The organism is Pseudomonas sp. TUM22785 (assembly GCF_028198105.1).
Classification (GTDB): Bacteria; Pseudomonadota; Gammaproteobacteria; order Pseudomonadales; family Pseudomonadaceae; genus Metapseudomonas; species Metapseudomonas solani.
Genome location: NZ_CP116239.1, coordinates 5,805,208 through 5,860,202 on the forward strand (window position 1 = coordinate 5,805,208; position 54,995 = coordinate 5,860,202).

The window sequence follows — 54,995 nt, forward strand, 5'->3', positions numbered from 1 at the left end:
TGCAGGCGCAGGGCGGGAAGGGTCGCGGCCAGCTGGCGCACCAGCTCGGAGGTGGTGCCGGCCAGCGGGGCCAGGAAGGTGGGCCGCGGGTCGATGCATTCCAGCACCCGCGCCACCTTGCGCCGGGCCGCTAGCGCGGCGCCGGGGCCGCTGAGGGTGATGTCGCCGATCGCCTGCCGCATCTAGCCGCCCTCGCCTGCGTGCGCCCGCAGCACGATGCAGCTCGCATCGTCGGTGCTGCGGCCACTGTGGGTGATGACCTGGTGGACCAGGACGGCGGGATCGGCGCCCAGGTCGAGCAGGCCGTCACGCAGGTTCAGCGATTCGCTGATGCCGTCGGAATACAGCATCAGCACGTCGCCGGGGACGATGGCCCGGCGTTGCAGCAGGGGCGTGGGGAAGCGCTCGCCGAGCACCCCGTCGCGGGAGACGCCGCGCCAGGGCTCGCGGCCGCGCAGGCAGACCCGGGTGTTGCCGATGCCGGCGTAGCTCAGCTCGCCCCGTTCGCCATTGACCAGCGCCACCCCCGCTGCCGCGCCACGGGTGCCGATGCAGTGCTGGTGCAGCACCTGCAGCAGGCGTGCCGGCTCCTGCTCCGGCGTCTGCTGCAACACCGCGTCCAGGGTCTGGGCCAGTTGGTGGGCCGAGGCGCCATGGCCGCTGACGTCGATCAGCACCAGGCTGACCCCGTCCGGCCCCGCGCGCATGAAGGCCAGGTCGCCGGAGACCCGCTCCGGGTGGCAGGGGCGGTTCTCGCTGGCCCAGGCCAGCCGCAGCCCCTGGCCGCCAGCCTCGGCCTTCGGCAGGGACAGCCGCGCCGGCGTCGGCGCCGGCCCCAGCCATTTGCGCGCCAGTACCCGGGTGCCGCCCTCCGGCGGCAGGCTGATGGACAGCTCGGACATCATCCGCCGCACGCCGGGCAGCCCCAGCCCGAGGGTGCCCGAGGTGCTGTAGTGGTCCTGCACGGCCTGCGCCACATCGGCGATGCCGGGCCCCTGGTCGCAGGCGACGATGTCGATGCAGGGGCGCCCCTCGGCCTGGTTCAGCGCCAGCGTGACTTCGCCCTTCACGGCGTACTTGAGGATGTTGCTGCCCAGTTCGGAGACCACGGTGCAGAGCATCGCCCGATCCACCTCAGGCAGGTCGGCAAGGAACGGCAGCCGGCGCACCGACATCACCGCCAGGTGCAGGTCGACCTCGTGGCGCAGCGGGTAACAGGCCTCGCGGGCGTCCTGTTCCACGGGCATGGCCTAGGCCTCCCCCTTGCGGCTGCGTGCATGGGCCAGGGCGTCATCCATGTCGAGGAAGCAGCGCAGCGGGCCGGGCTCGGCGTCGGCCAGCGCGAGGAACGCGGCGATGCCGGGGTTCAGCCCCACCAGCAGGCAGAGGGCGCCGAGCAGGCGGCACACGTCCGCCAGCTTGCGCACCTCGCGGAACTCGTGGTGGTCCAGCAGGGTGACCGCCGAGAAGTCCAGCAGCACAGCGTGCTGGCGCCCTGCAAGCAGCCGCTGGGACAGGGCCTGGGTGAGCCGCTGCATGCCCTCGTCGCCCAGGTCCGGGCGCATGCTGACGACGATGCAATCGGCGACGTCGGCGATGCCCAGGTCGTTGCTTTCCAGCTCCATGACCGCCTCCTAGAGCGCGGACCCGACTCGCTTCAGGGCGATCTCGAAGGCGTCGCGCAGGGTGGCAGTGGTGCGGATGTCGCCCACCGAGACGCCCAGCTCCACCATGGTCCGGGCGATGGCCGGGGACACCCCGGAGATGATCGCCTCGCAGCCCATGAACTGGGTGGCCTTGGTGATCTTGATCAGCTGGTTGGCGACGCCGGTGTCCACCGTGGCGACCCCGGCGATGTCCAGCACGAAGACCCGGGCGCGGGTCTCGGCGATCTTGGTCAGCGACTTGTTCATCACGTCGGCGGTGCGCATGGAGTCGATGATGCCCACCAGCGGCAGCAAGAGGATGCCGTCCCAGATGGGGGTGACCGGAGTGGACATCTCCTGCAGCGACTGGTGCAGCTCCTCGCGCACCCGGGCGGCTTCCTCGGCCTCCTCCATCGCCTGCTTGAGGCGGCGGTTCTGCTCGACCTGGGCGGTGATGTCGGTGGCGAATTTGACGATCTTGCAGGGCTTGCGGTCCAGGTCCAGCACCGGGTTGTAGGAGCCCTGGATCCAGACCTCGTGCCCATCCTTGGCCACCCGGCAGAACTCGCCGGCCAGGTATTCGCCGCGCCGCAGGGTGTCCCAGAAGGCGCGATAGTCCGCCGACTGGGCGTAGTCCGGGTCCACCAGGAGGCGGTGGTGCTGGCCCTTCAGCTCCTCCAACTGGTAGCCGACGGTCTCCAGAAAGCGCGGGTTGGCGTCGAGAATGGTGCCGTCCAGGGCGAACTCGACCTTGCCCATCACACGGCTCAGGGCATCGATCTGACCTTCGAAGTTGGCGGTGGCCTGCTTCTTCTCGGTCAGGTCGATGGCGTACTCGAGGATGCGCTGGGTGCGACCCTCGGCGTCGCGCAACGGGCAACAGCCGCCACGCAGCCAGACGTCGCGCCCCTGGCTGTCGCGGTAGTGAAGCTCCCCTTCCCAGGCCTGGCCGTTGCGCAGGTTTTCCCAGAGCGCCTCGTAGGCCGGGGAGTGGCTCTCGTCAGGAGGAAGCAGGATGCGATGGGACTGACCGCGGAGGTCGGCCAGGTCGTACCCCGTGATACGGAGGAAGTGTGGATTGGCGTCCAGTATCCGACCGTCCGGGGAGACCTCCAACCGGGTCATCACCTGATCGACGGCGCCCAACTGGGCCTGAGCAAAGGCAAAAGCAGAAGCAGAGTCGAACTGATCAGAGGAAGCTTGAACGTCCATGGTCTCTCCGACAGGAAGAGGTGTTGACTCAGGGCTACAGGAGTTATAGCCCAGCGGCGCGGATTGCGAGGGGGCAGTGCCCAACGATCAACAAGCGCTTCGCCGGGGGCGACGGAACGGGCCCCGAACCGGGGGCATGCGGTGCTCGGGCGCCCCATCCCTGGGGTGCGATGGGTCAGGGTTGCTCCAGTGCCACCACCAGGGCCTTGAGGAAGCGCGCGGCCTCGCCGCCGGTGACGGCGCGGTGGTCGAAGGTGAGCGACAGCGGCAGGATCGGGTGCACCGCGGGCTTGCCCTCCCAGGCCACCACTTCGTCGCGGATGCCGCCGGCGCCGATTATCGCCACCTGGGGCGGCACCACCACCGGGTTGGCGTAGCGGCCGAACAGGGTGCCGAAGTTGGACAGGGTGAGGGTCGCGCCCATCATTTCCTGCGGCGGAATGGAGCGCGCCTGCACGTCGGCGCGCAGCCGCGCCATGCCTTGCTTGAGGTCTTCAGCGCTGCGCCCGCCCACATCCCGCAGCACCGGGACGAAGAGCCCGTCCGGCGTGTCGACGGCGATGCCGAGATCGAGCGTGTCGTGCCGGCGGATGGAGAGCACGCGGCCATCGAACCAGCTGTTGAGGATGGGCTCCACCTCGCAGGCGGCGGCGATGGCCTTGCCGAGGCGGATCAGCGGGTCACGCGCCCGCTCCCAGCGGTGCAGGTCGGCGTCGCCGTAGATCGTTACCGGCACCACTTCGGCGTGGGAGCGGGCCATGTTGATCGCCATGCTGCGGCGCACCCCGCGCAGGCGTTCACCGCCGAAGCGGTCGCGGGCACTCTGCGCCGCCGCCTCGACATCGGCACGGGTCACCAGGCCTTCGGCACCGCTGCCCTGCAGGCCGGCCAGCTCGACACCGAGCCGCTGGGCCAGTTGGCGCACCGCCGGGGTGGCGCGAGGGGCGAGGTGCTCGCGGCTGGAGGGGGCGGCGCCGACGAAAAAGGCATCGGCGCGGGCATCACCGCCGCCTTCCAGGCGCCCGACCACGGTGCCGGCGTCGCTGTCCTCGCCGTCGTAGGCCAGCAGCGGTTCGCCGACATGGAGGATGTCGCCTTCACGGCCGAACAGCTTGGCCACCAGGCCGTCGTAGGGGGCGGGGATGTCCACCAGGGCCTTGGCGGTTTCCACCGAGACCACGATCTGGTCGGCGTGCACGGTGTCGCCGGCCTTGATGTGCCACTCGACGATTTCGGCCTCCTGCAGGCCTTCGCCAAGGTCGGGTAGTTTGAAGTGTTTCATGGTCGTCTCCTCGGCTCGTCAGGCGTAGTCCAGCACCAGTTCGCAGGCCGCGAGGATGTCCTCGGGGCTGGGGATGTAGAGCTGCTCCAGGCGGTACAGGGGTGGCGGGATGTCGGGCGCGGTGACGCGCTGGATGGGCGCCTGCAGGTCGAGCAGCGCGCGCTCGTAGAGGCTGGCGGCGATCTCAGCCCCCACCCCGCAGGAGCGCGGCGCCTCGTGGACGATGACGCAGCGCCCGGTCTTGCGCACCGAGGCTTCGAGGGTGTCGAGGTCCAGGGGCTTGATGCAGGCGACGTCGATCACCTCGGCGCTGATGCCCTGCTCTTCCAGGCGCTGGGCGGCCTGCAGGGTTTCGTGGACGCTGGCGCCCCAGCTGACCAGGGTGATGTCGGCGCCCTCGCGCAGGGTGAAGCAGCTGTCCAGGGGCAGGCGCTGGCCGTCGTCCACCAGCGGCTGCGGGTTCATCCGGTAGAGCCGGGTGGGCTCGAGGAAGACCACCGGGTCCGGGTCGTCGATGGCCGCCAGCAGCAGGCCGTAGGCACGGGCCGGCGACGAGGGGATGACCACGCGCACGCCGGGTATCTGGGCGAAGATCGCCTCGGTGCTTTCGCTGTGGTGCTCCGGCGCGCGGATGCCGGCGCCCATGGGGCTGCGCAGCACCATGGAGCAGCCGAGGCGCCCACGGGTGCGGTTGCGCATGCGGCTGGCGTGGGACACCAGATGCTCCATGGCGGCGTAGATGAAGCCGAGGAACTGGATTTCCATCACCGGCTTGAGGCCCTGGGCGGCCATGCCGACGCAGAGCCCGGCGATCATGGTTTCCGCCAGCGGCGTGTCGATCACCCGCTTGAAGCCGAAGGCCTCGCGCAGGCCGAGGGTGGCGCGGAACACGCCGCCGTTGACGCCGACGTCCTCGCCCAGCACCACGACGTTGTGGTCTTCCTCCATCGCGCGGTGCAGGGCCAGGTTGACCGCCTCGAGCAGGGCGCGTTTCTCGATCACTTCGGGCTTATTCATGGCGGTTCACCTCACGACGGGCGGCGCGCTCGAGGAGCATTTCGCGTTGCTCGGCCAGGGCCGCCGGCCAGCGGGCGTAGACCTGGTCGATGATGGATTCCACCGGCTGGGTGCCGGCCGACTCGAAGCGCTCCACTGCGGCCTGGACCTCCTTCTGGCACTCGGCGATGAGCGCCTGCTCGCGGCCCTCGTCCCACACCGCGTTGGCGGCGAGGTAGGCCTGCAGGCGCTTGATGGGTTCTTCCTGCCAGGCCTTCTTCACCTCGTCGGCGCTGCGGTAGCGGGTGGCGTCGTCGGCGGTGGTGTGGTCGCCCAGGCGGTAGCTGATGCACTCCAGCAGCACCGGGCCCTTGCCGTGGCGGGCACGGTCCAGGGCCGCCCGCATGCGGTCGTAGACGGCGAGCATGTCGTTGCCGTCCACCTGCTCGCCGGGGAAGCCGGCGCCGATGGCCTTCTGCGCCAGGGTGGCGGCGCCGCACTGGATGCTGCGCGGCACCGAGATGGCCCATTGGTTGTTGTTGACCACGAAGACCATGGGCAGCTGCCAGGCGCCGGCGACGTTGAGCGCTTCGAGGAAGTCGCCCTTGCTGGTGGCGCCGTCGCCGCAGGTGGTGACGGCGACCCGGTGCTCGCCACGGATCTTGAACGCGGTGGCCACCCCGCAGGCGTGCAGAGCCTGGGTGGCGATGGGCACGCAGAGGGGAAAGTCCTGCGCCACGGCCGGATCGGCGTAGGCGCTGCCGCGCTCGTCGCCGCCCCAGTAAAGGAGGATTTCCTCCATGCGCACGCCACGCATGAGCTGCACGGCGGTGTCGCGGTAATAGGGCACCAGCACGTCTTCGGCGCCCATGAGGCTGCCGATGGCGACGCCGATCGCCTCCTGCCCGAGGGTGGGCGCGTAGGTGCCGATGCGGCCGGTGCGTTGCAGGGCCACGGCCTTCTGGTCGAACAGGCGGGTCAGGACCATCTGCCGGTAGAGTCGGGTCAGCAGGTTGAAGTCGTCGGCCCAGGCGGGCAGCTCGCCGAGCAGGCGCCCTTCGGGGTCCAGGTGGCGCGTGTAGGGGATGTCGATCCTGGGGTTGTGCATGTCACTCCTCCTCACCTCGTGGGTGCTTCAAGGGTGGCGGCGTTCGTGGCGCCGCATGGTGGGACGGTGGGCCGGATCACGGCCCTGGTCCCGGCTCCCGCGACGGGCGCGGGAGGCCCTGCTCAACGGTAGAGCAGGCGCTCCGCCAGGGCATCGGCAACGCGCGCGGGTGAGCGCTTGTCGGCCTGGGCGTGGGCGTAGATTTCGGTCAGGCGCTGACCGATGCGCGACAGGTGCGCGGTGATGGCGGGCAGCTCGTCGCCCTTGTGCTTGAGGGCGACATAGATGAGCCCGCCGGAGTTGATCACGTAGTCGGGGGCATAGAGGATGCCGCGGGCCTCCAACCCGTCGGCGCTGTCGGCGCTGGCCAGCTGGTTGTTCGCGGCACCGGCCACCGCCGCGCAACGCAGCTGGGGGATGGTCTGCGGGTTGAGCACGCCGCCGAGGCCGCAGGGCGCGAGGATGTCGCAAGGCGTGGTGAGCAGTGCTTCGCTGGCCACCGGCTGGGCGCCGAGCTGCTCCACGGCGAGCTGCACGCGGCCGGGGTCGAGGTCGCTGACCAGCAGTTCGGCTCCGGCCGCCACCAGTTGCTCAGCCAGGGCGTAGCCGACGTTGCCGAGGCCCTGAATGGCCACACGCAGGCCTTCGAGGTCATCGCTGCCGAGACGCGCCTGGGCGCTGGCGCGGATGCCGGCGAACACGCCCATGGCGGTGTGCGGCGAGGGGTCGCCGGCGGAGCTGGTGCTGGTGACGTGGCGGGTGTGCTGGGCGATGCAGTCCATGTCGGCGCTGGAGGTGCCGCTGTCCACCGCGGTGACGTAACGCCCGCCGAGGGACTCGATCATGCGGCCGAAGGCTTCGAACAGCGCGGCGCGGTTATCCACATGGGCGGGGCGCATGATCACCGCCTTGCCGCCGCCCTGTTCGAGGCCGGCGAGCGCGGCCTTGTAGCTCATGCCCTGGGCCAGGCGCACGGCATCGCGGATGGCGCTTTCTTCATTGGGGTAGGCGAGGTAGCGGCAGCCGCCGAGGGCCGGGCCGAACCGGGTGTCGTGGATCGCGATCACGGCCTTGAGCCCGGTGACCGGGTCCTGGGCGAGATGCAGCGCTTCGAGCCGCGCGGTCTCCATCATGTTGAACATGGCGAGCCCCTTGGTGAGGTTAGGAGCCAGTATAGGCGGCGGGCGCGGCACCGGGTCGCCGCCCGCCCACTGGACGAAAATCCGGCCGCCAGCTACAACCGTGGGGCGAACCGGAGATGCGCCATGAACCCTCGCCAACGTTGCCTCGCCTGCCTCGAAACCGACCCGCCCGCCCCCCTGGAAGCGGCGCTATGGGTTGCCGCCGAGCATGAGCCGACGGTAAACCCAGCAACGGTGCTGCGGGATGTGGCGAGCCTCGCCCAGCAGGTGGCGGCGGGCTTGCCGCAGTTGCCGGCCATCGAGCTGGCGCAACCGCTGTTGCGCCGCCTGAGCGAGCTGGACTTCAACGAGGACGACGACCAACCGCTGCGCCCCCGTGCCGCGCTGCTGGACCAGGTGCTGCTGCGCCGCCGCGGGCAGCCGTTGTCCCTCGCGTTGCTGGCCTTGGAGCTGGCCGCACGCCTGGATATTCCGCTGGTGGGGGTGAACTTCCCCGGGCACTTCCTGCTGCGCGTACCCGGTGCCGATCACCTGCTGGACCCTTGCGGCGGCCGCCGCCTCTATACCCGCGACTGCCGCGACCTGCTGCTGCGCACCCTCGGCCCCAAGGCCGAGCTGCAGGCTTCGCACCTGCGCCAGTGCGACGCCCGCGAGCAGCTGCAGCGGCTGTCACGCAACCTGCGCCAGCTGCACCTGCAGGCGGAAAAGCCGCTGGAAGCCTTGAAGGACGCCGAACGGGTGCTGGAACTGGGCGCTGCCAACCTGGTGGATCACCTGGCCCGCGCCGATATCTACAAGCAGCTGGAATGCCCCCAGGCCGAACGCTTCGACCTGCAGCGCGCCCTGCTGCTCTGTGAAGACACGGCCCAGCGCCTGCTGCTGACCCAGCGCCTGGAACAGCTCGGCCACGAGGCGACGCCGGCGTTGCATTGAGTGGGCCTGTCGCTCCGTGGTGATGGGTTTCGCTTCGCTCTACACCATCCTACGAACTGCAGGAACGACCCCGAACCGCCGAGTGAACGCGACCACTGCGTAGGATGGGTAGAGCCCCACGAAACCCATCGTTACACGGCAAGGCATTTCACTCCCCCCCCAACGACCACGCGTTCCCGGCCTACATCAGGCCCAGCGCCTTGGCGTGGGCGACGGCCTGGGTGCGACGCTTGACGCCGAGCTTGCCGTTGATGCGCCGGGCGTGGGTCTTGACCGTGTGCAGGGAGATGAACAGGCGCTCGGCGATTTCCTGGTTGGAGCTGCCCTGGGCAATGAGGCCGAGCACTTCCAGTTCGCGCTGGCTCAGCGGGCCACCGACGAGGCCGTCTTCGGGCTCCTCGCCCGGGTCCATGTCCAGCGCCTTGAGCATGGCCGGCTGGCGCAGCTGCAGTTCGCGCAGGGGCTGGTGCAGGTTGAACTGCTCGGCCAGGGTGAGGCCGTCGCGCAGGGTGATGGCGGCCTGGTCCAGGTCGCCGCCGAGGTACTCCGCTTCGGCCAGGGCCAGGTGGATTTCCACTTCCAGGGCGTGCATGCCGTTTTCCCGGGCCTTGTGCAGCTGGCCCAGCAGGCGCTGGCGGGCGTTGAAGGCTTCGCCCTCGTAGAGCTCGGCCAGGGCCAGTTGCCATTCGATGCGCGGGATCAGGTCGAGGGTCGCCGGGGGCGCCTGCACCGCGTGCTCGCCCCGGAAGTGCCGCAGCACCCGCAACAGGGCATGGCGCGCCTGGCCGGCGCGGCCCTGCATGAGCAGCAGGCTGCTGCTGACCTGCAGGAGCACGGCGCGGTAGACCCGCTCGGGGATATGGCGCATCTGCATCAGCCGTTCGGCTTCACGCAGGCGATCGAAGGCGCGGTCGAATTCGCGGCGGTTGGCGTCCAGCGTTGCCAGGCCGAGGTAGCCGAACAGGGCGCGGTAGTCGCCACAGTTGCGCGCTTCCTGCAGCCCGTACTGGTAGTGCTTGCGGGCTTCCTCGTCCCGCCCCTGGCGCAGGGCCAGGCGGCCACGGCGCAGGGCCAGCCGGCCGAGCAGCGGGCTGGCGTTGCGGCCCTGCCCCATGAGGAACTCTTGGGCGCGCTCCAGCACCGCATCGGCCCGCAACAGGGCGCCGCGATGTTCCAGCAGTTGCGCGTGGTCGAGTTCGAGGAAGGCTTCCAGCAGCAGACTGCCGTGGCTGCGCGCCAGTTGCAGGGCCTCGCGGCTCAGCTCCTGGGCGGCGTCGAGATCACCGGCCAGCAGCGCCTGCTGGGTGAGGCCGGAGTAGCAGATCAGCTTCTGTTCCCAGGCGTCGTCGGCCAGGGTCGCCAGGGCCTCGCCCAGGTGCAGGCGGGCACCGGGACCGTCGCCCTGGAGGTGGGCCAGCAAGCCGTATTGGGCCTGCCAGTACGACACCAGGTCACGCTGGCGCTCGGCATCGGGCTGGGGCAGGAAGCGGCCCTGCTCGGCGATGCAGCGCGCGGCCTCATCGAGCTTGCCGGAGAACAGCAGCGCGCCGGCGAGCAGGCGCAGGGAATGTGGGGACACCAGCAGCAGGCTTTCTTCCACTTCCTGGTGCAGGCGCAACAGCAGGGCGACGTTGCGCCCCTGGAACAGGTGCTGCACGCCGAAGTGCTGCAACAGGCTCACGGCCGCTTCGGGCTGCTCGGCTTCCAGGGCATGTTCGGCGGCGGCCTGCCAGTCGCCTTCGGCGGCGAACCATTGGCAGGCACGCAGGTGCCAGCCACGCCCGGAGTGGGCATCGCGGTGGCGCATCTGCACCGCCAGCGGCGCGAAGACGCGGAACCAGCCGGGGGCATCCCCCAGGGGTTCGATGAAGCTGCCCAGGGCATCCAGCTCGCGCAGCAGCCGGGCGCCTTCGCCGGGGCCGAACAGGTATTCGCAGAGCGCCGCGTTGAAGCGCGGCAGGTGGGCCAGGGCGAGCCAGGCTTCGGCCTGCTCGGGGCCGAGGCCGGCGAAGAGTTCGTGATCGAGGTAGGCCGCCAGGGTGGCGGAGTGACCGCCGCGCTGCAGCGGGTCGGCGAAGCCCCAGTCCACCGGTTCCAGCAACGCCATGCGCACGCCGGCGCACCAGCCACCGGTGCTTTCCAGCAGGCGCGAGGGGGCATCGTGGGGCCAGCCGTGGCGCGACAGCTCGAGCAGGCGGGCGAGCTCGTCGGTTTCCAGGGTGAGCTGGGCGGCGTCCATCTCCAGCAGTTCGCCGTCGATCAGCAGCCGGGGAAGGTTGCAGGCCGGGCGCCGCCGGCCGCTGATCCACCAGCGCAGCGCCGGGCTGCTGGTGGTCAGCAGACGGTCGAGGCAGGCATCCAGCTCGGGGTTGGGCTGCCGGCAGTAGTCGTCGAGGATGATCCAACCGGGCGTCGTCCACTGGGCCAGAGCGCGCTGCACGCTGGTCTCGTCGGCCTCTTCCAGCCCCATGACCGCGGCCAGGCCCGCACAGAAGCCGGCGGGCGAGAGGGTGACGCCCCCCAGGGGCAGCCAGTGCACCGAGTAGTCGGCCGGGCAACGCTGCACGCACTCCATCAGCAGCACACTCTTGCCGCTGCCAGCGGGCGCGCAGAGCAAGCGCAGGCGTGCCGTGGAGCTGACCAGGAGGCCGCTCAGGCGGGGGCGCTCCACATGCAGCGCGGGCAGGCGCGGCAGGTAGGCGTGGGAATCGAAACGGGTCATGGCGGACATGCGGCACGCCTCATTGTTCTTGTTCGGCTGCTCAGGGCGCCAGCCTAGGTCTCTGGCACGGGCCTCTTGAAGGATCATTCAGGGCAATGATCCAAGCCCATAAAAAAGGCGGCCAATGGCCGCCTCGAATGTGGGAGCGTCGCAATCACAAGATGGGGGCGCGCACGTCCCTGTGCGCGTGGGACATCAACGGACGCCGGCGTTACGCAGCGCGGCGGGGGTGTAGTCCGCAGCCTTGCCGACGAAGCCGAACTCGAAGCTGTGCTTCTCTTCGTTCTTCATGCCCAGGGCCAGGTAGCGGCCGGCGATGATGTCGTACAGGGCTTCCAGGGTGTAGGCCGGAACCTGCTGGTTGTAATAGAACTGGGCGTGGCCCTCGGCGACGCGCCACAGTTGCCCGCGACCGTCGTAATGGTCCACCAGGGCTACCTGCCAGCTGTCCTCGTCGATGTACATGTGGCGCTTGGCGTAGATGTGGCGTTCGCCGCTCTTCACGGTGGCGACCACTTCCCAGACGCGGTGCAGCTCGTAACGGGTCAGGTCCTGGTTGATATGGCCGGCCTTGATCACGTCGTCGTACTTGAGTGAGGGCGAGTCCAGCTTGTAGCTGTTGTAGGGGATGTACATCTCCTTCTTGCCCACCAGCTTCCAGTCGTAACGATCCGGGGCGCCGGAGAACATGTCGAAGTTGTCGGAGGTACGCAGGCCGTCAGAGGCGGTACCCGGGCCGTCGTAGGCAACCTGGGGCGCACGGCGCACGCGGCGCTGGCCGGCGTTGTAGATCCACGCCAGGCGCGGTTCCTTCACCTGGTCCAGGGTTTCGTGCACCAGCAGGACGTTACCCGCCAGGCGCGAGGGCGCGGTCACCTGCTGCTTGAAGAACAGCAGCACGTTCTCGCCCTTGCCTGCCGGCAGGTCCGGCATCTCCTGGGGCACGGCCACTTCTTCCTCGAAGCGGATCGGCGTGTAGGAGCCGTTCACCTGGGGGGTGGCCTGGGTGATGATCCGGCGCAGGTTGCCGCCACGGTAGCGGGTGACGTGGTTCCAGATCACTTCCACGCCGTTCTTCGGAATCGGGAAGGCGTAGTAGCGGCTGTCGGCGAAGTTGGCCAGGCCGTTGCCGTCGTTGATCGGCTGTACGGTGACGGCGCTTTTCTTCGCTGCCTCGTTGACCGCGGCAGGCACGGCGACGGTGCGGTGGGTCGGGTACACCGGGATCTTGTAGGTCTCGGGGTAGCGCTTGAACATCGCCACCTGGCCGTCGGACAGCTTGTCCTTGTACTGGTCGACGTTGGCCGCAGTGATGGTGAACAGCGGTTTCTCGCTGGCAAAGGGGTCGGCGAGGAAGCCCTTGGCGTCCACCGCGCCGGCGTCCTTGCCGATGCCACCGGTCCACTCGGGAATGCTGCCGTCGGCGTTGCCGGCCTTCTCCGCACCCAGCGGGGTGAGGCTGGTGCCGAGCTTGGCGGCTTCATCAGCGGACACGGCAGCCATCACGTTGGCGGCGAGCAGGCTGAGAACCAGGGCGGTGCTGTGCAGGATCGTCTTACGCATAGTCATGTTCTCTGTTCACTCAGAAGTTCATGCCGAAGCTGACGGCAAGGAAATCGCGGTCGACCAGGGTGTTGTACTTGCCACCGAAGAAGTCCGTGTAGCTGAGGCTGGCGGTGTAGGTGTTCTGGTAGTCGGCATCGACACCGATGCTGAGCGCCTTGGCACCCTCGTTGAACAGACCGTTGGGGCCGTAGCCGTCGACGTCATGGGACCAGGCCACGTTCGGCTTCAGGTTGATGCCGGCGATGACGTTGCTGTACTCGAGGATGGCGCGGGTGCGGTAGCCCCAGGAGGTGCTGGTGACGAAGCCATGGGTGTCGCCGCCGAAGCCGTAGGCGCCATACACCGAGTCACGGCCGTAGCGCAGCTCGCGGGCGTTCTCCAGGCCACCGACGTGCACCACGCCGACTTCGCCCACCAGGGTCAGGCGCTCGGCGCCCAGTACCTGGTCGATGAAGTGGGTCAGGGTGGTCTGTACCTGGGTGATTTCCTTGCGCTTGTAGCCGGTGTTGTCGGCGCCCGGCGCAGTGGCGATCGGCGAGGCGGTGCCGCCGGCGATCGGGTTGACCAGGGCCAGGGTCACGTCATTGGTGTTGAGCTGGACCGGGGCGTTCGGGCGGTAGCTAATCTCGCCGCTCCAGGCCGTGCCGGTGGGCAGGGTGGTGGAGAAGCTCAGGCCGTAGAGCTGGATGTCCTCGGGGTATTCCAGGTAGTACTGGCCATTGCCGAGCATGGTGCTCTGCGCCAGGCCTGCTCCGGAGCCAGGGACGATGCCGTTGGCGGTGGAAATGATGCTGGGCAGTGCGGCGAGGGTCGCGGCGCTGGCCGTTTTGGTGCCCACGAACGGGGTGCGGCTGTGGTAGTTCATGAAGTAGGCGGCGTATTCGGTTTCGTCGCCCAGCCAGCGCAGGGCTGTGCCGAATTGGCCGCTGTCACGGGCGTCACGGTCGCCGCCACGGGGCAGGATCACACCCTCGGAGGTGACCTCGAAGCCCTGGCCGAAGGCAGCCGCCACAGGCTGCAGCGGCGCGATGGCCGGGGAGCCCACGGTGTAGCCGGTTTCGCAGCCATCGGAGGCCACGTCACCACCGAAGAAGGTGCCGCAGTTGTCCAGGACCGTCTGGTCCCATTCCAGCTGGTAGAAGGCCTCGACGCTGAGCTGGTCGGTCAGGGTCTGGGAGACGTAGAACATGTTGACCGGGATGAGGCCTTCCTTGATCTCCGCGCCGGGGCGGCGGAAGGCGGAGACGTCGACCGGGTTGATCGAGTTGATGCTGTTGCCGATGAAGGTGCTCTCGCCCCAGCTCACCACCTGCTTGCCCACGCGAACGTTACCCGGCAGGTCGGCGATGCTGTAGTTGTGGTAGACGAAGGCGTCCAGCAGTTGCGCGCCGGAGGACTTGGAGCCTTCCTTGCGGTTGTGGTCGCTGATGTCCTTGAACCGGCGGTTCTCGTCCTTCAGCTCGAAGTCGTACCAGTACTTGCCACGGACGAACACACCGGTGTCGCCGTACTTGAGCTCGAGATCGTGGATGCCCTTGAAGATCTTCGAGAAGGTTTCGCCCTTCTTGAAGTTGAGGCGGCCATCGTCACCGGTGGACGACTGGCCCTTGCCCCCGTTTACGGTGCTGACCAGATCCGGGTCGGCGCCGCGCATGGACCAGCTGGCACCCACCGACAGCGAGGAGTCGAACTGCCCTTCGATCTCGCCAATGTTGAAGTTGACGGCGTGGGCCTGGGTGGCAAATCCCAAGGCTACGGCGGCGGCCAGCGCGTGCGGCCGGAAAACTGCGCGCATTGTTGTTTTTGTCATGCGGCTTTCCTGGTTGGTGAAGGAGGAGCACACCCTAACCAGTCACCCGCACAGGCGATAAGCGCACCAAGGAGGGATTCATCCTGTAGCTCGAAAGAGTGAATCCATGCTCTGGAACACTCCTTGCCGGGCCATTATCCGGAAGCGCTATGGCGCACCATCGAGAGCATGGATGGAACCTTCGCCTCCCCCTACCCTCAGGGCCATGGCTTTGGCATCCTGAGCCACTTGCCGACTATCGAACGACCATGACCGAGCCCGACCACGACACCGCCGCCACCCGCGAAGTGGTGATGCGTTACCACCTGAGCTGGAAGGCCCGCGACATCGACGCGGTGCTGGCGCTCTACCACCCGGACGTGGAATACAACGACTACTTCCAGAACCGCTGCCTGCACCGTGCGGAGCTCGGCGACTACGTGCGCGCCACCATGCCCAGCGGGCCGGACGAGTACCTGGAGCACAGCGACCGCATCCGCGTGGACGGCGATACCGCGTTCATCCAGTACAGCCTGCGCCTGGGCCACAGCGGTACCTTTCGTACCAGCGAGGCCATTACCGTCCGTGACGGCCTGATCTGGCGCATCAACGAATACGCCCTGTTGATCCAGGGCAAGCGCGAGGCCGGCGACCGCCTGCAACGCCCCGCCGCCAGCCGCCTGGGGCTTTCGGCCCGGCAACTGAGCCTGCTGGCGCGGGACCTGGAAGACTACTTCCAGCACAGCCAGCCGTACCTCGACCCGGCGCTGGACCTGCACCAGGTTGCCGCCGCCACCGGTTACACCCGTAACCAGATTTCCTACCTGCTCAACCAGATGCTCGGCCAGAGCTTCTACCAGTACGTCAACCAGGCCCGCCTGGGCCACCTGCTGGCGCAGCTGGAGCGAGGGCCGGCCTCGCCGCGCATCGACGAACTCGCCTTCGCCGCCGGCTTCAATTCCCTCTCGGCCTTCTATCGCTGCTTCCGCCAGCACTCGGGGTTGTCGCCGAAGGCTTACTTGAAGCAGCTAAAAGCCTCTCTCTGAGCGGCACGCCGAGTCCCGGCGTGCACGCACACACGACAGCGCCCGCGCCAGCTTCTAGTCTTGCCGCCATCCGAACCTTTCCAACTGGGAGCCCCGCTATGCCGGCCTGGCAATCGATCAGCCTGTGGATGGACCAGCTCGACGAGCCGCTCACCCCGCGCCCCGCCCTAGGCGGCAGCCTGGAGGTGGATGTCGCCATCATCGGCGCCGGCTACACCGGCCTGTGGACCGCCTACTACCTCAAGCGCCAGGCCCCCGAACTGCGCATCGCCATCCTCGAAGCCGAGATCGCCGGCTTCGGCGCCAGCGGGCGCAACGGCGGCTGGCTGATGGGCAACCTGCTGGGCGAGGACCGCGCCCTGGCGAAGCTTTCCCGCGACGAGCGCCGCGCCTCCCTGGACCTGCTCCACGGCATTCCCGACGAAGTGGCCGAGGTGCTGCAGCGCGAAGGCATCGACTGCGACTACCGCAAGGGCGGCGTGCTCTATTGCGCGGCCCGCTACCCCGAGCAGGAAGTGCGCCTGCGCCAGCAACTGCGCGACCTGCACGCCGAGGGCCTGGGCGAGGACGACTACCGCTGGCTGACCCCGCCGGAGCTGGGCCGGCAGATCCGCGTGGCCGGCGCCCTGGGCGGCATCTTCACGCCGCACTGCGCCACCATCCAGCCGGCGCGCCTGGTGCGCGGCCTGGCCCGCGCCGTCGAGCGCATGGGCGTGCAGCTGTTCGAACAGAGCCGCGTCACCGATTGGCAGCCCGGCCGCATCACCACCCTGCAGGGCGAGGTGAAGGCCCACTGGGTGGTGCCCGCCATCGAAGGCTACGCCGCCGCCCTGCCCCCGCTCGGCCGCTACCAGCTGCCGGTGCAGAGCCTGCTGGTGGCCAGCGAGCCGCTGCCGGAGTCCACCTGGGCCGAGATCGGCCTGGAACGGGGCCAGGCCTTCAGCGAGAACAGCCGCCAGGTCACCTATGGCCAGCGCACCGCCGACAACCGCCTGGTGTTCGGTGCCCGCGGCGGCTACCGCTTCGGCGGCAAGCTGCGGGAGAACTTCCAGCTCGACGACGACGAGATCGCCCTGCGCCGCTACCTGTTCGGCGAGCTGTTCCCGATGCTGCGCAACGTGCGCCTGACCCACAGCTGGGGCGGCAACCTGGGCATGGCGCGGCGCTTCCAGCCGCACATGCTGGTGGACCGTGCCCGCGGCATCGCCCTCTCCGGCGGCTACGGCGGTGAAGGCGTGGGCGCCACCAACCTCGGCGGCCGCACCCTGGCCGACCTGATCCTCGGCCGCGAGACCCTGCTCACCCGCCAGCCCTGGGTGCTGGGCGACGGGCCGCTGAACCGGCTCTCCGCCTGGGAACCGGAGCCCTGCCGCTGGCTCGGCTACAACGCCATCATCCGCAGCTTCGTCCACGAGGACCGGGTGCTGGCCAACCCTCAGAGCGCCCCCTGGCGCCGCGCCCTGGCCAGCCGCCTGGCCGGGTTCATGGAAAGCCTGATGCGCTGAGCCGGGCGACGCCCGCCCATGCGCCCCAAACCACAACTCGACTGGAAGCCCTTGCATGAAAGCCACCCTGCTGAAGAACACCCACGACCTGCCGCTCTCCGAACCGGCCCCGGTACCCGTGCCCGTGGGCGAGCCCGTGCCGCACACCCGCGTGCACTCGGTGGAACGCACCGACGGTGTGGAAACCGGCGTCTGGGAATGCAGCCCCGGCAAGTTCCGCCGGCAGATCGTCGAGCAGGAGTTCTGCCACTTCACCCACGGCAGCTGCACCTTCACCCCGGACGGCGGCGAGCCCATCGAGATCAAGGCCGGCGACGCCCTGCTGCTCCCCGCCAACAGCCTGGGCATCTGGGATGTGAAGGAAACCCTGCGCAAGACCTACGTGATCATCAGCCGCTGATCCTGGCGGTGCAGCCCGGGAGCGCTACGCGCTCCTGGGCGAATGAATTCGCCCCTACAGGGGAAGGGCCGGGGCGGATGCCAGGCGTAGGGTGGAGGTCGCTCTTTACCTCCACCAAACGAACGCCATCGGTCGCACCGAGCCTGCCCATTCGCGAATGAATTCGCTCCTACGGACGGGGTTCGGCGGATGACGGCCCGTCGTCAGGAAAACTGCCCGTGGCGCCCCTTGCCGCCGCTGAAGGCCTGGGCGCCGGTGCGGGTTTCGCCGCTGTGGATAACCTCGAGCCCGCCTTCGAATTCGTTGGCGATGGCCGCGTCGAACGGCAGCTGCCATTGGGCGTAGGCGCTGGCACGGTCGGCGAGCATGCAGCGTTGCGGGAAGGCGGCGATCTGCAGGGCCAGCCGCTCCGCCGCCTCGCGCGCCGTACCGGATGGCACCACGCGGTTGGCCAGGCCCATGGCCAGTGCTTCCTCGGCCTGCACGGGGCGGCCGGTGAGGATCAGGTCCAGCGCCCGGCCCTGGCCGACGATGCGCGGCAGGCGCACGGTGCCGCCGTCGATCAGCGGCACGCCGAAGCGCCGGCAGAACACCCCGCACACGGCGTCCTCGGCCATCACCCGCATATCCGCCAGCAGCGCCAGCTCCAGGCCGCCGGCCACGGCATAGCCTTCGATGGCGGCGATCAACGGTTTGGCCAGCTGCATGCGGCTCGGCCCCATGGGCCCGTCGCCGTCCACCTCCAGGCGGTTGCGCCGCTCGCCATCCTCGGCCACCGCCGCCAGGTCCGCCCCGGCACAGAAGGTACCGCCCGCGCCGGTAAGCACCGCCACACGCGCCGCGTCATCGGCCTCGAAGGCGCGCAGGGCGTCGGCCAGCGCCACGGCGGTGGGCCGGTCGACGGCATTGCGCACCTGCAGGCGGTCGATGATCAGGGTGGTGACGGGGCCGTTCTTCTCGACTCGGATGCTCATCGGGACTCCTCGGGTTGAAACGCGGGCATGAAAAAGGCCGGCAAGATTGCCGGCCTTCAACATAGTGCGTCCCCGGGAAGATGTTCAGCCCACTGGCGGAACTCCCAAGGAGTCTGGCGGGATCAGCCCACGTATTTCTGCAGGTTGGTCATCATTTCCTTCAGCGCTTCGACGTTGTCCGCCGGGTGGGCGGCGCCTTCGAAGTCGCAGATCTGCTTCCAGCTGGCGGCCACGTCTTCGACGCTGAAGCCTTCGCGCGGGTCGAAGCCGGCGCCCAGGCTGCGCTCCCAGCGCACCTTGCCGATCCAGCCGCCGCCCACTTCGAACAGGCCGGAGGTTTCCTGGCACTGCTCGCTGCCGAGGTAGACCACCAGCGGGCTGACCAGCTCGGGCTTGAGCTGCTCGAACACCTGCGGCGGGATCAGGCCTTCGGTCATGCGGGTGCCGCCGGTGGGGGCGATGGCGTTGACGAAGATGTTGTTCTTGCGGCCTTCGATGGCCAGGGTGCGGGTCAGGCCGTAGAGCCCGAGCTTGGCCATGCCGTAGTTGGACTGGCCGAAGTTGCCGTAGATGCCGGAGGTGGACGAGGTGAAGATCACCCGGCCGAAGCCTTGCTCGCGCAGGTGCGGCCAGGCGGCGCGGGTCACCTTGTAGGCGCCTTCGACGTGGACCTTGTAGACCAGCTCCCAGTCGGCGTCTTCCATCTTGTGGAAGGTCTTGTCGCGCAGGATGCCGGCGTTGTTCACCACCACGTCGATGCGGCCGAAGGTGTCGAGGGCGGTCTGCACGATCTTGTCGCCGTCGGTGACCGAATCATGGTTGGCCACGGCGGTGCCGCCGGCTTCGCGGATCTCGGCCACCACGCGGTCGGCAGCCGAGGCGTTGGCGCCTTCACCGTGGGTGCTGCCGCCCAGGTCGTTCACCACCACCTTGGCGCCGTGCTTGGCGAACAACAGCGCATGGGCGCGACCCAGGCCGCCACCGGCGCCGGTGACTATGACCACTTTGTCTTCGAAACGGATCGACTCGCTCATGCAATGGACTCCAGGGCAGTTTTTGGTATCGGCCGAGTTTCCTGCAGCCCGGCCCCGCCCCACAAGGAAAGGCGGCGGGCATGAATGGTGGCCGATAACGCCAGGGGATAGCGGGCCGCTGAAAACCGCCCCATCAGCGACCCACGCCGCTACTCGAAGGGCATGAAGATGCTGCCCCGTGGCCGCAGCTTGAACAGCCACCAGTTATGAAAGGTGCAAAGCAGCGTCAGCGCCAGGCAGGCGAAGAAGGAACCGGCCGCCGACCACCAGATGCGCGGGCTGCTTTCGGCATAGCAGCCATAGACCACCAGGCCGATGCTGGCGAGCAGCAGGAGCAGCGCCAAGGGCCGCCCCACGCCATGGATGAAGGGGTGGAGGAACACCAGCAGCTTGTACAGCATCGCGATCTCCAGGCGCCGGGGCGAGCCCGGCGCTGCGTCATTGAGTGGAGTCGCGATGCTAGGGCCTCGCCCCGTTGCCGGCTGCCGGGACGGTTCGACAGGCGCTGACGGATGGCTCGGATACTGGGCGTGGCCTTAGGCCAGGTGGATCAGGCTCAGGTGGTCGTACAGGTGCATGACATGGGCCCGGGCGTAGTCCTCATGGCTCAGCGCGCCGTAGGCGAAATGCGCCTTGAGCTCGCCCTGGTAGGCGGCGAAGTCGGCGAAGGCCAGTTGCAGGCGGCCCAGCGCTTCGGCCTGGGACGCGGGCGCGTCCAGGGGCCGGGCACCGGGGATGGCTTCATCCAGCGGGTGGCGCATGGCCCCGCGCGCCGTGAACAGGCCAAATGCCACAGGCCCGACGCTGCCTCGGAACCAGGCCGGCTTGAGCTCGGGGTAACCGCTCATGGAGTACTCGATGCTCTGGGCACAGTGGTTGAACACTTCGGCCGGGCTCCAGCCACGGGTGCTCACCAGCACCTTGTCGACCAGGCCCGCCAATACCCGCTGGGCGTCGGCGAGGTCCGTGGTGCCGGGCCTCGGGCCACGGGGCAGCGCCCAGAAGCCCGCCCCGGCGCCGGCCACACCGGCGAGGGCAGTGAATTTCAGTAGCTGCCGACGGTTCACGAACGTGCCTCCAGGGCCTGGCGGAAGGCCAGGTAATGCTCCAGCACCGCCTCGGGCGCCTCGGTTTGCGGGTAGTGGCCGATGCCGTCCAGCATTACCGTATCCGGCTGCGGGATCAGCTCGCGGTAGCGCGCCACCATGTGCGCCCCGGAGATCGGGTCCACCGCGCCGTCGATCACCCGCAGCGGCAGCCCACCCTTCTGCATGGCGGCCACCCAGCGGTCGCGCTGCTCGCGGCGTTCGGGGATGTAGCGGATCAACCGGTGCATGACATGCGGCCCCTGCTGCTGGGCGATCAGGCTCCAGAAGTCGTCCAGCTCCGCCTCGCTGGGCTGGGTCGCGGGGCCGAACACCTTGCCGAAGTTCGCCCCCAGCTTGGCACGGGAAAAGCCCCGGCCGATCAGCGGCCCCAGCGGGCTGAGCAGCAGCTTCTGCACCAGCACCGGGCGGTGCGTCTCGGGGAACAAACCACCATTGAGGAACACGCAGCTGCCCAGGGCACAGCGCCCTTCGTGGTGCCGCGCCACCAGCTCCTGGGCGACGCTGTCGCCGTAGTCGTGGGCCAGCAGGTGCACCGGCCCCGCAATGCCCAGGTGACGCAGCAGCACCAGTTGCAGGTCGGCCTGTTCCAGCAGCCGGTAGTCGTGGCCACGGGGCTTGTCGGAATCGCCGAAACCGAGCATGTCGCAGGCGATCACCCGGTAGCGCTCGGCCAGCGGGCCCCAGATGTAGTGCCAGTCCCAGGAGGCCGTGGGGAAGCCGTGGATCAGCAGCAGCGGCTCGCCCTGACCGGCTTCCCAGTAACGGATGCGGTGGCGATGGAACAGCAGGTCGCGGCCCTGGGCGCGCCAGTCGCCCAGGGGAATGCCCGGCAGGGCCATCAGTCGGCGTATCCCGGGTTCTGCAGGTCGAGCTTGCGCAACAGCGCCGGCCAGGGCAGCGAGCCGCCCATGCCCTGGGAGGTCTTCATCACGCCGGCGATCATCGCCCGGGCGCCGTCGAGGATCTGCTGCGGGATGTGGATGAGTTCGGCGCCGCCGCTCTGGGCCATCACCTGGATCTCGCAGGCGCGCTGCAGGGTGAACATGCCGAGGAAGGCGTCGGCGATGCTGCCGAAGGCGGTGAGCAGGCCGTGGTTGGGCAGGATCAGGAAGTTGGCATTGCCGAGGTCGGCCTGCAGGCGGGCCTTCTCCTCGTGGTTCAGCGCCACGCCTTCGTACTGGTGGTAGGCCAGGCTGGCGAGCACGAACAGCGACTGCTGGGACAGCGGCAGCAGGCCCTGCTTCTGTGCCGAGACGGCGATGCCGGCGGCGGTGTGGATGTGCAGCACGCAGTTGGCGTCGTGGCGCACCTCGTGCACGGCGCTGTGGATGGTGTAGCCGGCCGGGTTGATGTCGTAGGGGCTGTCCATCAGCTTCTTGCCGGAGTGGTCCACCTTCACCAGGCTGGAGGCGGTGATCTCGTGGAACATCAGCCCGTAGGGGTTGATGAGGAAGTCTTCGGTGCCGGGCACCTTGGCGGAGATGTGGGTGAAGATCAGGTCGTCCCAGCCGTACAGGGCGATGAGCCGGTAGCAGGCGGCGAGGTCGACGCGGGTCTGCCACTCGGCGGCGGAAACCTGGTTCTTGACGGCGTTCGGGTGCAGGGATTGGGCAGCGGTCACGGTGATCACCTCGGTTCTTGTTGTGTGCGATGACCCAGGAGTCTAGCGAGGGCGTGGCGATCCGATAGTCGCCTTGGCAGCCATCCGAATGACCGCAGGAGTCACAACAGGACGGCCACCAGGGGCGCGGCGAAGAGGTTGAGCAGACCCATCAGCACCATCACCAGGCCGGCCACGGTGCCTTCCTCGCGGCCCACTTCCTGGGCCCGGCTGACCCCCGCGCCATGGGCGCCAACGCCCAACAGCGCGCCCCGCGCCAGGGTGCTGCGCAGGGGCAGCCAGCGGATCAGCAGGCTGCCGGCCAGGGCGCCGAAGACGCCGGTGATCATCACGAACACCGCCGTGAGCTCCGGCACGCCACCCAGCCCCTGGGCCAGCGGCATGGCGAAGGGCGTGGTGATCGAGCGCGGCACCAGCGACAAGCTCACCGAGGTTTCCAGGGACAGCGCATGGGCCAGCCACCAGGAACTGGCGATGGCCACCGTGCTGCCCATGAGCATGCCCAGCGACAGCGCCGGCCAATGCCGCGCCAGCAAGGCGCGCTGCTGCCAGATGGGCACGGCGAAGGCCACGGTGGCCGGGCCGAGCAAGAGCATCAGCCAGTGGGTGGCGCCGGAGTATTCGGCGTAGCCGGTGTGCAGCGGCACCGCCACGGCCAGCAGCAGCGCCGGCACCAGGATCAGCGGCGACAGCAGGTAGCGCCCGCTGCGCCGGTACAGCCAGCGGCTGAGCAGGTAGCCGCCCAGGGTCAGCGCCAGCCAGAACCAGGACATGGGTTCAATGTTCACGGCCATCGCTCCAGCGGCAGACGAATTCGACGGTCAGCGCGGTGGCGAGCATCACCAGCAGCGTGCTGGCGCCGATCACCAGGAGGATGCGCCAGCCCTCGCTGCGCAGCATGGCGCCGTAGTCCAGCAGGCTCATCAGCGCAGGGATGAAGAACAGCAGCATCTCCGCCATCAGCAGGCCGGCCCCCAGTTGCAGGGCGCCCGGCTGCAGCCGACCGCTGGCGAAGGCGGCGAGCAACAGGCCGAGGCCAATCACCCCGCCCGGAATCGGCCAGGCCAGCCAGGCGGCGATCTGGCAGCCGAGCAGGTACAGGCCGATGAGCACGGCGAGTTGCAGGCAGAGGCGGGAAAGGTGCATGAGACGGGGCATGGCGGGTGACTCCGGAACTGGCCACCAGCTTAGAACCGCGCCTATCATCCCAAAAGCGAATTGTTCGACTTGCAGCCATTCGATATTGGAATACAGCGATGGAATTCAACCAGCTCCGCAGCTTCGTCGAAGTCGTCCGCCAGGGCGGCTTCACCCAGGCCGGGCGCGCCCTGCATGCCACCCAGTCGACCATCAGCAAGCAGGTGGCCCAGCTCGAACAGCGCCTGGACGTGCAGCTGCTGGAGCGCAACGGCCCGCACCTCCGCCTCACCGAAGCCGGCGCCCTGGTGCTGCGCCGCGCCGAGGAGATGCTGCGCCTGCGCCAGGACCTGCAAAGCGAGCTGCACGACCTCAGCCAGCTGCAGCGCGGCGAGCTGCGCCTAGGGCTGCCGCTGCTGGGGGGCGAAGTGCTCTTCGCCGAGCTGTTCAGCGAATACCGCCGGCGCTACCCGAACATCAACGTGCACCTGGCCGAGGGCGGCAGCAAATTGCTGGAGCAGGCGATCCTCCAAGGCGAGCTGGAGCTCAGCGGCGGTCTGACTCCCAGCGACCCGGCCTTCGACCACCAACCGTTCTGCAACGAACCGCTGGATGTGCTGCTGCCGGCCGACCACCCGCTGCACGACCAGCCGAGCCTGGCCCTGGCCCAGCTCGCCGACTCGGCCTTCCTGCTCTACCAGCAGAGCTTCACCCTCAACGACCGCCTGCTGCAGGCGTGCAAGCAGGCCGGCTTCACCCCACGGGAAGCCGGGCGCAGCGGCCAGGCGGATTTCCTCGCGGCGCTGGTGGCGGCCGGCCAGGGCGTGGTGCTGCTGCCGCGCATCGTCGCCCGGCACCTGGAGCGCCCGGGCATCGTCCGGCTGCCGTTGCGCGAACCGGACCTGCGCTGGGACATCGCCTTCGTCTGGCGGCGCGGGGGTTATCTGTCGAATGCGGCGCAGGCCTGGCTGGCGCTGCTGCGGGAGAAGGGACCGCTGGCCCGGGACTGACCGGGCCGCGTGTCGGGGAAGGTCAGGCGCTGCGCAGGGCCTGGATGAGCTCGGCGATCCAGGGCTCGGCGTCGACCTCGGGGGTCACGGTTTCGCTGGAATCCACCCGCAGCATGTCCACCACTTCGCGGATGCCCAGCTCGGCATAGAGCTCGCGCACCTGCTCGCCGCCGCCGCAGAACACGTCGTAGCTGGAATCGCCCAGGGCCAGCACGGCACCGGGGCGACCGCGCCAGTCGGGGAGCTGGTAGCGGATGCTGTGGTACAGCGGCAGCAGGTTGTCCGGCAGCTCGCCCATACCGGTGGTCGAGGTCACGGTGAGGAAGGCGTCCGGGGCGAAGGCCTTGAGCTCGTCGAGCCCCATGTGGGCCTTGTGCCAGGCCTCGAAACCGGCGGCCTTGAGCAGGCGCTCGGCATGGCGGGCTACTTCTTCGGCGGTGCCATAGACCGACCCGGAGAGAATGGCGACTTTCATGACAACTCCTGAAACGTTGGCAAACGGCGCGCATTATGCCGCAAGTGGAAAGCCTGGGCCGATGTCTTAGAATCTCGGAGCCACCGAACCGAGAGCCCCTACATGATCAACGCCAAGCTGCTGCAACTGGTGATCGACGCGTCCAACGACGGCATTGTCGTCGCCGAGCAGGAGGGCGAGGACAACATCCTCATCTACGCCAACCGCGCCTTCGAGCAACTCACCGGCTACGCCCGCGACGACATCCTCTACCAGGACTGCCGTTTCCTGCAGGGCGAGGACCGCGACCAGGTCGCCCTCGCCGCCATCCGCCAGGCGATTCGCAAGGGCGAACCGTGCCGGCAGATCGTGCGCAACTACCGCAAGGACGGCAGCCCCTTCTGGAACGAGCTGTCCATCACCCCGGTGTTCAACGAGGGTGACCAGCTGACCTATTTCATCGGCATCCAGAAGAACGTCACGCCCGAGATCGAGGCACGGCAGCGTGTCCGCGAACTGGAGGCGGAAGTGGCGGCCTTGAAGGCGGAGCTGGCGGCCAAGGGCTGAGCTGCCGAGCCGGAACGAGACGCCCCGCGCGAGGCGGGGCGTCTTGTGGGAATAAAAGACCGGCGGCCGAAGAGGAACAAGGAGGGGGACGCGTTGGCGGCCGGTTGCGCAGTTGGAAGGCTCACAGCCAATTCTTGTACATAAAATTGTTTTGTACAGGAATCGCATCGACAATTTTTAAACACGCATCCAAATCAGGTGTCCAGGTGCCCCGCAAGGAACTGCGCCAGACGCCGCTGCATCGAGCGACCGTCGCTGCCCAGGCAGGCGACGGGCGAGCCATCGAGGCTGTCTCCCAGGAGGTCCGCCGCCTCACCGGCCAGGGCCAGGGGGCAATCGAGGGTCAGGGCGAGACGTGACAGGCGGCTGGCCGCATCGTCCTGCGGCGGGTGGTTGGAGAACAGCACCAGCGCCTGGGGCCGCATCTTCTCGCAGACCAGCGCCAGCTCCTGGAGGGGTTGCTCGAGCCCCAGGACGCTGACTGCCACCTCATCGCTGCCCATCAGCAGGCCGGCCACCAGCAGCTCCAGCTCACGGCATTCGCCGGGAATGGGTGCCAGCAGCACACGGTCACCCGCGAGATTGCGCGCCAGCTGCAGCCGCTGCAGCACCCGCGCGCGCAGGAAGGCGTCGAGGAAGGCCCATTCGCTGGCCGCCCCGTATTCGTCCTGACGCAGCAACAGGTCGCGCCACACCGGCATCAGGACATCCTGGAACGCCACCGGGACCGGGTAGGTGGAGAACACCTGGCCGTAGAGACGTTCCACGCCTGCTTCGTCGAAGCTGGCCAGGACCCGGCGCAGCTGCGCCTGGAGCTCGACCCACTCGGCGCTCGCCACGCCCTGGTAGGCAGGCACCGCCGGTGCCTTGGCCTGGGCGCTGCGGGCCAGGATGGTGCCCACCTTGCTCACCGCCACGCCGCGATCCATCCAGGCGAGGATGTTGCGCACCGCCTCGATGTCGGCGAAGGAATAGAGGCGATGGCCGCTGTCGGTGCGGGTCGGCTTGATCAGGCCATAGCGTCGCTCCCACGCACGCAGGGTGACCGGGTTGACGCCAGTGAGGCGGGAAACCTCGCGGATGGGGAACAGTTCTTCCTGCTGCATGGCGATATCGGCCTGAGGGGCGGCGGCGGGTTCGATCATGATCGGCTGCGGTGGATGGACGATGCGCCTGAGTTTAACCCAGCACGGGCCTCGCGCTCGAATGCATGTCTGACGGGCGGACGCACCTGCCTGGTGCAACGGGCGCCAGCCAACGCGGCGCCAGCGACCGGCTGTCCGCCTGCAACCCGCGAGGAGACGTACCCCTGGAGATTTTTGGCGAATCCGGAATAATCCTTGCCTCTTCGAATACGCAGCCCATCACCCCGGGCTGCGTTTCGCGCCCCGCCTACCCGGCCGGGTGCCCGTTCAGTGGAGATACACGATGTCTGCCGACCCCGTCACCCTCATGGTGGCGCGCCGCGTTTCCCGCGAGCGCTATTCCGATTTCATGGCCTGGCTGCGCGAAGGCGAGCAACTGGCTGCCGACTTCCCCGGCTACCTCGGCTCAGGCGTGCTCGCGCCGCCTCCCGAAGACGACGAATTCCAGATGATCTTCCGCTTTGCGGACGAGTCGACCCTGTCGGCCTGGGAGCACTCCGCTTCGCGCCGCGCCTGGCTGGAGCGCGGCGCCGGCCTCTTCGAGCAGCCCCATGAACACCGCGCCCTGGGCCTGGACGCCTGGTTCGGCAGTGCCGATCGCCGCCCGCCACGCTGGAAGCAGAGCGTGGCCATCTGGCTGGCGTTCTTCCCGGTGTCGCTGGGTTTCAACCTGTGCTTCGGTCCCTGGCTGGCCGACCTGCCGCTGGTCCTGCGCATCCTCCTCAGCACCCTGGCGCTGACGCCGCTGATGACCTACTGGTTCATCCCGTTGTCCACCCGCCTGCTGGCCCTCTGGCTCAACGCACCAGCACCCCGCGCCCGCCGCCCAGGCGCCACCGCTCCGTCGCGATAACGTCACAAAGGTTGTACAGGCACTACACCTGTACAACCACGAAACGCGCCCAATGCCTCTATAACCCCACACAAATCAAGGCCTTGACTGAAATCTCAGTCGGAATCCGCATTTTTGCGGCGCCAACAATTGTACAAATACGGGCATCTGGTATAAGTTTTCAGCATTCCGCCCCACCCCGGGCATCGTCCTGCCTCGAGGCCCCCATGAGCCCTTCGGCCGCTCCCATCCTGATCACCGGTGCCAGCCAGCGCGTGGGCCTGCATTGCGCCGAGCGCCTGCTGGACGACGGCCAGCCGGTGATCATCAGCTACCGCACCGAGCGCGACGGCGTGCACCGCCTGCGCGAGCGCGGGGCCTGCGTGATCGCGGCGGACTTCTCGGATGAAGCCGGGATCCTCGCCTTCATCGAACGTCTCAAGGCCGCCACCCCGCGCCTGCGGGCCATCGTGCACAACGCCTCCGACTGGCTCACCGAAGCCCCCGGCCACGAGGCCGATGCCTTCCAGCGGATGTTCAGCGTGCACATGCTGGCGCCCTACCTGATCAACCTGCACGCCGAGCCGCTGCTGCGCCACGGCGGCCCGGCCGACATCGTCCACATCAGCGACGACGTGGCGCGCAAGGGCAGCGAGAAGCGCATCGCCTACTGCGCCAGCAAGGCCGGGCTGGACAACCTCACCCTCTCCTTCGCCGCGCGCTACGCCCCGGCCATCAAGGTCAACGGCATCGCCCCGGCGCTGGTGATGTTCAACGACAACGACGACGCGGCGTACCGCGAGAAGACCCTGGCCAAATCCGCGCTGGGCATCGAGCCGGGCGCCGAGGTGGTCTACCAGGGCCTGCGCTACCTGCTGGACAACCCCTACGTCACCGGCACCACCCTGACACTGAACGGTGGCCGTCACCTCAAGTGAGGCGGCCGCGAGGAAACCATCGATGAGCGAACAACTGCCCCACCATTACCGGGAAATCCTTCTCGGCCTGGGCGAAGACCCGCAGCGCGAAGGCCTGCTGGACACCCCCAAGCGCGCCGCCAAGGCCATGCGCTACCTGTGCCACGGCTACGAGCAATCGCTGGACGAGATCGTCAACGGCGCGCTGTTCGCGTCCGACAACGACGAGATGGTCATCGTCCGGGACATCGAGCTCTATTCCCTCTGCGAGCACCACCTGCTGCCCTTCATCGGCAAGGCCCATGTGGCGTACATTCCCACCGGCAAGGTGCTGGGGCTGTCCAAGGTGGCGCGCATCGTCGACATGTTCGCGCGGCGCCTGCAGATCCAGGAGAACCTCACCCGGCAGATCGCCGAGGCGATCCAGAGCGTGACCGGCGCCGCCGGCGTCGCCGTGGTCATCGAGGCCCAGCACATGTGCATGATGATGCGTGGCGTGGAGAAGCAGAATTCGCAGATGCTCACCTCGGTGATGCTCGGCGCCTTCCGCGAGAGCTCGACCACCCGCCACGAATTCCTGCAACTGATTGGACGGAGCAAGTAACAATGCCGCGACTGGAGCCCGGAATGGCGCGAATCCGCGTCAAGGACCTGCGCCTGCGCACCTTCATCGGGATCAAGGAAGAAGAGATCCTCAACAAGCAGGACGTGCTGATCAACCTGACCATCCTCTACCCCGCCGTGGAGGCCGTGGAAGGCAACGACATCGAGCACGCGCTGAACTACCGCACCATCACCAAGGCGATCATCCGCCACGTCGAAGAGAACCGCTTCGCCCTGCTGGAGCGCCTGACCCAGGAGATTCTCGACCTGGTCATGGCCAACCCCAGCGTGCGCTACGCCGAAGTGGAAGTGGACAAGCCCCACGCCCTGCGTTTCGCCGAATCGGTGTCCATCACCCTCGCCGGCCACCGCTGACAGAACCCGTGATGCCCGGCCACTCGCCGGGCATTGCCGCCGCCGGGAGCCGCTCATATCATCCCGACTCCCCGCCATTCCGAGCCCAGGAGAACCTGCGATGAACGAGCAAGAACGCCTCGAACTCGAAGCCGCCGCCTTCCGCCAATTGGTCCAGCACCTGCGCAGCCGCCCGGACGTGCAGAACATCGACCTGATGAACCTCGCCGGCTTCTGCCGCAACTGCCTGTCCAAGTGGTACAAGGCCGCCGCCGACGACCTCGGTGTCGAGGTCACCCCGGACCGGGCCCGCGAAGAGATCTACGGCATGCCCTATGCCGAGTGGAAAACCAAGTACCAGAAAGAAGCCAGTGCCGAGCAGCAAGCGGCCTTCAACAAAGCGAACAAAGAATGACCCTGATCGATTTCCGCGCCCGCCTGCGTAGTGGCCAGCACGCCTTCGCCGACACCCTGGCGTTCATCGCCGAGGGCTACGACTACCAGCCCACCGCCTTCGTCAACGGCAAGGTGGAGAACGCCGCCGGCCAGAACGAGGGCTCCTGCAAGACCCTCGGTCTGGTCCTGCTCGAAGGCCTGGGCCTGGACGAAGCGCTGCTGGCCTTCGGCGAGCACTACCGCGCGGTGCTCGCCACCCCGGAAGGCAGTGACCACGGCAACATCCGCGCCCTGATGGAAACCGGCCTGGCCGGTGTGCGCCTCGACGGCGAACCGCTCAAGCGCAAGGCCTGAGGCGGGTCGGAACGGCCCTCGCAACGCCGTTCATCTGTCAGAAAAGGCTGACATACGTCACAAAGGGAACAACGTATCCTGCGCGACGTAACGGGAACACCAGGGACGGTGTCCTACGCATATACGCCCGTTGTGCGTGCCCCTTCCCGTGCAGTTTCGGAGTCGCATGGATGCAACAGACCCTCGTGTGGAAACCCTGGACCAACCCCGGCATCGAGAACCTGCGCCTGCATGTCGATGCCGCGGGCATTCATGCCAGCAGCCATTTGATGCTGAGCGCCGGCGGGCAGAGTTTCGCCGCCACCTACGTGCTCGACTACGACCCCTGCTGGCGCTTCCGCAGCCTGTGGATAAAGGTAGACAACCACGGCCAGAGCAGCCTGCGTCTGCAGCGCGACATCCGTGGCCAGTGGCGCCTGGACGGCCAGCCGCGCGGCGACCTCGACGCCTGCCAGCAGGTGCTGCTCTCCGCCAGCCCCTTCGCCCACACACCGATCCTGCAGCGCAGCGCCCTCGAATGCGGCCAGAGCGAAGAGCTCCAGGTCGCCTTCATCGACCTGCCCAGCCTCGCCGTGCAGGCCCGTGGCCAACGCTATCAATGCCTGCGCCAGCAAGGGGAGCAGACCCTCTACCGCTGCGAACCCCAGGGCCGCCACAGCAGCGAGCTGGCCCTCGACCGCAACGGCCTGGTGCTCAAGGCCACCGACCAGTTCCTGCGCCTCGCCGCCCGCACCCTGACCCTGGACGAGCTGCCCATCAGCACACTGGTGTGAATCCCCCGCCATGAAAAAGCCCCGCCGAAGCGGGGCTTTTTGTTCACGTGGATGACGAGCAACCGTAGGCTGGCGCCGAGCGCGGCGAGGCTCAACACCCGGACAGCCTGATTCATCAGGCCTCGTCGAGGTAGCGCTCCACATCCAGCGCCGCCATGCAGCCGGCACCGGCCGAGGTGATGGCCTGGCGGTACACGTGGTCGGCCACGTCGCCCGCCGCGAACACACCGGGGATGTTGGTGGCGGTGGCGTTGCCGTCACGGCCGCCGTTGACCACCAGGTAGCCGTCGCGCAGGATCAGCTGGCCCTCGAACAACGAGGTGTTGGGCGTATGCCCGATGGCGACGAACAGGCCGTCCACCTTCAGCTCATCGGCGCTGCCGTCGTGGTTGCGCAGGCGCACGCCGGTCACGCCCATGTCGTCGCCCAGCACCTCATCCACCTGGGCGTTGAGCTTGAGCACGATGCGGCCCTCGGCGATGCGCGCCTTGAGCTTGTCCTGGAGGATCTTCTCGGCGCGGAAGGTCTCGCGGCGGTGCACCAGGGTCACCTTGCTGGCGATATTGGCCAGGTACAGCGCCTCTTCCACGGCGGTGTTGCCGCCGCCCACCACCGCCACTTCGCGGTTGCGGTAGAAGAAGCCGTCGCAGGTGGCGCAGGCGGACACGCCCTTGCCCATGAAGCGCTCCTCCGAGGGCAGCCCCAGGTAACGGGCGCTGGCGCCGGTGGCGATGATCAGCGCGTCGCAGGTGTAGGTGCCGCTGTCACCGCGCAGGGTGAAGGGCCTGCCGGCCAGGTCCACGGCATTGATGTGGTCGAAGACGATCTCGGTCTCGAAGCGCTCGGCGTGCTCCTGCATACGCTGCATCAGCGCCGGGCCGGTGAGGCCATGGGGGTCGCCGGGCCAGTTGTCGACTTCGGTGGTGGTGGTCAGCTGGCCGCCGGCCTGCATGCCGGTGATCAGCAGCGGCTTGAGGTTGGCGCGCGCGGCATAGACGGCGGCGCTGTAACCGGCGGGGCCGGAGCCGAGGATGATGACCCGTGAATGGCGCGTGGCGGACATGGATGACACCTCGTGAAATAAAAGGAGATCGCTGCGGGCACTTGGGGAAGGCTTTCAGGAATGCAGCGATCTCGCGAACCGGTGGGGCCGGCCTGGCGACTGCCGGAGCCCCGAAATTGCTGGCAAGGCTACCGAGCGCCCCGGGGGCCGGGAAATGTGTATTCCTTATCCCGACCATAGGGCCGTCCTATCGCTCGGTGGGAAGCGCGACTCAGGCGCTTTTACCGGTCACGCAAAGCCGGTAAGGTCGCGCCATGTCCACTCTCTGGAGCCCTCGATGCCCGCCCCCGCCCTGTCCGGCCCGCAATACCTCGGCGAAGGCCTGAAACTCATCCTCAGCCCAGGCCTGCGCCTGTTCGTGCTGCTGCCGCTGACCCTCAACCTGGTGCTGTTCATCGCCCTGATCGGCTTCGCCATGCAGCAGTTCAGCGGCTGGGTCGAAGCCTTCATGCCCAGCCTGCCGAGCTGGGCGAGCTTTCTCGAATACCTGATCTGGCCGCTGTTCGTGATCCTGGTGCTGCTGATGGTGTTCTTCAGCTTCACCATGATCGCCAACATCATCGCCGCGCCCTTCAACGGCTTCCTCGCCGAGAAGGTGGAAGTGGTGGTGCGTGGCCAGGATGATTTCCCCCCCTTCAGCTGGGCCGAACTCACCGCCATGGTGCCGCGCACCGTGGGCCGCGAACTGCGCAAGCTGGGCTACTTCCTGCCACGGGCCATCGGCCTGCTGATCCTCAGCTTCATCCCCGGGGTGAACCTGGTGGCGACACCGCTGTGGTTCCTTTTCGGCGTGTGGATGATGGCGGTGCAGTACATCGACTACCCAGCGGACAACCACAAGCTGGGCTGGAACGAAATGCTCGCCTGGCTGCGCGAAAAACGCTGGCAGAGCCTGGGTTTCGGCGGCTCGGTGTACCTGGCGCTGCTGATCCCCTTCGTCAACATCGTGATGATGCCCGCCGCCGTCGCCGGCGCCACCCTGTTCTGGGTGCGCGAAGGCGGCGAGAAGGCCCTGCCGCAGGCCTGAATCCCCCCGCCCCGGCCACTGGCGCCGGGGCTGTCACTCAGTCGTCATACAAATTTCACACTGGCTACATGGCGCTGTTCGACACTGCATCCATGAGCCTGCTGCCCCTGAACATCTCGCTGATCAGCGAAACCTTCCTGCCGGAGATCAACGGCGTCGCCAACACCCTGGCGCGCCTGTGCGACGGCTTGCGCGCCCGTGGCCACCGCCTGCAGCTGGTGCGCCCGCGCCAGGCCTGCGACCAGGGCGTGAAGAGCAGCGACGAACTGCTGCTGGTGCGCGGCTGGCCGCTGCCCGGTTACCCCGGCCTGCAATGGGGCCAGTCGAGCCTGCACAAGCTGATCGCGCGCTGGAAGCGCAAGCGCCCGGACGTGCTCTACATCGCCACCGAAGGCCCGCTCGGCCTCTCCGCCCTGCGTGCCGCGCGGCGCCTGGGCATCCCGGCGATCAGCGGTTTCCACACCAATTTCCAGCAATACACCGGGCACTACGGCGTCGGCCTGCTGACCCGCCTGATGACCAACTACCTGCGCTGGTTCCACAACGCCTCGCAACTGACCCTGGTACCCAGCGCCAGCCAGCGCGAGGAGCTGCAGCGCCGTGGCTTCGAGCGCCTGGCCCTGCTTTCCCGCGGGGTCGACGGCCAGCTGTTCAACCCCGCCAGGCGCTGCGCGGCGCTGCGGGAATCCTGGGGCCTGGGGCCGGACGATATCGCCGTGCTGCATGTCGGCCGCCTGGCCCCGGAGAAGAACCTCAGGCTGCTCGGCCCGACCTTCCACGCCCTGCAGCAGGCGTATCCACAGAAGACCATGCGGCTGATCCTGGTGGGCGACGGGCCGCAGCGCGCACAGCTCCAGGCAGAGCTGCCCGAGGCCCTGTTCCTCGGCCTGCAGCGGGGCGAGGAGCTGGCCAGGCACTACGCCTCCAGCGACCTGTTCCTGTTCCCCAGCCTCTCCGAAACCTTCGGCAACGTGGTGCTCGAAGCCCTCGCCTCCGGGCTCGGCGTGGTGGCCTTCGACCAGGCCGCAGCGGCGCAGCACATCCGCCACGGCCACAACGGCGCCCTGGCGATGCCGGACGTGCCGGTGACCTTCAGCGATGCCGCCTGCTGGCTGCTGGAAGACAGCGAAACCCTGCGCCGGGTGCGCCTGAACGCGCGCCAGCATGCGGGTCGCCAGGGCTGGGAGGCGATCATCCAGCAGTTCGAACAGCACCTGCACGACGTCCACCAGGCGCTGCCCGAACCCCGCGTGACAGCGGGGCTGGACCGCCTCCAGCGCTGATCAGCCGAAAGGCCGGGCCGGTGCGGCGAAGGCCAGGCTCAGCGCGCCCCTGCCGAGGTTGATGGCACCGGTGGGGCTTAGCATCGCCACCTGCAGGTTCACCTCGCGCTGGGCACACACCGATTCCAGCTGGGCGAAGCCCGGCAGGTCGCGCACCACCGAGAGGTCCCCGGCGTAGCTCAGGCACAGCTGCGGCGCCAGCAACTCGCCCGCCAGCACCTGGGCGGTGGCATGGGCCAGCAGCTTCTCCGCCGCGCGCTCGAAGCTCGGCGCCAGGGACACCGGCTTGTCCTCGCCCTGCTGCACGCTGATCACCGGTTTCACATCCAGCAGCGAGCCCAGTCCCAGGGCTGCGCCGCGCATACGGTCGAGCAGGCCGCCACGCTCGCCCTTCTGGAAACCACGGCGGCGCAGGTGGCCGAGGTCGTCGGCGATGAGGAAGGTGCAGACGCTCTCCGAAAGTTGTTCCAGCCGCGCCCGCACCGCGCTCGGGTGGCCGCCGGCGGCGACCAGCCGGGCCGCCTCGGCAGCCAGTACGGCGCTGCCGGCGAACATGCTGCGGCCATCCACCACGCGCATGGCGAAGGGGCTGTTGAGGCCAGCCTCGGCGCGGCGTTCGCGGTAGTGCTGGAGCAGGCTGAAGGAGGCCTGGGTGGCGTGCTCGAAGATCGGGCTGCGCAGGCTGGAGATGGTCAGACAGATGACATGGTCGTAGGCGGTGACCAGTTCTTCGAGGAACCACTGCTGCATCTCCGCCACCGACAGCGCGTCGCTGTGGTCCTCCGGGCCGACCTTGGCCAGCTGCTCGGCATAGAACTGCCGGGTGGCCTCGGGTACACGGCGGTCCACCAGGGCTTCACGCCCCAGGTGGATACGGATCGGCAGCACACGGATGCCGTGGGCAGCGAGGAATTCCTGAGGCAGGTCACAAGTGGCATCCACTACCAGTCCAGTGCGCATGACGACTACTCCTTCGGCCGGTGAACCGGCGCTTGTTGTGATGTTCGCGACCTTGCGCCTTGCCCGCCCGCAAGTCAGCCCAACCGATTGAGGGTTTCACCGGCTCGCAGGCATAAAAAAGCCCCGCACGAGACGGGGCTGGAAATGGGTGCGCCGGCAGGGCCGACGCACCGGGGGACGAATGCTCAGACCAGGCTGGTCAGGGCGTCGCGGCTGAACGGCAGGATGTCCTGCATGCGGCCTTCGCGGACCTTGGTCGCCCAGTCCGGGTCCACCAGCAGGGCGCGGCCCACGGCCACCAGGTCGAATTCCTCATTGTTCAGGCGTTCCAGCAGGCCTTCGATATTGGCCGGCTGCGCGACCTTGTCGGTCTTGACCATGAACTGCAGGAACTCGCCATCCAGGCCGACGCTGCCGACGGTGATGGTGGGCTTGCCGGTAAGCTTGCGGGTCCAGCCGGCCAGGTTGAGGTCGGAGCCTTCGAACTCCGGCTCCCAGAAGCGGCGGGTGGAGCAGTGGAAGATATCCACGCCGGCATCGGACAGCGGCTTGAGGAAGGCGCCCAGTTCTTCGGCGGTCTGCACCAGGCGGGCGGTGTAGTCCTGCTGCTTCCACTGGGAGAAGCGGAAGATGATCGGGTAGTCGGGGCCGACGGCCTCGCGCACGGCCTTGACCACTTCGATGGCGAAGCGCGAGCGCTGGGCCAGGTCGCCACCGTAACCGTCAGTGCGCTGGTTGGTGCCTTCCCAGAAGAACTGGTCGATCAGGTAGCCGTGGGCGCCGTGCAGTTCGACGCCGTCCATGCCGATGGCCTTGGCGTCACGGGCGGCCTGGGCGTAGGCGGCGACGACGTCGTCGATGTCCTGCTGGGTCATGCCGTGGACCACCACCTGGCCGTCCTTGAGCTTCTCGCTCGGGCCGTAGCCGGGAACGCTGGCATCCGGCTCGGTGCCCAGGCGGCGGACGTTACCCACGTGCCACAGCTGCGGGACGATCTTGCCGCCTTCGGCGTGCACGGCGTCGACCACGGTCTTCCAGCCGGCCAGGGCGTCTTCGCCGTAGAAGCGCGGTACATGGGGGTAACCATTGGCAGCCTGGTGGCCGATGGTGGTGCCTTCGGTGACGATCAGGCCGACGCCGGCAGCAGCGCGGCGGCGGTAGTACTCGACCACCTGCTCGGTGGGCACGCCGCCCGGGGAGAAGGAGCGGGTCATGGGCGCCATCACCACACGGGTCGGCAGCTCGAGGGCGCCGAGGCGGAAGGGGGCGAACAGGGCGTCTGCGGATGCGGTCATCGGGGTCTCCTGATTCCGGCCAAGTGACCGGTCGTCTCGTTTATGGGCTTTAGGGGTCACACCCGCAGCAGGCGCTGCAGGCGGGTCATGAAATCGAACAGCGGCCGGGCGCCGGCACCGACCTTGAGGCGGGTGAGCACGCCCTGCCAGGCATTGGCGATGAAGCTGGCGAGGTTGGCGCAGTCCTCGTCCGCCGGCAGCTCACCGGCACGCTGGGCCTCTTCCAGGCAGGCCTGGAGGGTGTCGGCGGAGCGCTGCAGGATGGCGTCCACCTGGGCAGCGATGGCCGGCGACAGCTCGGCCATCTCGAAGCTCAGGCTGCCGATGAAGCAGTGGTACTCCAGCTTCTCGTGGCGGGTGAAATGGCTGACCAGTTCACCGTAGTAGTCGAGGATGCGCTGGGCCGGGCTCTTCGCCGGATCGGACAGGGCCTGGGCGTAGCGCTCCAGGCGCGGCGAGTAGAGATAGTCCAGCGCCTGCAGGGCGAAATCTTCCTTGCTGGCGAAGTAGTGGTAGAAGGACCCCTTGGGGATCCCCGCTGCCTGGACGATCTCCTGCACGCCGGTACCGTGGTAGCCCGCGCGGGTCATCACACCGGTGCCCTTGGCCAGGATCAGGTCACGTTTGTCGAGTCGGATGCTGTTCATGGCGCCGAGCATATGACCGGTCGTCTCGCTCGGCACAGCACTATTGATCAGGGTGATTTTGGGTCAGAAAGCAGGCGCGCCTTACCCGGCGGTAATGACCTGTCGTGAAGGTAAGGGCGGTTGGGGCGTCGTAGGTTGGCGCCGAGCGCAGCGAGGCCCAACGCAGCGATGTTCGGCCCCGCTGCGAGCCCCCTGTGGGAGCGGCTTCAGCCGCGAAAGCCCCGTCGCCGGCACCTGGCTGCGAGCGACTGGGGGCTCCATCGCGAATGAATTCCCCACGGAATGTGCCTCCCAATCACGACTCATGTAGGGGCGACTTCAGGCCGTAGGGCGGGTGAAACCCGCGAAGGGTGGGTGCGGCGTTGTCGGGTTGCACCCGACCTACAAGCCCCACCACGGCCCATGTAGGGGCGACTTCAGTCGCCAAGCAGGCCGCAGGGCTGCCACCACGGGAATTCCCAGTGGCACCGCCTGGTGGATGAAAAAGCGCCATCCACCCTACGTAGGTCCCGCCATCAGGGGGAGGAGCGCCTCAGCCCAGCGCCTTCTCGATGGCCAGCACCAGGGCCGGGTCGTCCGGGGCGGTGCGTGGGGAGAAGCGGGCAAGCACGCGGCCGTCCTGGCCGACGAGGAATTTCTCGAAATTCCAGGTGATGTCGCCGGGGAATTCGGCGCCCTCGCCCGCCAGCAGGCGATACAGCGGATGACGGCCGGGGCCGTTGACCTCCAGCTTGCTGCCCAGGGGGAAGCTCACGCCATAGTTGAGGCTGCAGAACTCGCGGATTTCGTCTTCGCTGCCAGGCTCCTGGCCGGCGAACTGGTTGCACGGCAAGCCGAGCACGGTGAAACCCTTGTCGCGGTATTGCTGGTGGAGCTTTTCCAGCCCGGCGTATTGCGGTGTCAGCCCGCACTTGGAGGCGACGTTGACCACCAGAACCACCTGCCCCTTGTAGGGCGCCAGAGGCAGCTCCTGACCGTCGAGGGCACGCAGGTTGAGGTCGTGGAATGCACTCATGACAAACTCCTGGATCGTCGCAAGGGAACATCGCAGCGGGACAAAAAAGGCGCCCGTGGGCGCCTTTTCGGTTGATCAGAGCTTAGCAGCCCCGAGGCGACCGAGCGTTGCCGCAAGTCGCCTGGCTGCCCGCCGATCAGTGGTGGTGACCGCCTTCGCCATGGATATGGCCGTGGGCGATCTCTTCGGCGCTGGCTTCACGCACGTTGACCACTTTCACGTCGAAGCTCAGGCGCTGGCCGGCCAGCGGGTGGTTGCCGTCAACGGTCACGTCGTCGCCATCGATGTCGCGGATGGTGACGATCTGCATGCCGCCGTCCGGGCCGGACGCATGGAACTGCATGCCGACTTCCAACTGATCGACGCCTTCAAACATAGCGCGGCTGAGGGTGGCAACCAGTTCGGCGCTGTATTCACCGTAGGCATCTTCCGGTTCGATGGCGACCTTGATCGCATCACCGGCCTGCTTGCCTTCGAGGGCCTTTTCCAGGCCGACGATGATGTTGCCGGAACCGTGCAGGTACACCAGCGGCGCGCCGCCAGCGGAGCTGTCGATGACCTCACCGGCGTCGTTGGTGAGCGTATAGTCGATGGAGACAGCCTTGTTGGCGGCAATCAGCATGGTGCAAGACCTTTTGGAGAAGATTGAAGAACGTGCAAGTCTAACTGCCAAGACGGCCGATTGCGACCCGAAGGCTGACGGACGGATCGTACGCTTACTTGACTTCCGCCAGGATGACGAAGGCCATTGGGTGGCAGTCTTGTCCTGCGGCCATACCCAGCACCTGCGCCACCAGCCGCCCTGGCAGTCGCGCGCCTGGGTGCTGGACCCGGCACAACGCGAAGCACGGCGTGGACAGCCCTTTTCCTGCGGCTGGTGCGCCCGTGGCGCGGACCCCGAACCAACCAAGGAGCAATGATGCCCTCACGCAACATTCTGGTGATCAACTGTGGCAGTTCGTCGATCAAGTTCGCCCTGGTCAGCGAGGCCCATTCGCAATTCCCCCTGTTCGGCATCGCCGAGCGCCTGGGCAGCCGCGACGCCGAACTGCGCTGGCAGCGTGGCGGCGACAAGGACAGCCTGATGATTCCCAACGGTGATTACCGCGTCGCCCTCTCGCAGTTGCTGCCCCTGGTGCAGGCGGCCACCGGCGGCAAGCTGCACGGCATCGGCCACCGCGTGGTGCACGGCGGCGAGCGCTTCACCTCGGCGCGCCGCCTGGATAACGAGGTGATCGCGGCGATTCGCGCCATCGCCCCCCTCGCCCCGCTGCACAACCCGGCGGCGCTGCAGGGCATCGAAGCCGCCATGAGCGTCTACCCGCAGTTGCCCCAGGTGGCGGTGTTCGACACCTCCTTCCACCAGAGCCTGCCCGAGCACGCCTACCGTTACGCCGTTCCGGAACACCTCTACCGCGACCACGGCGTGCGCCGCTACGGCTTCCACGGCACCAGCCACCGCTACGTCAGCCACCGTGCGGCGGAAATCGCCGGGCTGTCCATCGGCGACAGCAGTTGGCTCTCCGCGCACCTGGGCAACGGCTGCTCCACCTGCGCCATCGTCGACGGCCAGAGCCGCGACACCAGCATGGGCCTGACGCCCCTGGAAGGCCTGGCGATGGGCACCCGCAGCGGCGACATCGACCCCAACCTGCACAGCCACCTGGCCAGCACCCTGGGCTGGAGCCTGGAAGAGATCACCCGCGTGCTCAACAGCGAGAGCGGCCTCAAGGGGCTCTCCGGCCTGTCCAACGACATGCGCGCCCTGGAGCAGGCCCGCGAACAGGGCCACCCCGGCGCCACCCTGGCCATCGAGGTGTTCTGCTACCGCCTGGCCAAGAGCCTGGCCGCCATGAGCTGCGCCCTGCCCCAGCTCGATGGCCTGATCTTCACCGGCGGCATCGGCGAGAACTCGCCGCTGATCCGCAGCAAGACGGTGGCGCACCTGAAGCTCTTCGACCTGGCCATCGACAAGGAGGCCAATGCCCGCTGCATCCGCGGCATCGCCGGCCCGATCCACAAATACGGTCACACACGCATCCTCGTGGTCCCGACCAACGAGGAGCGGCAGATCGCCCTCGACACCCTCGCCCTGCTCAACTAAGGCGGCTCCATGCATACATTCTTCATCGCCCCCACCGGTTTCGGCGTCGGCCTCACCTCCATCAGCCTGGGCCTGGTCCGTGCCCTGGAGCTGGCCGGCCTCAAGGTCGGCTTCTACAAGCCCATCGCCCAGCACCACCCGGGCGACCGCGGCCCCGAGCGCTCCAGCGAACTGATCGCGCGCACCCACGGCCTCACCGCGCCCAAGGCGCTGGAGCTGTCCCAGGTCGAGCGCATGCTCGGCGACGGCCAGCTCGACGAGCTGCTGGAAGAGATCGTCAGCCGCTACCAGCAGGCCGCCGAAGGCAAGGACGTGGTGATAGTCGAAGGCATGGTGCCCACCCGCCACGCCAGCTACGCGGCACGGGTCAACTTCCACCTGGCCAAGAGCCTGGACGCCGAGGTGATCCTGGTCTCGGCCCCGGAAAACGAAACCATCACCGAGCTCTCCGACCGCATCGAGATCCAGGCCCAGCTGTTCGGCGGGCCGCGCGACCCCAAGGTGCTCGGGGTGATCCTCAACAAGGTGCGCGAGGCGGACTTCGCCGAGCAGATCCGCGAGAACTCCTCGCTCCTGCGCAGCGACGACTTCCGCCTGCTCGGCTGCATCCCCTGGGAAGACGAGCTGAACGCCGCACGCACCCGCGACGTGGCCGACCTGCTGGGCGCGCGGGTGATCAACGCCGGTGACTACGAACAGCGCCGGGTGCAGACCATCGTCCTCTGCGCCCGCGCCGTGCCTAACACCGTGCCGCTGCTCAAGCCCGGCGTGCTGGTGGTGACCCCGGGGGACCGCGACGACATCATCCTCGCCGCCAGCCTGGCCGCCATGAACGGCGTGCCCCTGGCCGGCCTGCTGCTGTGCAGCGACTTCCCGCCGGACCCGCGCATCATGGAACTGTGCCGCGGCGCCCTGCAGGGCGGCCTGCCGGTGCTGGCCGTGGCCACCGGCTCCTACGACACGGCCACCAACCTCAACCGCATGAACAAGGAAATCCCGGTGGACGACCGCGAGCGCGCGGAGAAGGTCACCGAGTTCGTCGCCCGCTTCCTCGACCAGGATTGGCTGCGCGACCGCTGCGGCACCCCGCGCGAGCTGCGCCTGTCGCCCCCGGCCTTCCGCCACCAGTTGGTGAAACGGGCGCAACTGGCCGGCAAGCGCATCGTCCTGCCCGAAGGCGCCGAGCCGCGCACCGTGCAGGCTGCCGCCATCTGCCAGGCCCGTGGCATCGCCCGCTGCGTGCTGCTGGCCAAGCCCGAAGAGGTGCAAGCCGTGGCCGTCGCCCAGGGCATCGTGCTGCCCGAGGGGCTGGAGATCCTCGACCCGGACCTGGTGCGCCCGCGCTACGTCGAGCCCATGGTCGAGCTGCGCCAGGGCAAGGGCCTCAACGCCCCCATGGCCGCTGCGCAACTGGAAGACAGCGTGGTGCTGGGCACCATGATGCTGGCCCTGGGCGAGGTGGACGGCCTGGTCTCCGGCGCCGTGCACACCACCGCCAACACCATTCGCCCGGCCCTGCAGCTGATCAAGACCGCGCCGGGCTACAAGCTGGTGTCCTCGGTGTTCTTCATGCTCCTGCCGGAGCAGGTGGTGGTCTATGGCGACTGCGCGGTGAACCCCGACCCGAGCGCCGCCGAGCTGGCGGAAATCGCCCTGCAGAGCGCCGACTCGGCCGCCGCCTTCGGCATCGAGCCCAAGGTGGCGATGATCAGCTATTCCACCGGCGACTCCGGCAGCGGCGAGGAAGTGGAGAAGGTGCGCGAAGCCACCCGCCTGGCCCGTGCCGCACGCCCTGACCTGCTGATCGACGGGCCGCTGCAGTACGACGCCGCCGCCATCGACAGCGTCGGCCGGCAGAAGGCCCCCAACAGCCCGGTGGCCGGCCATGCCACGGTGTTCGTGTTCCCCGACCTGAACACCGGCAACACCACCTACAAGGCGGTGCAGCGCAGCGCCCAGGTGGTCAGCGTCGGCCCCATGCTGCAGGGCCTGCGCAAACCGGTGAATGACCTCTCCCGCGGCGCCCTGGTGGACGACATCGTCTACACCATCGCCCTCACCGCCATCCAGGCGGCGACCCGCGACTGAGCACCCTGCCCGGCGGGTGGCCGCGCTGCCCGACCGGGCGGTCACCCTTGCCGCTTGCAGTTCAGTGAACAGGCGTTAACCTGTGCCACCACTGGCCCTGCTGCGTTCGCAGCGTCCCCTCAACAGGGCGGCAGAGACCGTCCAGGAACGAGGTCCCGACCTTTCATGCTGAGTTTCCTTCCCGCTTCCGTGCGCGGCGTCATCGCCTCCCTGCTGCTGGCGCTCAATACCTTGTTCTGGTGCTGGCCGCTGTTCGCCGTCAGCCTGCTGAAGATGGCCCTGCCCTTCCGCCCCGTGCGCCTGGCCTTGAACTGGGTGGTGAACTTCATCCACGAGGGCTGGGTGAGCTGCAACAAGGTGTGGATGAACCAGGTGCGCGACACCCGCTGGCGGGTGGAAGGCCTCGAAGGCCTCGACTACCAGCACTCCTATCTCGTCACCAGCAACCACCAGAGCTGGGTGGACATCCTGGTGCTGCAGTACGTGCTCAACCGCCGCATCCGCCCGCTGAAGTTCTTCCTCAAGCAGGAGCTGATCTGGGTCCCGGTGATCGGCCTGTGCTGGTGGGCGCTGGAATTCCCCTTCATGAAGCGCTACTCCAAGGCCTACCTGGCCAAGCACCCGGAGAAGAAGGGCAAGGACCTGGAAACCACCCGCCGCACCTGCGACAAGTTCCGCGACAACCCGGTGGGCATCTTCAACTTCCTCGAAGGCACGCGCTTCACCGAGCAGAAGCACCGTGAGCAGAACTCGCCCTTCAAGTACCTGCTCAAGCCCAAGGCCGGCGGCATCGCCTTCGTGCTCGACGCCATGGGCGAGCAGATGCAGGCGCTGCTCAACGTCACCATCCACTACCCCGAGGGCAACCCGAGCTTCTGGACCCTGATGGCCGGGAACATCCCCGAGGTGATCGTGCGTATCCAGGCGATGCCGATTCCCCAGGAATTCATCGGCCGCAGCTACGACCAGGACGAGGCCTACCGCAAGACCTTCCAGCTCTGGGTCAACCAGCTGTGGGAAACCAAGGACGCCGAGCTGGAGCAGCTGCACCAGCAATTCCCGCCGAGCCGCTGAGGCAGCGCCCCGTAACGCGAAAGCCCGCCGATTGGCGGGCTTTTTCATGGGCGCAGTATCTATCCAACTCGTCGGTCAGGCAGCCCCGTAGGGCGGGTGAAACCCGCGAAGTGGCGCACGGAGAGGCGTCGGGTTGCACCCGACCTACCCGTCACACACCCAATGCAACGATGCCGGGCCCTACTGCGTTGGGCCTCGCTGCGCTCGGCGCCAACCTACGGATGTCTGCCTTAACCCGAGATCACCTCGTCCACCTGCAGCAGCGGGGCGATGTTGGTGTAGCGGGGAATGTCTTCGTTGATCGCCTGGCCGTGCTTGCGCAGCGAGGCCTGGAGGCTGTCGATGGATTTGATCCAGATATTCGCCACGCAGAGGAAGGGCGCGGCGGAGCCGTCACCGGAGGCGAGGCCCTTGCGGACTTCGGCCTTGACGAAGTTGTCCCCCAGCATCTCGCTGACCATGGGGATGTGTTTTTCCAGGTAGTAGGTGAAATCGAAGGTGCCGCCCTCATTGTTCGGATAGGCCACAAACAGGCAATACATGGGAAAACTCCTTGGGTTGGCCGGCTGCACGGGCGCGCCGTGGGGCAAGTGTAGGACGCCCCATGACCGGCGCTTGCCATCATTTGGTCGTAGTCGCGGATGGGTATGTGCGCGGCGCCCAGGGCGGGCGTCGCGCAGTGGCCTCAGCCCTGTGGCTTGAAGCTCGCCCAGTCCACCTGCAGGGGGAAGTTCTCGGCCTTGGCCACCGGCAGCCCCGGGGAGACCAGGAAGCCCTGCATGATCGAGCAGCCGTGGTCGATCAGCCAATCGCGCTGGGCCAGGGTTTCCACGCCCTCGGCGATCACCTCCAGCCCCAGGTGGGCGCCCAGGTCGATGATGGTGCTGACCACGGCGGCATCGCGGGGCGACTCCAGCATGTTGGAGATGAACAGGCGGTCGATCTTCAGCGTGTCCAGCTCGAAGTGGCGCAGGTAGGCCAGGGACGAGTAGCCGGTGCCGAAGTCATCGATGGCGATGCGCACCCCCAGCTCGCGCAGCTGGCGCAGCTGCTCGCGGGTGTTGTCCAGGTCCTGCATCAGCGCGCTTTCGGTGACCTCCACTTCGATCTGCGACGGTTTCAGCCCGTGCGTCGCCAGCACCTCGCGCAGGTCGTCCACCAGGGTCGGCATGCCGAACTGCACCGGGCTGAAGTTGATGCTGATCACCAGGTCCTCGCCAAAGCGCTCCCGCCACTGGGTGCATTGGCTGACCCCCTGTTCGAGGATCCAGTCGCCCAGGCGGTTGATCAGCCGGGTCTCCTCCAGCAGCGGGATGAACACGTTGGGGGCGACGGTGCCGGCGACCCGGTGCTCCCAGCGCAGCAGCGCCTCGAAGCCGCGCAGGCGGCCGCTGTCGAGGTAGATCTGCGGCTGGTAGACGAGCACGAAATCATCCTGCTCGATGGCGTTGCGCAGGCTCTCTTCCAGCATCAGCCGCGAGCGGGCGCGGCCGTTCATTTCCGGGGAGAAGAAGCGGTACTGCTGGCGGCCGGCACGCTTGGCCTCGTACATGGCGATGTCCGCCGCGCGCAACAGGCCGTCCACGGTCTGCCCGCATTCGGGGAAGCAGGCGATGCCGACACTGGCGCCGAGGGTGATGTCGATGCCGTCGATGCGGTAGCGCACCGACACCAGCTCGATGAGCTTCTCGGCCACCCTGGCCGCGTCTTCCGGGTGCTCCAGGGAGTCGATCAGCGCGGTGAATTCGTCACCGCCCATGCGCGCGAGGATGTCGTAGGGGCGCAGGCAGGTCTTCAGTTGCTCGGAAACGCGCCGCAGCACCTGGTCGCCGGCGTCGTGGCCGAGGGAGTCATTGATGCGCTTGAAGCCGTCGAGGTCGAGGTAGAGCACCGCCATGCGCTTGCCGCTGCGCTCGATACGCGCCAGCGCCGCATCCAGCGATTGGTGGAAACCACGGCGGTTGAGCAACCCGGTGAGCGCATCGGTGATGGCCTGGGATTCGAGCTGCGCGTGCAGCTGGCGCACTGCGGACATGTCCAGGCTGATCACTACCATCGAGCGCTGGGCCCGGGGCAGCGGCGCGCAGGACAGAGCCACCGGCAGCGTGCCGCCATTGAGGGTGTTGAGCACCGCGTCGTGCAGGCGGTAGGGCTCGCCGCGCTTCCAGTGGCGGTAGAACTCCGACAGGCGCCAGTCGCCGACGATCTCGGGGCTGGAGAGCAGCGAGAGGAAGGGGCTGCCTTCGAGGTCGCTGACCGAGCCCTGCAGCATCAGCGCCATGGCCGGGTTGGCGAAGTTGACCATGCCGTCCTCGCCCACCACCAGGATGCCTTCGGCGGCGTTCTCCAGCACCGACGCGTTGAAGGCGCGGGCGCTGTCCAGCTGCTGGGTCAGCTGCAGCAGGTCACGGCGGTTGCGCTCGTGCTCCAGCAGCGACTGCACCTTGTGCCGCAGCACCTGCGGGTCGAAGGGCTTGAGGATGAAGTCCACCGCGCCACTGGCGTAGCCACGCAGCACGGCTTCCTGGGTGTGGGCGATGGCGGAGATGAAGATGATCGGCGTGTAGCGGGTGTGCGGGCTGCCGCGCATCAGCCGGGCGACTTCGAAGCCGTCCATCTTCGGCATCTGCACATCGAGCAGCACCAGCCCCACTTCCTCCTCCAGCAGGCATTGCAGGGCCGCCTCCCCCGAGTCGACGGTGCGTACGTCCCAAGTGGAGTCGTCCAGCACCGCCTCCATGGCGGCGAGGTTCTCGTGGCGGTCATCGACCACCAGGAGGATGTTTTCGGGTCCCTTGAGCTTAGGCAGTGGCTGCATCATCGCTGCCTCCGGAAACGTCCAGCCAGCGATGGAGCAGGTCGATCAGTTCCTGGCGGCTCACGGGCTTGGCCAGGTAGTCGTCGGCACCTGCGGTAATGCACTTCTCCCGGTCACCCTTCATCGCATGGGCGGTGAGCGCGATGATCGGGATGTTGCAGCCATGCTCGTCCTTGAGCAGGCGGGTTGCGGTGTATCCATCCATGTTGGGCATCGCCATATCCATCAGAATCAGGTCGAAGGGTTCACGCTGGTAACTCTCGATGGCCTCCAGGCCATCCCGCGCGGCGCTGACGTCGAGGCCGACCTCGTCCAGCAGCGCACTGAGCGCATAGATATTGCGTACATCGTCATCCACCAACAGCACGCGCATCCCTTGCAGCGAGCGGCTTCCCGCCTCTCCCGGCGCCTGCCCGGCGAGGGCACGCACGCTGCCGAGGAAGCCCTGCACCGCCGAGCTCAGCCCATCCAGGTCATCCCCCGCCTTGCGCACCACCACCGCCGAATAGCGGCGCAGTCGCTGCAGGGTCTGCAGGGTGACGTCCACCCCAGTGTTGATCACCACACGCGAGTCAGCCAGCGGACGCTGCCGATCGAGGCTATCTAGCAGGTCGAAACCGTCCTGGTCGGGCAGGTCGAGGTCGATCACCAGCGCAGCGAAACGCCCGTCCGCGTATGCCTGGCGGGCGCTTTCGGCACTGCTTGCGGCCGTTACGGAGAAGCCCAGCTCCTCCAGGTGGTCGCGGTAGTGATCACGTTCGATGGCGACGTCCTCCACCAGCAGCAGGCGATGCGGGTCCGGGGGCACATTGGCTTCGAGGTCGTTGAAGACCCGTTCCAGATCTTCCCGGGCGATGGGTTTGACCAGGTAACGGGTGGAATCGTCCAACCAATCTGTCGGCTGCGGCACGCAGGAGATGATGTGCACCGGCGTGCCGCGGTGCAGGGCCTGGCTGCGCAGGCGCCGGTAGATCTGCCAGCCGCTGACGTCCGGCAGGAGGATGTCGAGGATCACCGCCGCGAAGCGCTCCTGCTGCAGCAGAGCGACCGCCTGTCGGCCACTGCCGCAGAGCACGGTGGCATAGCCATGGCTCTGCGCGGCTTCGGCGATGACGCTGGCGAAATCACCATCGTCTTCGACGATGAGCACCGCCGGCCCGGTGCCGTTGCGTACAGGCAGGGCCTCGCCGGCAGCCTCTTTCTCCGCCTCGAAGCCCACCGCCACCGGCAGTTCGACGATGAAGCTGGAGCCCTGCCCCGGCGTGCTGGTGAGACGGATCTGGCCATCCAGGGCCAGCACCAGCTGGCGGGTGATGGCTAGGCCCAGGCCGGTGCCACCGAAGCGCCGGCTGGTGGAGCCGTCGATCTGCTGGAAGGCCTGGAAGATACGCTCGTGCTGCTCGGCAGGGATGCCGATGCCGGTATCACGCACGGTGAAGCGGATGATCTCGCGGCCATCGCCATCGGTGCGGTCGATGACCCCGACACTCAGCTCCACCTCGCCCTGCTCGGTGAACTTCAGGGCATTGGAGAGCAGGTTGCGCAGGATCTGGTGCAGGCGCACGCGGTCGCTGTGGATGACCCGGGGCACGCCGGGCTCCACCCCGGTGATCAGGCGCAGGGCCTTGATCTCGGCCATGGGGCGCAGGCTGGCGTCCAGTTCCACCAGCACATCCTGCACATTGAGCGGCTCCAGCTTGAGCTGCATGCGCCCGGCCTCGACCTTGGCCAGGTCGAGCACGTCGTTGATCAGCTGCAGCAGGTCACTGCCGGCGCGGTGGACGATGTCGGCATGGCGCGACTGCTTCTCGGTGAGGTTGCCGGCGCTGTTCTGGCGCAACTGGTCGCTGAGAATGAGGATGCTGTTGAGCGGTGTGCGCAGCTCGTGGGACATGTTGGCGAGGAATTCCGACTTGTAGCGGTTGGCCAGGATCAGTTGCTCGGCCTGGTCACGCAGGCGCTGCTCGGCGGCCTTGCGCTCGCTGATGTCGATGACCACCGCCTGGACCCAGGTCTCGCGGCCGCTGCGGATCGGCGACAGGCCCACTTCCAGGGGAATCATGCGGCCGTCGCGGTGCTGGCCGAACAGCTCGCGGTTGTTGCCCATGCGCCGGGGCTCGGGGTTCTTCTGGAAGCCTTCGCGCAGCCCCACATGGGCCTCGCGCAGGGCCTCCGGCAGCAGGCGCTCTACGGTGGCGCCGAGCAGCTCCTGGCGGCTGTAGCCGAACATCTGCTCGGCCTGGCGGTTGACCATGACGATGCTGCCGCGCAGGTCCACCAGGATGATGGCGTTGGGCGAGGCCTCCACCACCAGGCGGAAACGCTCCTCGGCGGCACGCCGCGCCTGCAGGTCCACCAGGTTGATCAGGTAGCGCGTGCCGTCGCGCTGGTTCAGGGAGGTCAGGCTCAGGGAGGCGAGGCCATCGCCGCCATCGTCGCGCTGGATCTGGAACTCTTCCTCGCCACTGCGCAGCCGCTCTTCGTCGAGGTCCAGCAGGCGTGGCAGGTAGCGACGCACACGCTGGCCGGAAAGCAGGTCGGATTCGCAGCCGAGCAGCTCGGCGGCGCTGCGATTGGCCATCTCGATGCGGCCCTGGGCATCGCATAGCAGGGTCGCCACGGGCAGGCGCTCGACCAGGATGCGCAAGCGCTCCTCGCGCTCGCGCAGCAACGAGGATGCCTGGTCGCTGGCGGCGAGTTGGCGCTCGCGCAGGTGCAGGTAGCCGCCCACCAGCAGCGACAACAGCAGCGCGGCGGCCAGGCCGGTCCACAGGCTGTAGCTGAGGCGATCATCCACCAGCAACGCTTCATATTCGGCAGTGCTGCTCACCTTCAGTGCCCAGGTGCGGCCGAACAGCTTGATCTGGCGCTGCTCTTCGAAGCGCGGTGGGAGGCCGTTGTCGATGGCATCGTCGAGCAGCACGGCTCCGGCCTCCAGGTCGCTGACGCCGACTCGGTACAGGCGCACCCGGTTGCCGAGGATGCCGCTCATCAGGTCATGCAGGCGGAAGGCCCCGGCCACCGCACCGATGAAGGCCTCGCGCCGCTCGTCGGCGGTGGTCGCCGGGACGTTCGAACGGTACACGGGCATGTAGAGCAGCACACCGCTCTGCAGGTCCTGGTCGGTCTCCTGCTTCAACCTCAGGGGACCGGTGAGGCGTGCCTCGCCGCTTTCCCGGGCCTGCTCGATGGCCTGCGCCCGCACCGGCTCGCTGAGCATGTCGAAGCCCAGGGTGCGGCGGTTGCGCCAGTCCAGCGGGCTGGTGTAGTCCACCACCACATACTCGTCGCGCGGGCCGGGCGGGAAGACGCGGAAGTCGCGGCGTCCATCGGCCTGGGTGGTGCCGACGAAGTCGTTGAGCTGGTCACGCTTGAGATAGCGGCCCCAGGCCAGCGCCTGGATGCCCGGGTAGCGGTCCTGCAGGTGCAGTTGGTCGGCCGCCTTGGCCCATTCATCCGGAAGCACGTCGGAGCTGCCCACCAGCAGGCCGGACATGCCTCGCAGCACCATTTCGTAGGCGCGCATGCGGGTCGCGAGACGCTCGGCGATCTCTTCGCTTTCCAGGCCGAAACGCCGCTGGTACTCCGCCTGGTTGCGGTTTTCCAGCGCCAGCCACTGCCACAGCACCAGGCCGCCAAGCCCCACCAGCAAGGCCAGCGCCACCACCAGGGGCAACCAGGGTTTCCTCGCGGAGGTGCCGGTACGCTCGTCCATGAATGCTCCTGTCCGTTCCTTGTCCGGGAGCCCCCTTGGAGGGGCATCCGACCGGCAAATCATGGTTCGCGGGAACCATGTCGGCAGTCTAGTCAGGAATCGGCACCATGGCCTTGCGCCAGCAGGGAGACGACGGACGGCATGAAACGACAAGGCCCCCGAATGGGGGCCCTGTGCTGGAGCGGGGGAATCAGTAGCCCTGTTGCTGGGGCACCTGGGCGTTGGGCAGCGGGGTGAGCTTGATCTCCACGCGACGGTTCTGCGAGCGGCCCGCATCGGTGGCGTTGCTCGCCACCGGCTGGTCCGGGCCCATGCCACGGGAGCTCAGGCGCGCACCGTTGACGCCCTGGGCCATCAGGTAGTTGGCCACGCTCTGCGCGCGCAACTGCGAGAGGTTGACGTTGTACTGGTGGCTGCCGGTGCTGTCGGTGTGACCGACGATCTCGATGTTGTTCTGGTCGTACTGCTTGAACGAGTTGGCCAGGTTGTTCAGCGGCGTATAGAAGTTGCTAGCGATGTCTGCCGAATTGGTGGCGAAGGTGATGTTGCCGGGCATCACCAGGTTGATGTTGTCGCCCTGGCGCTGCACCTGCACGCCGGTGCCTTCCATGCTGCGACGCAGCTCCGCCTCCTGCCGGTCCACGTAGTAGCCGTAGCCCGCGCCAGCGGCGCCGGCCACAGCGGCGCCGATCAGCGCCCCCTTGCCACGCTTGTCGTGGTTGATGGCAGCACCGGCGACGGCGCCGGCCAACGCGCCCAGGCCGCCGTAGGTGGCGGTCTTGCTCATGCCCTGGCGGGGCGCCTGGCCCTGGTTCTCGTAGGGGTTCTGCGAAGCACAGCCCGACAGCAGGGCGACGGCGGTAGCGGCGATGATCAGGCGACGCGTGGTGAACATGGACTTTCTACTCCTGAATGATCGACAGCCCCGATGGACTGACGACGATTAGAGCATGGCCCATGCTGGAAATTCCGTGGCCTCAGGCACGGATGAACGGGTTTTCGCGCATCTCGTCGCCCAGCCGGGTATCCGGGCCATGGCCGGTGACCACGGTGGCCTCCTCGTCCAGGCTGTAGAGGCGCTGGCGGATGGAGCGCTCGATGGTGGCGTAGTCGCCGCCCCACAGGTCGGTGCGGCCGATGCCACGGCGGAACAGCGTGTCACCAGCGATCAGCAGGCGCGCCTCGGGGAACCAGAAGCTCATGGAACCCGGCGTGTGCCCGGGGGTGTGCAGGGCCACGCCGCAGCCACAGGCCAGCTCCTCGTCATCGGCCAGCCACTGGTCGGGCGCCGGCACCGGCTTGTAGGGCACGCCGAACATGCGGCACTGCATCTCCAGGTTGTCCCAGAGGAACTGGTCTTCCTTGTGCAGGTGCAGGGTGGCGCCGGTGGCTTTCTTCAGCTCGCCGGAGGCGAGGAAGTGATCCAGGTGCGCGTGGGTGTGGATGATGCTCACCAGCTTCAGGCCATGGGCCTCCAGCCGCGCGATGATCTGCTCGTGGTTGCCGCCCGGGTCGACGACGATGGCCTTCTTGCTGATGGGGTCGCCGATCAGCGTGCAGTTGCACTGCAAGGGGCCGACGGGGAAGGTCTCGCGGATCAGGGTGGGGTGCGCTGCGGTCATTGCCGGTCCTCCAGGCCAGGTCGCCGACCTCTGTGCGGGCCGGTCGGATCAGGGGTCAGCACGATAATCGCTGGGCAGCTTGCCCGTCCATTTCTTGAACGCGCGACGGAAGTTGGAGGGATCGCTGAACCCCAGCAGGCTGGCGATTTCGAACAACGGCAGGTGGGTGGTGGTGAGGTACTGCAGGGCCAGGCCCTTGCGCACCTCGTCCTGCACCTGCTGGTAGCTGGTGCCCATGGACGCCAGGTGGCGGCGCAGGCTGCGCCCGCTGGTGTGCAGCGAGCGCGCGGCGCTGTCGAGGTCGGGGAAGTCGCCGGGGCGCGCCAGCAGCAGGCGGCGAACGCGGGTGAGCAGGGCGTCCTGCACGTCGAGGGTGGCCAGCAGCGCTTCGCACTGCTGCTCGCACATTTGCACCGTGGCCGGGTTGGCCAGGGCCATGGGGCGGTCGAGGTAGTGCTTGGGCAGGCTCATCCAGTGGTAGGGCTGCTCGAACTCCACGCAGCCGCCGAACACTTCGGCATACCGCGCCGCATGGGCCGGCGCCGGGTGCGCGAAGCCCACCGCGAGGCCGCGCAGCTCCTCGCCCAGGAGGAAGCGGGCGATGGTGTAGAAGCTGGTCATCAGCCCCTCGCCGGCAAAGCGCCCCAGGGGGCCCATGGGGAAGGATTCGGCGGCGCGCAGTTGCAGGCAGTCACCCTGCTCCACCAGCTCCAGCTCATAGGCGAGACCGAGCACCCGGTAGTACTTCATGGCGAATTGCAGGGCACGGCCCAGGTTGGCGCTGGAGAGCACCGCATAACCGAGGATGCCGTGGGTGGACACATTCAGCCGCTGGCCCAGCACCAGGCCCAGCGCCGGCTCGTTGCACAGCACCAGGGCCGCGCTGGCCAGCAGGTTGAAGTCGATGAAGGACAGGCGGCCGTTGGGGCTCTGGAGGATTTCCGGGCGCACCCGGGCCTGGGCGAACAGCGTTTCACGGGGCACACCCAGCTCTTCGGCCAGGCTCAGCAGGGCCTCGGCATAGGCGACGGGCACCAGTTCGGCGGAGAAGGTCAGTGGCTGTTTCATCGTTCTTCTTATTGGTCAGCTGGATCAGCGGTGGCCGGATATGACCCCGTTATTGGCAGAAGATAACCTTGTCCGACAAAACCCGGCAAGCCAAAGTTGGAGCGTGGTTTCTGCATAGACTCAGGGAGTCCCCATGACCAGCACGACCCCAGAAGGATTGGTAATCCGCCCGCGTCACATGGATTTCGACCTGCCCAATCCGCTGCCGCGCCACTGGCACAGTGGCAACGCCTTCAAGACCCATCTGTTCGACGCCATGTCGGTGCTCTTCCCCGACGGCGAGCGCTTCTTCATCGACTCGGTGCGCAACTTCCGCGAGGAGATCACCGATCCGGTGCTGAAGGAGCAGATCCGCGGCTTCATCGGCCAGGAAGGCCATCACAGCCGCGAGCACCTGGAATACAGCAACCGGCTGCGCGACCTCGGCTACGACATCGGCCGCATCGAGCGTCGTGCCCAGGCGCGCATCCGCTACACCCAGAAGAAGTTCTCCAAGCGCCGCCAGCTGGCCGCCACCGCCGCCCTGGAGCACATCACCGCGATCATGGCCGACGGCCTGCTGAAGAACCCCGAGCACATCGCCGGCGCCCACCCGACCCTGGCCCGTCTGTGGCGCTGGCACGCGCTGGAGGAAACTGAGCACAAGGCGGTAGCCTTCGATGTCTACAACCAGGTCTGCGGCAGCCGCACCCTGCTGCGCCGGGCGATGATCATGGGCACCTTCTTCTTCATGCTCGACACCCACCGCGGCCTCATCCACATGCTCAAGCGCGACGGCCTGCTGTGGAACTGGCGCGTCTGGCGCGACGGCTTGAGCTGGATGTGGGGCAAGAACGGCATGTTCCGCCAGCTGATTCCGGCGTACATGGACTTCTTCAAGAAGGGCTTCCATCCCTGGCAGCACGACAACCTCGAACTGCTGCACAAGACCCGCGAGGAGTTCGACGGCGTGCCTGCGGCGGCGTGATTCCTCGGTGTTAACGCAACGGCCCTTCGGGGCCGTTTCCGTTTTGGAGAAGGGCTTCGCGAGCAGAGCTCGCTTCTACGGGTGGGACACTCCTGCGCGGAGCTCGAAGCCCCGTCGTAGGGTGTGCTGCGCGCACCGGGAAATTGAAGCGCACACTTATCCAGAACCAGGCGAAGACGTTGGAGCAGAGAGAGAACGGTGGGCTGAAGCCCACCCTACACCCACCCACGCCCACTCCGCCCACCCCATGCCACCCCACACCATCCTGCGATTCTGCGCCCACGCAAAAACGCTGCTCACCGGGAAGTTATCCACAGCCGGGAGCAGCGCTCGGTCGAGCCTTAGCTAGCGGGCGTCAGCCCTGCAGGAAGCGCAGCGCATCCGCTGCCGTCTGCTCGGGAATCTCTTCCATGGGGATGTGCCCCACGCCGGGGTAGGTGCGCACCTGGATGCCCGGCAGGTCGCGCTTCCACAGCGGCACGTGCTTGGGCGAGATCCAGCGGTCGCGCTCGCCCCACATCAGCAGGGTCGGGGCCTTGATGGCGGCGACGCGCTGGCCGGTGCCTTCCAGCTCGTCCTTGTTGACCTTGAGCAGCACGCGGAAGATTTCCATCATCGCGCGGCGGTTGCCCGGGCGGCGGCTGAGGTCGTAGTAGCGGTCCACCACGCCGGACTTGATGCGCCCGGGCTCGCCATAGACTTCCTTGATGCCCTGGGCGATGAGCGCGCGCGGCATCCACATGGGCATGGCCACGGTGGAGCCGGGCAGCGCGGCAGAGGCGATCATCCAGGGCACCTTGCGCATCTGGTAGCCGGCCGGGTCGATCAGTACCAGCTTCTCGACGCGCGCGGGCTGGGCCAGGGCGAAGTTCCAGGCGATGTAGCCACCCAGGGAGTTGCCGGCGATGGAGACCTTGTCGATGCGCAGGTGGTCCAGCAGCAGGCCGAAGATGCGGATCATCCGCTCGCCGGAATAGTCACCGCTGCGCTTGGGGCCGGTAAGGCCGAAGCCGGGCACGTCGAAGCGGATGATGCGGTAGTGCGGGGCGAAGGCCGGTACCCAGTCGTCCCAGGTGTGCAGGGAGGCGACCACGCCGTGGATCATCACCAGCACCGGCTTGTCGCGGCTGCCTTCGTCGCGGTAGTGGACGTTGAAGCCGTCCAGCTCGATGAAGCGCGAGCCGCTGTCGGCGCTGGCGTAGCGCGCCTTGAGGCGATCCAGTGGCAGGGAGCCGAAGCCCAAGCGGGAAAAGCCGGCCGCGAGCGGCGGCGACATCGGCAGGCTGGTAGCGGACATGCAGGCACCTCGTGATTGTTATTGTCGAGGCCCTTATCAGATCACGGGGTTGCTGGCCATGCGCCCCAACCTAGGTAGAGCGTGGACGCAGGGCGGCGATCAGCAGGTCGCCCAGTACCGCGCGGGCGTGCTCGATGCGCTGGCGGCTGGCGGCACCGCCGAGCAGGTCCATGGACGCCGCCTCCAGGGCCCAGATCAGCGCGCGGAAGGTCAGCGGGTCCACCACCTGGCCGGTGGCCTGGAGGCGTTCAGCGAGCAGCGCGGCCATCTCCAGGTGGGCGCGCTGGCGGTGGGCGGCCAGGGGCGAGTCGGTGCGCATGGCCTC

Annotated in this window: 55 protein-coding genes (2 of these 55 only partly in view); 20 read left to right on the forward strand and 35 right to left on the reverse strand. The window is 67.8% G+C overall.

What is annotated here, in order from left to right:
* From PI990_RS26410 to PI990_RS26445, 8 genes are all read right to left on the reverse strand, one after another.
* Positions 1-182: the beginning of a hybrid sensor histidine kinase/response regulator gene (locus tag PI990_RS26410; RefSeq protein WP_271658956.1), read on the reverse strand. Its footprint begins 2,488 nt before the window's first position; 182 of the gene's 2,670 nt are visible here — the first part of the coding sequence; the start codon lies at positions 180-182; the stop codon falls past the left edge of the window.
* Positions 183-1,247, reverse strand: a complete 1,065-nt coding sequence (locus PI990_RS26415) for an ATP-binding SpoIIE family protein phosphatase (protein ID WP_271658957.1) — start codon at positions 1,245-1,247, stop codon at positions 183-185. It lies immediately after the preceding gene.
* Positions 1,248-1,250: 3 nt separating this feature from the next.
* A complete protein-coding gene (locus tag PI990_RS26420; RefSeq protein WP_142014722.1) occupies positions 1,251-1,625 on the reverse strand; it encodes an anti-anti-sigma factor in 375 nt (124 codons plus the stop codon).
* Between the two features lie 9 nt (positions 1,626-1,634).
* Positions 1,635-2,858, reverse strand: coding sequence for a PAS domain-containing protein (locus tag PI990_RS26425; protein ID WP_271658958.1), 1,224 nt, complete (start codon positions 2,856-2,858; stop codon positions 1,635-1,637).
* Between the two features lie 175 nt (positions 2,859-3,033).
* Positions 3,034-4,140, reverse strand: a complete 1,107-nt coding sequence (locus tag PI990_RS26430) for a dihydrolipoamide acetyltransferase family protein (protein ID WP_271658959.1) — start codon at positions 4,138-4,140, stop codon at positions 3,034-3,036.
* A gap of 18 nt (positions 4,141-4,158) precedes the next feature.
* On the reverse strand, positions 4,159-5,157 hold the full coding sequence (locus PI990_RS26435; RefSeq protein ID WP_021222025.1) for an alpha-ketoacid dehydrogenase subunit beta: 999 nt from the start codon (positions 5,155-5,157) through the stop codon (positions 4,159-4,161).
* The gene (gene pdhA / locus PI990_RS26440) at positions 5,150-6,244 is read right to left on the reverse strand and encodes a pyruvate dehydrogenase (acetyl-transferring) E1 component subunit alpha (protein ID WP_021222024.1); all 1,095 of its coding nucleotides are present in this window, start codon (positions 6,242-6,244) and stop codon (positions 5,150-5,152) included. Before pdhA ends, PI990_RS26435 begins: the two co-directional genes overlap by 8 nt.
* 122 nt (positions 6,245-6,366) lie before the next feature.
* The gene (locus PI990_RS26445) at positions 6,367-7,386 is read right to left on the reverse strand and encodes a Glu/Leu/Phe/Val dehydrogenase family protein (RefSeq protein WP_043239942.1); all 1,020 of its coding nucleotides are present in this window, start codon (positions 7,384-7,386) and stop codon (positions 6,367-6,369) included.
* A 123-nt stretch (positions 7,387-7,509) separates the two neighbouring features.
* Between PI990_RS26445 and PI990_RS26450 the strand changes: the two genes are divergently transcribed.
* Positions 7,510-8,319: a SirB1 family protein gene (locus PI990_RS26450; protein ID WP_271658960.1), complete on the forward strand. Its 810-nt coding sequence runs from the start codon at positions 7,510-7,512 to the stop codon at positions 8,317-8,319.
* A 181-nt stretch (positions 8,320-8,500) separates the two neighbouring features.
* Here the strand turns inward: PI990_RS26450 and PI990_RS26455 are convergent, their stop codons facing one another.
* From PI990_RS26455 to PI990_RS26465, 3 genes are all read right to left on the reverse strand, one after another.
* Positions 8,501-11,050, reverse strand: coding sequence for a LuxR C-terminal-related transcriptional regulator (locus tag PI990_RS26455; protein WP_271658961.1), 2,550 nt, complete (start codon positions 11,048-11,050; stop codon positions 8,501-8,503).
* A gap of 186 nt (positions 11,051-11,236) precedes the next feature.
* Positions 11,237-12,604 (reverse strand): DUF1329 domain-containing protein, encoded by a 1,368-nt coding sequence (locus PI990_RS26460; RefSeq protein WP_184487434.1) that lies wholly within the window; start codon positions 12,602-12,604, stop codon positions 11,237-11,239.
* Positions 12,605-12,623: 19 nt separating this feature from the next.
* Positions 12,624-14,417: a DUF1302 domain-containing protein gene (locus PI990_RS26465; protein WP_271658962.1), complete on the reverse strand. Its 1,794-nt coding sequence runs from the start codon at positions 14,415-14,417 to the stop codon at positions 12,624-12,626.
* Positions 14,418-14,710: 293 nt separating this feature from the next.
* Between PI990_RS26465 and PI990_RS26470 the strand changes: the two genes are divergently transcribed.
* The 3 genes from PI990_RS26470 (at position 14,711) to PI990_RS26480 (ending at position 17,347) form a co-directional block, all read left to right on the forward strand.
* A complete protein-coding gene (locus PI990_RS26470; RefSeq protein WP_271661361.1) occupies positions 14,711-15,442 on the forward strand; it encodes an AraC family transcriptional regulator in 732 nt (243 codons plus the stop codon).
* A gap of 98 nt (positions 15,443-15,540) precedes the next feature.
* Positions 15,541-16,947 (forward strand): NAD(P)/FAD-dependent oxidoreductase, encoded by a 1,407-nt coding sequence (locus PI990_RS26475; protein WP_271658963.1) that lies wholly within the window; start codon positions 15,541-15,543, stop codon positions 16,945-16,947.
* A gap of 55 nt (positions 16,948-17,002) precedes the next feature.
* Positions 17,003-17,347 (forward strand): cupin domain-containing protein, encoded by a 345-nt coding sequence (locus tag PI990_RS26480; protein WP_021222016.1) that lies wholly within the window; start codon positions 17,003-17,005, stop codon positions 17,345-17,347.
* Positions 17,348-17,550: 203 nt separating this feature from the next.
* On the opposite strand, the gene PI990_RS26485 is transcribed toward PI990_RS26480, so the two are convergent.
* From PI990_RS26485 to PI990_RS26520, 8 genes are all read right to left on the reverse strand, one after another.
* Positions 17,551-18,321, reverse strand: a complete 771-nt coding sequence (locus tag PI990_RS26485; protein WP_271658964.1) for a crotonase/enoyl-CoA hydratase family protein — start codon at positions 18,319-18,321, stop codon at positions 17,551-17,553.
* A 122-nt stretch (positions 18,322-18,443) separates the two neighbouring features.
* Positions 18,444-19,355 (reverse strand): SDR family oxidoreductase, encoded by a 912-nt coding sequence (locus PI990_RS26490; RefSeq protein WP_271658965.1) that lies wholly within the window; start codon positions 19,353-19,355, stop codon positions 18,444-18,446.
* A 149-nt stretch (positions 19,356-19,504) separates the two neighbouring features.
* Positions 19,505-19,756: a hypothetical protein gene (locus PI990_RS26495; protein ID WP_271658966.1), complete on the reverse strand. Its 252-nt coding sequence runs from the start codon at positions 19,754-19,756 to the stop codon at positions 19,505-19,507.
* A gap of 135 nt (positions 19,757-19,891) precedes the next feature.
* Positions 19,892-20,422 carry a DUF1569 domain-containing protein gene (locus tag PI990_RS26500; RefSeq protein ID WP_184487430.1) on the reverse strand — a complete coding sequence of 177 codons (531 nt, stop codon included), beginning with the start codon at positions 20,420-20,422 and terminating at the stop codon, positions 19,892-19,894.
* Positions 20,419-21,303: an alpha/beta fold hydrolase gene (locus PI990_RS26505; protein ID WP_271658967.1), complete on the reverse strand. Its 885-nt coding sequence runs from the start codon at positions 21,301-21,303 to the stop codon at positions 20,419-20,421. The genes PI990_RS26500 and PI990_RS26505 overlap by 4 nt, the downstream gene beginning before the upstream one ends.
* Entirely contained in the window at positions 21,303-22,085 is a 783-nt protein-coding gene (locus PI990_RS26510) for a class II aldolase/adducin family protein (protein ID WP_031286918.1), read from the reverse strand. Before PI990_RS26510 ends, PI990_RS26505 begins: the two co-directional genes overlap by 1 nt.
* Before the next feature lie 101 nt (positions 22,086-22,186).
* Positions 22,187-22,873 carry an LrgB family protein gene (locus PI990_RS26515; RefSeq protein WP_271658968.1) on the reverse strand — a complete coding sequence of 229 codons (687 nt, stop codon included), beginning with the start codon at positions 22,871-22,873 and terminating at the stop codon, positions 22,187-22,189.
* Complete coding sequence (locus tag PI990_RS26520; RefSeq protein ID WP_271658969.1) at positions 22,863-23,243, reverse strand: CidA/LrgA family protein; 381 nt, start codon at positions 23,241-23,243, stop codon at positions 22,863-22,865. Before PI990_RS26520 ends, PI990_RS26515 begins: the two co-directional genes overlap by 11 nt.
* Before the next feature lie 98 nt (positions 23,244-23,341).
* Between PI990_RS26520 and PI990_RS26525 the strand changes: the two genes are divergently transcribed.
* Entirely contained in the window at positions 23,342-24,232 is an 891-nt protein-coding gene (locus PI990_RS26525) for a LysR family transcriptional regulator (protein WP_021217025.1), read from the forward strand.
* Positions 24,233-24,254: 22 nt separating this feature from the next.
* Here PI990_RS26525 and PI990_RS26530 read toward each other — a convergent pair whose 3' ends face one another.
* Positions 24,255-24,707, reverse strand: a complete 453-nt coding sequence (locus PI990_RS26530; protein ID WP_271658970.1) for a flavodoxin — start codon at positions 24,705-24,707, stop codon at positions 24,255-24,257.
* Between the two features lie 102 nt (positions 24,708-24,809).
* On the opposite strand from PI990_RS26530, the gene PI990_RS26535 reads away from it, so the two are divergent.
* The gene (locus tag PI990_RS26535; RefSeq protein ID WP_021217027.1) at positions 24,810-25,253 is read left to right on the forward strand and encodes a PAS sensor domain-containing protein; all 444 of its coding nucleotides are present in this window, start codon (positions 24,810-24,812) and stop codon (positions 25,251-25,253) included.
* Between the two features lie 194 nt (positions 25,254-25,447).
* Here PI990_RS26535 and PI990_RS26540 read toward each other — a convergent pair whose 3' ends face one another.
* On the reverse strand, positions 25,448-26,398 hold the full coding sequence (locus PI990_RS26540) for a MerR family transcriptional regulator (protein WP_043239916.1): 951 nt from the start codon (positions 26,396-26,398) through the stop codon (positions 25,448-25,450).
* 283 nt (positions 26,399-26,681) lie between these two features.
* Here PI990_RS26540 and PI990_RS26545 point away from each other — a divergent pair, with 283 nt between their 5' ends.
* The 7 genes from PI990_RS26545 to PI990_RS26575 all read left to right on the forward strand — a co-directional run bounded on the left by PI990_RS26545 (position 26,682) and on the right by PI990_RS26575 (position 30,627).
* A complete protein-coding gene (locus PI990_RS26545; RefSeq protein ID WP_021217029.1) occupies positions 26,682-27,251 on the forward strand; it encodes an antibiotic biosynthesis monooxygenase in 570 nt (189 codons plus the stop codon).
* Between the two features lie 206 nt (positions 27,252-27,457).
* Positions 27,458-28,168: a dihydromonapterin reductase gene (gene folM, locus PI990_RS26550; RefSeq protein WP_271658971.1), complete on the forward strand. Its 711-nt coding sequence runs from the start codon at positions 27,458-27,460 to the stop codon at positions 28,166-28,168.
* A gap of 22 nt (positions 28,169-28,190) precedes the next feature.
* Positions 28,191-28,751: a GTP cyclohydrolase I FolE gene (folE, locus tag PI990_RS26555; RefSeq protein ID WP_021217031.1), complete on the forward strand. Its 561-nt coding sequence runs from the start codon at positions 28,191-28,193 to the stop codon at positions 28,749-28,751.
* Between the two features lie 2 nt (positions 28,752-28,753).
* The gene (gene folX / locus PI990_RS26560; protein ID WP_031286921.1) at positions 28,754-29,125 is read left to right on the forward strand and encodes a dihydroneopterin triphosphate 2'-epimerase; all 372 of its coding nucleotides are present in this window, start codon (positions 28,754-28,756) and stop codon (positions 29,123-29,125) included.
* A 100-nt stretch (positions 29,126-29,225) separates the two neighbouring features.
* A complete protein-coding gene (locus PI990_RS26565; RefSeq protein WP_021217033.1) occupies positions 29,226-29,519 on the forward strand; it encodes a DUF1244 domain-containing protein in 294 nt (97 codons plus the stop codon).
* Positions 29,516-29,854 (forward strand): HopJ type III effector protein, encoded by a 339-nt coding sequence (locus tag PI990_RS26570; protein ID WP_021217034.1) that lies wholly within the window; start codon positions 29,516-29,518, stop codon positions 29,852-29,854. Before PI990_RS26565 ends, PI990_RS26570 begins: the two co-directional genes overlap by 4 nt.
* A 170-nt stretch (positions 29,855-30,024) precedes the next feature.
* The gene (locus PI990_RS26575; RefSeq protein ID WP_271658972.1) at positions 30,025-30,627 is read left to right on the forward strand and encodes a putative glycolipid-binding domain-containing protein; all 603 of its coding nucleotides are present in this window, start codon (positions 30,025-30,027) and stop codon (positions 30,625-30,627) included.
* 115 nt (positions 30,628-30,742) lie between these two features.
* Here the strand turns inward: PI990_RS26575 and trxB are convergent, their stop codons facing one another.
* Complete coding sequence (gene trxB / locus PI990_RS26580; RefSeq protein ID WP_271658973.1) at positions 30,743-31,690, reverse strand: thioredoxin-disulfide reductase; 948 nt, start codon at positions 31,688-31,690, stop codon at positions 30,743-30,745.
* Positions 31,691-31,967: 277 nt separating this feature from the next.
* Here trxB and cysZ point away from each other — a divergent pair, with 277 nt between their 5' ends.
* Positions 31,968-32,717 carry a sulfate transporter CysZ gene (cysZ, locus tag PI990_RS26585; RefSeq protein WP_021217037.1) on the forward strand — a complete coding sequence of 250 codons (750 nt, stop codon included), beginning with the start codon at positions 31,968-31,970 and terminating at the stop codon, positions 32,715-32,717.
* Positions 32,718-32,785: 68 nt separating this feature from the next.
* On the forward strand, positions 32,786-34,000 hold the full coding sequence (locus PI990_RS26590; RefSeq protein ID WP_081711407.1) for a glycosyltransferase family 4 protein: 1,215 nt from the start codon (positions 32,786-32,788) through the stop codon (positions 33,998-34,000).
* Here PI990_RS26590 and PI990_RS26595 read toward each other — a convergent pair whose 3' ends face one another.
* From PI990_RS26595 to PI990_RS26615, 5 genes are all read right to left on the reverse strand, one after another.
* Positions 34,001-34,960 carry a DegV family protein gene (locus PI990_RS26595; RefSeq protein ID WP_043239906.1) on the reverse strand — a complete coding sequence of 320 codons (960 nt, stop codon included), beginning with the start codon at positions 34,958-34,960 and terminating at the stop codon, positions 34,001-34,003.
* Positions 34,961-35,145: 185 nt separating this feature from the next.
* Positions 35,146-36,255: an NADH:flavin oxidoreductase gene (locus PI990_RS26600; protein ID WP_043239903.1), complete on the reverse strand. Its 1,110-nt coding sequence runs from the start codon at positions 36,253-36,255 to the stop codon at positions 35,146-35,148.
* A gap of 56 nt (positions 36,256-36,311) precedes the next feature.
* Entirely contained in the window at positions 36,312-36,902 is a 591-nt protein-coding gene (locus PI990_RS26605) for a TetR/AcrR family transcriptional regulator (protein WP_271658974.1), read from the reverse strand.
* Positions 36,903-37,434: 532 nt separating this feature from the next.
* Positions 37,435-37,917 carry a glutathione peroxidase gene (locus PI990_RS26610; RefSeq protein WP_021222300.1) on the reverse strand — a complete coding sequence of 161 codons (483 nt, stop codon included), beginning with the start codon at positions 37,915-37,917 and terminating at the stop codon, positions 37,435-37,437.
* Positions 37,918-38,053: 136 nt separating this feature from the next.
* Complete coding sequence (locus tag PI990_RS26615; RefSeq protein ID WP_021222299.1) at positions 38,054-38,539, reverse strand: FKBP-type peptidyl-prolyl cis-trans isomerase; 486 nt, start codon at positions 38,537-38,539, stop codon at positions 38,054-38,056.
* On the opposite strand from PI990_RS26615, the gene PI990_RS26620 reads away from it, so the two are divergent.
* The 4 genes from PI990_RS26620 (at position 38,538) to PI990_RS26635 (ending at position 43,183) form a co-directional block, all read left to right on the forward strand.
* Complete coding sequence (locus PI990_RS26620) at positions 38,538-38,837, forward strand: DUF3565 domain-containing protein (RefSeq protein ID WP_021222298.1); 300 nt, start codon at positions 38,538-38,540, stop codon at positions 38,835-38,837. The genes PI990_RS26615 and PI990_RS26620 overlap by 2 nt on opposite strands.
* Positions 38,837-40,021, forward strand: a complete 1,185-nt coding sequence (locus PI990_RS26625; RefSeq protein ID WP_021222297.1) for an acetate kinase — start codon at positions 38,837-38,839, stop codon at positions 40,019-40,021. The genes PI990_RS26620 and PI990_RS26625 overlap by 1 nt, the downstream gene beginning before the upstream one ends.
* Positions 40,022-40,030: 9 nt before the next feature.
* Complete coding sequence (pta, locus tag PI990_RS26630; RefSeq protein WP_184487416.1) at positions 40,031-42,109, forward strand: phosphate acetyltransferase; 2,079 nt, start codon at positions 40,031-40,033, stop codon at positions 42,107-42,109.
* Between the two features lie 165 nt (positions 42,110-42,274).
* A complete protein-coding gene (locus tag PI990_RS26635) occupies positions 42,275-43,183 on the forward strand; it encodes an acyltransferase (RefSeq protein ID WP_263402687.1) in 909 nt (302 codons plus the stop codon).
* A gap of 230 nt (positions 43,184-43,413) precedes the next feature.
* Here the strand turns inward: PI990_RS26635 and PI990_RS26640 are convergent, their stop codons facing one another.
* The 6 genes from PI990_RS26640 to PI990_RS26665 all read right to left on the reverse strand — a co-directional run bounded on the left by PI990_RS26640 (position 43,414) and on the right by PI990_RS26665 (position 52,406).
* Positions 43,414-43,725 (reverse strand): EthD family reductase, encoded by a 312-nt coding sequence (locus PI990_RS26640; protein ID WP_184487414.1) that lies wholly within the window; start codon positions 43,723-43,725, stop codon positions 43,414-43,416.
* A gap of 143 nt (positions 43,726-43,868) precedes the next feature.
* The gene (locus PI990_RS26645; protein ID WP_271658975.1) at positions 43,869-46,004 is read right to left on the reverse strand and encodes a putative bifunctional diguanylate cyclase/phosphodiesterase; all 2,136 of its coding nucleotides are present in this window, start codon (positions 46,002-46,004) and stop codon (positions 43,869-43,871) included.
* Positions 45,985-49,716, reverse strand: a complete 3,732-nt coding sequence (locus PI990_RS26650) for a response regulator (RefSeq protein ID WP_271658976.1) — start codon at positions 49,714-49,716, stop codon at positions 45,985-45,987. Before PI990_RS26650 ends, PI990_RS26645 begins: the two co-directional genes overlap by 20 nt.
* 190 nt (positions 49,717-49,906) lie before the next feature.
* Positions 49,907-50,611, reverse strand: a complete 705-nt coding sequence (locus PI990_RS26655; RefSeq protein ID WP_271658977.1) for an OmpA family protein — start codon at positions 50,609-50,611, stop codon at positions 49,907-49,909.
* Positions 50,612-50,693: 82 nt separating this feature from the next.
* Entirely contained in the window at positions 50,694-51,338 is a 645-nt protein-coding gene (locus PI990_RS26660; RefSeq protein ID WP_021222290.1) for an MBL fold metallo-hydrolase, read from the reverse strand.
* A 48-nt stretch (positions 51,339-51,386) separates the two neighbouring features.
* On the reverse strand, positions 51,387-52,406 hold the full coding sequence (locus tag PI990_RS26665; RefSeq protein WP_271658978.1) for an AraC family transcriptional regulator: 1,020 nt from the start codon (positions 52,404-52,406) through the stop codon (positions 51,387-51,389).
* A gap of 133 nt (positions 52,407-52,539) precedes the next feature.
* On the opposite strand from PI990_RS26665, the gene PI990_RS26670 reads away from it, so the two are divergent.
* A complete protein-coding gene (locus PI990_RS26670; RefSeq protein ID WP_043239880.1) occupies positions 52,540-53,373 on the forward strand; it encodes a metal-dependent hydrolase in 834 nt (277 codons plus the stop codon).
* 355 nt (positions 53,374-53,728) lie between these two features.
* On the opposite strand, the gene PI990_RS26675 is transcribed toward PI990_RS26670, so the two are convergent.
* Together PI990_RS26675 and PI990_RS26680 are read right to left on the reverse strand one after the other, a co-directional pair.
* On the reverse strand, positions 53,729-54,670 hold the full coding sequence (locus PI990_RS26675) for an alpha/beta fold hydrolase (protein ID WP_021222287.1): 942 nt from the start codon (positions 54,668-54,670) through the stop codon (positions 53,729-53,731).
* Between the two features lie 70 nt (positions 54,671-54,740).
* A protein-coding gene (locus PI990_RS26680; RefSeq protein WP_021222286.1) for a TetR/AcrR family transcriptional regulator crosses the window boundary here: on the reverse strand, positions 54,741-54,995 show its 3' end. It continues 411 nt past the right edge of the window; only the last 255 of its 666 coding nucleotides appear in the window; the start codon falls outside the window, past its right edge — the gene reads right to left on this strand; it ends in the stop codon at positions 54,741-54,743.

What these genes read in the sequence shown, in the direction of transcription:
- PI990_RS26415 (WP_271658957.1), bottom strand. Translation starts at nt 1,247, where the DNA reads ATGCCCGTGGAACAGGACGCCCGCGAGGCCTGTTACCCGCTGCGCCAC.
- PI990_RS26420 (WP_142014722.1), bottom strand. Translation starts at nt 1,625, where the DNA reads ATGGAGCTGGAAAGCAACGACCTGGGCATCGCCGACGTCGCCGATTGC.
- PI990_RS26425 (WP_271658958.1), bottom strand. Translation starts at nt 2,858, where the DNA reads ATGGACGTTCAAGCTTCCTCTGATCAGTTCGACTCTGCTTCTGCTTTT.
- PI990_RS26430 (WP_271658959.1), bottom strand. Translation starts at nt 4,140, where the DNA reads ATGAAACACTTCAAACTACCCGACCTTGGCGAAGGCCTGCAGGAGGCC.
- PI990_RS26435 (WP_021222025.1), bottom strand. Translation starts at nt 5,157, where the DNA reads ATGAATAAGCCCGAAGTGATCGAGAAACGCGCCCTGCTCGAGGCGGTC.
- pdhA (WP_021222024.1), bottom strand. Translation starts at nt 6,244, where the DNA reads ATGCACAACCCCAGGATCGACATCCCCTACACGCGCCACCTGGACCCC.
- PI990_RS26445 (WP_043239942.1), bottom strand. Translation starts at nt 7,386, where the DNA reads ATGTTCAACATGATGGAGACCGCGCGGCTCGAAGCGCTGCATCTCGCC.
- PI990_RS26450 (WP_271658960.1), top strand. Translation starts at nt 7,510, where the DNA reads ATGAACCCTCGCCAACGTTGCCTCGCCTGCCTCGAAACCGACCCGCCC.
- PI990_RS26455 (WP_271658961.1), bottom strand. Translation starts at nt 11,050, where the DNA reads ATGTCCGCCATGACCCGTTTCGATTCCCACGCCTACCTGCCGCGCCTG.
- PI990_RS26460 (WP_184487434.1), bottom strand. Translation starts at nt 12,604, where the DNA reads ATGCGTAAGACGATCCTGCACAGCACCGCCCTGGTTCTCAGCCTGCTC.
- PI990_RS26465 (WP_271658962.1), bottom strand. Translation starts at nt 14,417, where the DNA reads ATGACAAAAACAACAATGCGCGCAGTTTTCCGGCCGCACGCGCTGGCC.
- PI990_RS26470 (WP_271661361.1), top strand. Translation starts at nt 14,711, where the DNA reads ATGCGTTACCACCTGAGCTGGAAGGCCCGCGACATCGACGCGGTGCTG.
- PI990_RS26475 (WP_271658963.1), top strand. Translation starts at nt 15,541, where the DNA reads ATGCCGGCCTGGCAATCGATCAGCCTGTGGATGGACCAGCTCGACGAG.
- PI990_RS26480 (WP_021222016.1), top strand. Translation starts at nt 17,003, where the DNA reads ATGAAAGCCACCCTGCTGAAGAACACCCACGACCTGCCGCTCTCCGAA.
- PI990_RS26485 (WP_271658964.1), bottom strand. Translation starts at nt 18,321, where the DNA reads ATGAGCATCCGAGTCGAGAAGAACGGCCCCGTCACCACCCTGATCATC.
- PI990_RS26490 (WP_271658965.1), bottom strand. Translation starts at nt 19,355, where the DNA reads ATGAGCGAGTCGATCCGTTTCGAAGACAAAGTGGTCATAGTCACCGGC.
- PI990_RS26495 (WP_271658966.1), bottom strand. Translation starts at nt 19,756, where the DNA reads ATGCTGTACAAGCTGCTGGTGTTCCTCCACCCCTTCATCCATGGCGTG.
- PI990_RS26505 (WP_271658967.1), bottom strand. Translation starts at nt 21,303, where the DNA reads ATGGCCCTGCCGGGCATTCCCCTGGGCGACTGGCGCGCCCAGGGCCGC.
- PI990_RS26520 (WP_271658969.1), bottom strand. Translation starts at nt 23,243, where the DNA reads ATGCCCCGTCTCATGCACCTTTCCCGCCTCTGCCTGCAACTCGCCGTG.
- PI990_RS26525 (WP_021217025.1), top strand. Translation starts at nt 23,342, where the DNA reads ATGGAATTCAACCAGCTCCGCAGCTTCGTCGAAGTCGTCCGCCAGGGC.
- PI990_RS26530 (WP_271658970.1), bottom strand. Translation starts at nt 24,707, where the DNA reads ATGAAAGTCGCCATTCTCTCCGGGTCGGTCTATGGCACCGCCGAAGAA.
- PI990_RS26535 (WP_021217027.1), top strand. Translation starts at nt 24,810, where the DNA reads ATGATCAACGCCAAGCTGCTGCAACTGGTGATCGACGCGTCCAACGAC.
- PI990_RS26540 (WP_043239916.1), bottom strand. Translation starts at nt 26,398, where the DNA reads ATGATCGAACCCGCCGCCGCCCCTCAGGCCGATATCGCCATGCAGCAG.
- PI990_RS26545 (WP_021217029.1), top strand. Translation starts at nt 26,682, where the DNA reads ATGTCTGCCGACCCCGTCACCCTCATGGTGGCGCGCCGCGTTTCCCGC.
- folM (WP_271658971.1), top strand. Translation starts at nt 27,458, where the DNA reads ATGAGCCCTTCGGCCGCTCCCATCCTGATCACCGGTGCCAGCCAGCGC.
- folE (WP_021217031.1), top strand. Translation starts at nt 28,191, where the DNA reads ATGAGCGAACAACTGCCCCACCATTACCGGGAAATCCTTCTCGGCCTG.
- folX (WP_031286921.1), top strand. Translation starts at nt 28,754, where the DNA reads ATGCCGCGACTGGAGCCCGGAATGGCGCGAATCCGCGTCAAGGACCTG.
- PI990_RS26565 (WP_021217033.1), top strand. Translation starts at nt 29,226, where the DNA reads ATGAACGAGCAAGAACGCCTCGAACTCGAAGCCGCCGCCTTCCGCCAA.
- PI990_RS26570 (WP_021217034.1), top strand. Translation starts at nt 29,516, where the DNA reads ATGACCCTGATCGATTTCCGCGCCCGCCTGCGTAGTGGCCAGCACGCC.
- PI990_RS26575 (WP_271658972.1), top strand. Translation starts at nt 30,025, where the DNA reads ATGCAACAGACCCTCGTGTGGAAACCCTGGACCAACCCCGGCATCGAG.
- trxB (WP_271658973.1), bottom strand. Translation starts at nt 31,690, where the DNA reads ATGTCCGCCACGCGCCATTCACGGGTCATCATCCTCGGCTCCGGCCCC.
- cysZ (WP_021217037.1), top strand. Translation starts at nt 31,968, where the DNA reads ATGCCCGCCCCCGCCCTGTCCGGCCCGCAATACCTCGGCGAAGGCCTG.
- PI990_RS26590 (WP_081711407.1), top strand. Translation starts at nt 32,786, where the DNA reads ATGGCGCTGTTCGACACTGCATCCATGAGCCTGCTGCCCCTGAACATC.
- PI990_RS26595 (WP_043239906.1), bottom strand. Translation starts at nt 34,960, where the DNA reads ATGCGCACTGGACTGGTAGTGGATGCCACTTGTGACCTGCCTCAGGAA.
- PI990_RS26600 (WP_043239903.1), bottom strand. Translation starts at nt 36,255, where the DNA reads ATGACCGCATCCGCAGACGCCCTGTTCGCCCCCTTCCGCCTCGGCGCC.
- PI990_RS26605 (WP_271658974.1), bottom strand. Translation starts at nt 36,902, where the DNA reads ATGAACAGCATCCGACTCGACAAACGTGACCTGATCCTGGCCAAGGGC.
- PI990_RS26610 (WP_021222300.1), bottom strand. Translation starts at nt 37,917, where the DNA reads ATGAGTGCATTCCACGACCTCAACCTGCGTGCCCTCGACGGTCAGGAG.
- PI990_RS26620 (WP_021222298.1), top strand. Translation starts at nt 38,538, where the DNA reads ATGGTGCAAGACCTTTTGGAGAAGATTGAAGAACGTGCAAGTCTAACT.
- PI990_RS26615 (WP_021222299.1), bottom strand. Translation starts at nt 38,539, where the DNA reads ATGCTGATTGCCGCCAACAAGGCTGTCTCCATCGACTATACGCTCACC.
- PI990_RS26625 (WP_021222297.1), top strand. Translation starts at nt 38,837, where the DNA reads ATGCCCTCACGCAACATTCTGGTGATCAACTGTGGCAGTTCGTCGATC.
- pta (WP_184487416.1), top strand. Translation starts at nt 40,031, where the DNA reads ATGCATACATTCTTCATCGCCCCCACCGGTTTCGGCGTCGGCCTCACC.
- PI990_RS26635 (WP_263402687.1), top strand. Translation starts at nt 42,275, where the DNA reads ATGCTGAGTTTCCTTCCCGCTTCCGTGCGCGGCGTCATCGCCTCCCTG.
- PI990_RS26640 (WP_184487414.1), bottom strand. Translation starts at nt 43,725, where the DNA reads ATGTATTGCCTGTTTGTGGCCTATCCGAACAATGAGGGCGGCACCTTC.
- PI990_RS26645 (WP_271658975.1), bottom strand. Translation starts at nt 46,004, where the DNA reads ATGATGCAGCCACTGCCTAAGCTCAAGGGACCCGAAAACATCCTCCTG.
- PI990_RS26650 (WP_271658976.1), bottom strand. Translation starts at nt 49,716, where the DNA reads ATGGACGAGCGTACCGGCACCTCCGCGAGGAAACCCTGGTTGCCCCTG.
- PI990_RS26655 (WP_271658977.1), bottom strand. Translation starts at nt 50,611, where the DNA reads ATGTTCACCACGCGTCGCCTGATCATCGCCGCTACCGCCGTCGCCCTG.
- PI990_RS26660 (WP_021222290.1), bottom strand. Translation starts at nt 51,338, where the DNA reads ATGACCGCAGCGCACCCCACCCTGATCCGCGAGACCTTCCCCGTCGGC.
- PI990_RS26665 (WP_271658978.1), bottom strand. Translation starts at nt 52,406, where the DNA reads ATGAAACAGCCACTGACCTTCTCCGCCGAACTGGTGCCCGTCGCCTAT.
- PI990_RS26670 (WP_043239880.1), top strand. Translation starts at nt 52,540, where the DNA reads ATGACCAGCACGACCCCAGAAGGATTGGTAATCCGCCCGCGTCACATG.
- PI990_RS26675 (WP_021222287.1), bottom strand. Translation starts at nt 54,670, where the DNA reads ATGTCCGCTACCAGCCTGCCGATGTCGCCGCCGCTCGCGGCCGGCTTT.